This window comes from Phenylobacterium sp. (assembly GCF_035539035.1).
GTDB lineage: Bacteria > Pseudomonadota > Alphaproteobacteria > Caulobacterales > Caulobacteraceae > Phenylobacterium.
This window is the reverse complement of the sequence record NZ_DATLJI010000011.1, coordinates 162,805-220,475: the sequence shown is the minus strand read 5'-3', so window position 1 is coordinate 220,475 and position 57,671 is coordinate 162,805. Positions and strand designations below refer to the sequence as shown.

The 57,671-nt window shown below is 70.9% G+C and carries 44 protein-coding genes (2 of these 44 only partly in view); 29 read left to right on the top strand and 15 right to left on the bottom strand.

Going from position 1 to position 57,671, the window contains the following annotated elements; genetic code table 11:
- The 3 genes in view from VM685_RS05245 to VM685_RS05235 are tightly spaced (each overlapping or abutting the next) and all read left to right on the top strand, a layout consistent with a single transcriptional unit that may run on beyond the window.
- Positions 1–122, top strand: the final stretch of a protein-coding gene (locus VM685_RS05245) for a DUF58 domain-containing protein (RefSeq protein WP_325459070.1). It extends 1,159 nt beyond the left edge of the window; the window shows 122 of its 1,281 coding nt (coding positions 1,160–1,281); the start codon falls outside the window, past its left edge; its stop codon occupies positions 120–122.
- Positions 122–1,117 carry a stage II sporulation protein M gene (locus tag VM685_RS05240; RefSeq protein ID WP_325459069.1) on the top strand — a complete coding sequence of 332 codons (996 nt, stop codon included), beginning with the start codon at positions 122–124 and terminating at the stop codon, positions 1,115–1,117. Before VM685_RS05245 ends, VM685_RS05240 begins: the two co-directional genes overlap by 1 nt.
- The gene (locus VM685_RS05235) at positions 1,114–2,013 is read left to right on the top strand and encodes an RDD family protein (RefSeq protein WP_325459068.1); all 900 of its coding nucleotides are present in this window, start codon (positions 1,114–1,116) and stop codon (positions 2,011–2,013) included. The genes VM685_RS05240 and VM685_RS05235 overlap by 4 nt, the downstream gene beginning before the upstream one ends.
- 12 nt (positions 2,014–2,025) lie before the next feature.
- On the opposite strand, the gene VM685_RS05230 is transcribed toward VM685_RS05235, so the two are convergent.
- Entirely contained in the window at positions 2,026–2,796 is a 771-nt protein-coding gene (locus tag VM685_RS05230; RefSeq protein ID WP_325459067.1) for a hypothetical protein, read from the bottom strand.
- 187 nt (positions 2,797–2,983) lie between these two features.
- Between VM685_RS05230 and VM685_RS05225 the strand changes: the two genes are divergently transcribed.
- Genes VM685_RS05225 through VM685_RS05210 form a run of 4 tightly spaced genes read left to right on the top strand, consistent with a single transcriptional unit; the run spans position 2,984 to position 10,711 of the window.
- Positions 2,984–4,090, top strand: a complete 1,107-nt coding sequence (locus VM685_RS05225; protein WP_325459066.1) for an endo-1,4-beta-xylanase — start codon at positions 2,984–2,986, stop codon at positions 4,088–4,090.
- The gene (locus VM685_RS05220; RefSeq protein WP_325459065.1) at positions 4,081–5,727 is read left to right on the top strand and encodes a glycoside hydrolase family 43 protein; all 1,647 of its coding nucleotides are present in this window, start codon (positions 4,081–4,083) and stop codon (positions 5,725–5,727) included. Before VM685_RS05225 ends, VM685_RS05220 begins: the two co-directional genes overlap by 10 nt.
- Positions 5,724–8,105 (top strand): glycoside hydrolase family 3 N-terminal domain-containing protein, encoded by a 2,382-nt coding sequence (locus VM685_RS05215; RefSeq protein WP_325459064.1) that lies wholly within the window; start codon positions 5,724–5,726, stop codon positions 8,103–8,105. The genes VM685_RS05220 and VM685_RS05215 overlap by 4 nt, the downstream gene beginning before the upstream one ends.
- Positions 8,105–10,711: a glycosyl hydrolase 115 family protein gene (locus VM685_RS05210; RefSeq protein ID WP_325459063.1), complete on the top strand. Its 2,607-nt coding sequence runs from the start codon at positions 8,105–8,107 to the stop codon at positions 10,709–10,711. The genes VM685_RS05215 and VM685_RS05210 overlap by 1 nt, the downstream gene beginning before the upstream one ends.
- 19 nt (positions 10,712–10,730) lie before the next feature.
- Here the strand turns inward: VM685_RS05210 and VM685_RS05205 are convergent, their stop codons facing one another.
- Together VM685_RS05205 and manD are read right to left on the bottom strand one after the other, a co-directional pair.
- Positions 10,731–11,477: a FadR/GntR family transcriptional regulator gene (locus VM685_RS05205; RefSeq protein ID WP_325459062.1), complete on the bottom strand. Its 747-nt coding sequence runs from the start codon at positions 11,475–11,477 to the stop codon at positions 10,731–10,733.
- Between the two features lie 66 nt (positions 11,478–11,543).
- Entirely contained in the window at positions 11,544–12,755 is a 1,212-nt protein-coding gene (gene manD / locus VM685_RS05200) for a D-mannonate dehydratase ManD (protein WP_325459061.1), read from the bottom strand.
- 138 nt (positions 12,756–12,893) lie between these two features.
- Between manD and VM685_RS05195 the strand changes: the two genes are divergently transcribed.
- Positions 12,894–15,020 (top strand): alpha-glucuronidase family glycosyl hydrolase, encoded by a 2,127-nt coding sequence (locus tag VM685_RS05195; protein ID WP_325459060.1) that lies wholly within the window; start codon positions 12,894–12,896, stop codon positions 15,018–15,020.
- Between the two features lie 101 nt (positions 15,021–15,121).
- On the opposite strand, the gene VM685_RS05190 is transcribed toward VM685_RS05195, so the two are convergent.
- On the bottom strand, positions 15,122–18,043 hold the full coding sequence (locus VM685_RS05190; protein WP_325459059.1) for a TonB-dependent receptor: 2,922 nt from the start codon (positions 18,041–18,043) through the stop codon (positions 15,122–15,124).
- A 305-nt stretch (positions 18,044–18,348) separates the two neighbouring features.
- Between VM685_RS05190 and VM685_RS05185 the strand changes: the two genes are divergently transcribed.
- Positions 18,349–19,398, top strand: coding sequence for a LacI family DNA-binding transcriptional regulator (locus VM685_RS05185; protein WP_325459058.1), 1,050 nt, complete (start codon positions 18,349–18,351; stop codon positions 19,396–19,398).
- Here VM685_RS05185 and VM685_RS05180 read toward each other — a convergent pair.
- Together VM685_RS05180 and VM685_RS05175 are read right to left on the bottom strand one after the other, a co-directional pair.
- The gene (locus tag VM685_RS05180; protein ID WP_325459057.1) at positions 19,395–20,276 is read right to left on the bottom strand and encodes a polysaccharide deacetylase family protein; all 882 of its coding nucleotides are present in this window, start codon (positions 20,274–20,276) and stop codon (positions 19,395–19,397) included. The genes VM685_RS05185 and VM685_RS05180 overlap by 4 nt on opposite strands.
- On the bottom strand, positions 20,273–21,529 hold the full coding sequence (locus VM685_RS05175; RefSeq protein ID WP_325459056.1) for an SGNH/GDSL hydrolase family protein: 1,257 nt from the start codon (positions 21,527–21,529) through the stop codon (positions 20,273–20,275). The genes VM685_RS05180 and VM685_RS05175 overlap by 4 nt, the downstream gene beginning before the upstream one ends.
- An 85-nt stretch (positions 21,530–21,614) precedes the next feature.
- On the opposite strand from VM685_RS05175, the gene VM685_RS05170 reads away from it, so the two are divergent.
- The 6 genes from VM685_RS05170 to VM685_RS05145 all read left to right on the top strand — a co-directional run bounded on the left by VM685_RS05170 (position 21,615) and on the right by VM685_RS05145 (position 29,175).
- Positions 21,615–22,763, top strand: coding sequence for a fumarylacetoacetate hydrolase family protein (locus tag VM685_RS05170; protein ID WP_325459055.1), 1,149 nt, complete (start codon positions 21,615–21,617; stop codon positions 22,761–22,763).
- Positions 22,760–24,196 carry an aldehyde dehydrogenase family protein gene (locus VM685_RS05165; RefSeq protein WP_325459054.1) on the top strand — a complete coding sequence of 479 codons (1,437 nt, stop codon included), beginning with the start codon at positions 22,760–22,762 and terminating at the stop codon, positions 24,194–24,196. Before VM685_RS05170 ends, VM685_RS05165 begins: the two co-directional genes overlap by 4 nt.
- Entirely contained in the window at positions 24,187–24,963 is a 777-nt protein-coding gene (locus tag VM685_RS05160) for an SDR family oxidoreductase (protein WP_325459053.1), read from the top strand. The genes VM685_RS05165 and VM685_RS05160 overlap by 10 nt, the downstream gene beginning before the upstream one ends.
- A complete protein-coding gene (locus tag VM685_RS05155; RefSeq protein WP_325459052.1) occupies positions 24,960–25,832 on the top strand; it encodes an SMP-30/gluconolactonase/LRE family protein in 873 nt (290 codons plus the stop codon). Before VM685_RS05160 ends, VM685_RS05155 begins: the two co-directional genes overlap by 4 nt.
- The gene (locus VM685_RS05150) at positions 25,825–27,606 is read left to right on the top strand and encodes an IlvD/Edd family dehydratase (RefSeq protein ID WP_325459051.1); all 1,782 of its coding nucleotides are present in this window, start codon (positions 25,825–25,827) and stop codon (positions 27,604–27,606) included. The genes VM685_RS05155 and VM685_RS05150 overlap by 8 nt, the downstream gene beginning before the upstream one ends.
- A gap of 189 nt (positions 27,607–27,795) precedes the next feature.
- Positions 27,796–29,175: a sugar porter family MFS transporter gene (locus VM685_RS05145; protein WP_414693344.1), complete on the top strand. Its 1,380-nt coding sequence runs from the start codon at positions 27,796–27,798 to the stop codon at positions 29,173–29,175.
- Between the two features lie 24 nt (positions 29,176–29,199).
- Here VM685_RS05145 and VM685_RS05140 read toward each other — a convergent pair whose 3' ends face one another.
- Entirely contained in the window at positions 29,200–29,931 is a 732-nt protein-coding gene (locus tag VM685_RS05140; RefSeq protein ID WP_325459049.1) for a response regulator transcription factor, read from the bottom strand.
- A 55-nt stretch (positions 29,932–29,986) separates the two neighbouring features.
- Complete coding sequence (locus VM685_RS05135; protein ID WP_325459048.1) at positions 29,987–30,418, bottom strand: hypothetical protein; 432 nt, start codon at positions 30,416–30,418, stop codon at positions 29,987–29,989.
- A gap of 229 nt (positions 30,419–30,647) precedes the next feature.
- On the opposite strand from VM685_RS05135, the gene VM685_RS05130 reads away from it, so the two are divergent.
- The 6 genes from VM685_RS05130 (at position 30,648) to VM685_RS05105 (ending at position 37,185) form a co-directional block, all read left to right on the top strand.
- A complete protein-coding gene (locus VM685_RS05130; protein ID WP_325459047.1) occupies positions 30,648–31,727 on the top strand; it encodes an AbrB family transcriptional regulator in 1,080 nt (359 codons plus the stop codon).
- 69 nt (positions 31,728–31,796) lie between these two features.
- Entirely contained in the window at positions 31,797–32,825 is a 1,029-nt protein-coding gene (locus tag VM685_RS05125; RefSeq protein WP_325459046.1) for an Ldh family oxidoreductase, read from the top strand.
- On the top strand, positions 32,822–34,057 hold the full coding sequence (locus VM685_RS05120; RefSeq protein WP_325459045.1) for an iron-containing alcohol dehydrogenase: 1,236 nt from the start codon (positions 32,822–32,824) through the stop codon (positions 34,055–34,057). Before VM685_RS05125 ends, VM685_RS05120 begins: the two co-directional genes overlap by 4 nt.
- 13 nt (positions 34,058–34,070) lie before the next feature.
- Positions 34,071–35,540: an NAD-dependent succinate-semialdehyde dehydrogenase gene (locus VM685_RS05115; RefSeq protein WP_325459044.1), complete on the top strand. Its 1,470-nt coding sequence runs from the start codon at positions 34,071–34,073 to the stop codon at positions 35,538–35,540.
- Positions 35,537–36,232 (top strand): GntR family transcriptional regulator, encoded by a 696-nt coding sequence (locus tag VM685_RS05110; protein ID WP_325459043.1) that lies wholly within the window; start codon positions 35,537–35,539, stop codon positions 36,230–36,232. The genes VM685_RS05115 and VM685_RS05110 overlap by 4 nt, the downstream gene beginning before the upstream one ends.
- Before the next feature lie 230 nt (positions 36,233–36,462).
- The gene (locus VM685_RS05105) at positions 36,463–37,185 is read left to right on the top strand and encodes a GntR family transcriptional regulator (RefSeq protein WP_325459042.1); all 723 of its coding nucleotides are present in this window, start codon (positions 36,463–36,465) and stop codon (positions 37,183–37,185) included.
- Between the two features lie 25 nt (positions 37,186–37,210).
- Here VM685_RS05105 and VM685_RS05100 read toward each other — a convergent pair whose 3' ends face one another.
- Positions 37,211–37,987, bottom strand: a complete 777-nt coding sequence (locus VM685_RS05100; protein WP_325459041.1) for an enoyl-CoA hydratase/isomerase family protein — start codon at positions 37,985–37,987, stop codon at positions 37,211–37,213.
- Positions 37,984–39,171 carry a CoA transferase gene (locus VM685_RS05095; protein WP_325459040.1) on the bottom strand — a complete coding sequence of 396 codons (1,188 nt, stop codon included), beginning with the start codon at positions 39,169–39,171 and terminating at the stop codon, positions 37,984–37,986. Before VM685_RS05095 ends, VM685_RS05100 begins: the two co-directional genes overlap by 4 nt.
- 364 nt (positions 39,172–39,535) lie before the next feature.
- On the opposite strand from VM685_RS05095, the gene VM685_RS05090 reads away from it, so the two are divergent.
- From VM685_RS05090 to VM685_RS05070, 5 genes are all read left to right on the top strand, one after another.
- A complete protein-coding gene (locus tag VM685_RS05090) occupies positions 39,536–40,894 on the top strand; it encodes an amidohydrolase family protein (RefSeq protein ID WP_325459039.1) in 1,359 nt (452 codons plus the stop codon).
- Between the two features lie 64 nt (positions 40,895–40,958).
- Complete coding sequence (locus VM685_RS05085; RefSeq protein ID WP_325459038.1) at positions 40,959–42,260, top strand: MFS transporter; 1,302 nt, start codon at positions 40,959–40,961, stop codon at positions 42,258–42,260.
- A 111-nt stretch (positions 42,261–42,371) separates the two neighbouring features.
- On the top strand, positions 42,372–44,645 hold the full coding sequence (locus VM685_RS05080; RefSeq protein WP_325459037.1) for an NADP-dependent malic enzyme: 2,274 nt from the start codon (positions 42,372–42,374) through the stop codon (positions 44,643–44,645).
- Positions 44,646–44,755: 110 nt separating this feature from the next.
- Positions 44,756–46,066: an MFS transporter gene (locus tag VM685_RS05075; RefSeq protein WP_325459036.1), complete on the top strand. Its 1,311-nt coding sequence runs from the start codon at positions 44,756–44,758 to the stop codon at positions 46,064–46,066.
- Positions 46,067–46,088: 22 nt separating this feature from the next.
- A complete protein-coding gene (locus tag VM685_RS05070; RefSeq protein ID WP_325459035.1) occupies positions 46,089–47,075 on the top strand; it encodes a hypothetical protein in 987 nt (328 codons plus the stop codon).
- A 3-nt stretch (positions 47,076–47,078) separates the two neighbouring features.
- Here VM685_RS05070 and VM685_RS05065 read toward each other — a convergent pair whose 3' ends face one another.
- Positions 47,079–47,990, bottom strand: coding sequence for a cupin domain-containing protein (locus VM685_RS05065; RefSeq protein WP_325459034.1), 912 nt, complete (start codon positions 47,988–47,990; stop codon positions 47,079–47,081).
- Between the two features lie 151 nt (positions 47,991–48,141).
- On the opposite strand from VM685_RS05065, the gene VM685_RS05060 reads away from it, so the two are divergent.
- Positions 48,142–48,564 carry a hypothetical protein gene (locus VM685_RS05060; RefSeq protein ID WP_325459033.1) on the top strand — a complete coding sequence of 141 codons (423 nt, stop codon included), beginning with the start codon at positions 48,142–48,144 and terminating at the stop codon, positions 48,562–48,564.
- A 23-nt stretch (positions 48,565–48,587) separates the two neighbouring features.
- Positions 48,588–49,631 (top strand): SMP-30/gluconolactonase/LRE family protein, encoded by a 1,044-nt coding sequence (locus VM685_RS05055; protein WP_325459032.1) that lies wholly within the window; start codon positions 48,588–48,590, stop codon positions 49,629–49,631.
- A gap of 10 nt (positions 49,632–49,641) precedes the next feature.
- Here the strand turns inward: VM685_RS05055 and VM685_RS05050 are convergent, their stop codons facing one another.
- Genes VM685_RS05050 through VM685_RS05035 form a run of 4 tightly spaced genes read right to left on the bottom strand, consistent with a single transcriptional unit; the run spans position 49,642 to position 55,232 of the window.
- A complete protein-coding gene (locus VM685_RS05050; protein WP_325459031.1) occupies positions 49,642–49,968 on the bottom strand; it encodes a hypothetical protein in 327 nt (108 codons plus the stop codon).
- Between the two features lie 29 nt (positions 49,969–49,997).
- Positions 49,998–51,044 (bottom strand): SMP-30/gluconolactonase/LRE family protein, encoded by a 1,047-nt coding sequence (locus tag VM685_RS05045; RefSeq protein ID WP_325459030.1) that lies wholly within the window; start codon positions 51,042–51,044, stop codon positions 49,998–50,000.
- A gap of 1 nt (position 51,045) precedes the next feature.
- A complete protein-coding gene (locus VM685_RS05040; RefSeq protein ID WP_325459029.1) occupies positions 51,046–53,049 on the bottom strand; it encodes a PQQ-binding-like beta-propeller repeat protein in 2,004 nt (667 codons plus the stop codon).
- A 2-nt stretch (positions 53,050–53,051) separates the two neighbouring features.
- On the bottom strand, positions 53,052–55,232 hold the full coding sequence (locus VM685_RS05035) for a PQQ-binding-like beta-propeller repeat protein (RefSeq protein WP_325459028.1): 2,181 nt from the start codon (positions 55,230–55,232) through the stop codon (positions 53,052–53,054).
- 456 nt (positions 55,233–55,688) lie between these two features.
- Between VM685_RS05035 and VM685_RS05030 the strand changes: the two genes are divergently transcribed.
- On the top strand, positions 55,689–57,671 hold the 5' portion of the coding sequence (locus tag VM685_RS05030) for a TonB-dependent receptor domain-containing protein (RefSeq protein WP_325459027.1). 972 nt of this gene lie beyond the right edge of the window; 1,983 of the gene's 2,955 nt are visible here — the first part of the coding sequence; its start codon is at positions 55,689–55,691; its stop codon lies beyond the right edge, outside the window.

The window sequence follows — 57,671 nt, the reverse complement described above, 5'->3', positions numbered from 1 at the left end:
GCGAGGTGGTGGTGGCGAGGCTGAAGCGGCTGGGGGCGCAGATCGTCCAGGCGAAGGCTGGCGAACTCGGCCCCGCCCTGGTCAACGCCTACCTCGGCGCCAAGCGGCGGGAGCTCCTCTGATGGCCGAGCTGCAGCTCAAGAGCCACCGCTTTCGGGAGGAGCGCGAGGCCGACTGGCGCCGCCTCGAGGCGCTGCTCGCCAAGGCAGAGAAGGGCGGGGCGGCGAAACTGCGGCGCAACGAGCTCCTGGAGATGCCGGTGCTCTACCAGCAGGCGCTCTCGTCGCTGTCGGTGGCGCGCTCCATCTCGCTGGACCAGAGCCTGGTGGAGTACCTGGAGAGCCTCTGCACGCGCGCCTATTTCTTCGTCTACGGCACGCGCACCCGGCTGGGCGAGCGCGTGCTGGGCTTCTTCCGCCACGAGTGGCCGGCGGCGGTGCGCGGCCTGTGGCGCGAGACCCTGGTCTCGGCGGCGATCATGGTGGTGGGGGCGATCACGGCCTTCATCCTGGTGGGCCAGGACCCGGACTGGTTCTACGGCTTCATCCCGGCGGAGCTGGCCGGCGGACGCGACCCCGCCGCCTCGGCCGCCAGCCTGCGCGGCACGCTCTATGACGAGGCCACCCTGCGGGACGGACTGGGCGCCATGGCGGCCTTCCTGTTCACCCACAATTCGCAGGTGGCGATCTTCGCCTTCGCGCTCGGCTTCGCGCTCTGCCTGCCGACGGCGGCCCTGATGATCTACAACGGCTGCATGCTGGGGGCCTTCCTGGCGCTGTTCGCCAGCCACGGCCTGGCTTTCGAGGCCGGTGGCTGGCTGATGATCCATGGGGTCACGGAGCTGTTCGCCATCACGCTGGCCGGCGCCGCTGGCTTCTCCATCGGCTGGGCGGTGGCCTTCCCCGGCGAGCGGACGCGGGTCGACGCCGCCGCCCACGCCGGACGCCGGGCGGCCATGGTGATGGCCGGCGTGGTGGTCATGCTGTTCGTGGCCGGCCTGCTGGAGGGTTTCGCCCGGCAGCTGATCCGCAACGACCTCGCCCGCTATGCCGTGGCGGCGGTCACGGGGATCGTCTGGGCCGGTTACTTCTACCTTCCCCGTAAGGCCCGGCGATGAGCCTCGCGGGCGTGCTCCGCCGCCGCAAGCGCGACCGCCCGGCGCGCGCGCCGGACGACGGCTGGCGCGAGTTCATCACCCCCGAGGGCGTCGATCTGCGCCTGAAGATCGGGGCCTACTCCGAGCGCGCCGCGGCCTTCTTCGTCGATGCCCTGATCATCGCCGCCGGCCTCGTCGCCTTCACCCTCGTCGTCGTGCTGGCCAACCTGCGCCTGAGGTTCGGGTTCGCCATGGAGCTGGCGGCGGTGGTCTGGACCCTGGGCTTCTTCGCGGTCCGCTACTTCTACTTCGTCTTCTTCGAGCTGCGTCCGAGCGCCGCCACCCCGGGCAAGCGGACCATGGGCCTCAGGGTGATCGCCCGCGACGGCGGCCGGCTAACGGCCGACGCGGTTTTCGCGCGCAACGCCATGCGCGAGCTGGAGGTCTTCCTGCCGGCCGCCTTCTTCTTCGCCCGCGGCGAGGGGGTGGACGCCTGGCTGATCGGGTTGGGGGTGATCTGGAGCGGGGTGTTCGTGGTTTTCCCGCTGTTCAACCGCGACCGGCTGCGCCTGGGCGACCTGGCGGCCGGGACCATGGTGGTGAAGGCGCCCCGGCGGGTGCTGCGCCCGGACCTGACGCGGGACGCACCCTCGAGCGCCGGGCTCGCCTTCACCCAGGCGCAGCTCGACGCCTATGGGGTCAAGGAACTGCACGTTCTGGAGGGAGTCCTGCGCTCGGGCGAGCGGCGCACCATGGCGGAAGTCGCCAAGCGCATCCGGGGCAAGATCGGCTGGGAGGGGCCGGACGACCTCTCGGACCGGGCGTTCCTGTCGGCCTACTACGCGGGGCTGCGGGGACGGCTGGAGAAGCGGATGCTGTTCGGCCACCGCCGCCGCGACAAGTTCGACCGTGTGTAGGCGCCCAGGGGCCTAGTCGAAGATCGCGGCGAGCGCGTTCGGCGTCGCCCCCTCGCGGACCCTGCGAAGCTCGGTGTAGAGCACCGCCCCGCCGGTGGCCCCGATCAGGGACGAGATGACGTTCGTCACCGTATTCACCGCGATCTCGCCGGGACCGGTGGCCATGTCCCGGTCGCCGTCCACCAGTTGCCAGGCCCCGGACAGGGCCGCGACGACGGCGCCGATGATCACGTAGGCGACAACGTAGATCAGGAAGAGGCCAAAGATCCGCCAGCGGTTGCCGCGGGTCAGCTCGGCGCTGCGGCCGAAGGTGTCCATGATCGGCTTGCGCTCGGCGATTAAGACTGGGACCGCCACGCACCAGGCGACGGCGATCATGATCCCGGGCACCAGCAGCAGGACCGAGCCGAGGGCTACGGCGAGGCCGTACAGGAGACCCACCGCGAAGAGCGGCAGGAAGGATCGCAGGCCGATGGTGATGCTCTCGGTGACGTTCACCCGGCGGTCGTTGAGGTAATGGATCGCCCCGTAGGTAAGGGCGCCCTGCAGCACCAGGCCCGCGACGCCGGAGATCAGCCCCGTCGTCACGAACCAGGCCCAGAGGGTGGCGGAGTCCGTCTCGTTCGCCTGCATCTGAATGAGGCCGGCGACCAGCGTCGGGATGCCGGTGAGGATCACGGCGAGGACCAGGAAGGTCACGAAGTTGCGACCCAGCACCTCGAAGGTCTGCTGGATCACGCGACCGATCTCGAGCTTGTCCGAAGCCATCGTGGCCGTGGTCATGGCGTCCCTCCCGTTCCCTAGGGGGAACCAAAGCATGCATCTGGCAGGACGTCGATCCATGGGAGCGCTACCAGAAATCGCTTGAATGGTCTGACCACGTCCGGCACACATTCGGGAGACAAGGGTCCGCAGGCCGCCTCAGGGCGCAGACGAGATCCGGAATGGGGAGTTGGGCGTGCGGCGAGGATTGTCGCGTCGGGAAGCGCTGGCTGCAGGGTCGGCCGCCGTTCTGGTCGGCGCGGCCGCGCCTGCGCCGGACTCGCTGGATGGGCTCGCCCGCGCCAGGGGCGTGCGGTTCGGGACCGCCCTGGGCGGCCGGGGCCTGGCCGATCCGGCCTATCGCGCGCTGGTCGCCGCCCAGTGCGGGGCGCTGGTCGCCGAGAACGAGCACAAGCTCTATTCGCTGATGCCGCAGGCGCAGGGCGCATGGCGCTTCGGGCCGGCCGACGCCATCGCGGCTTTCGCCCGCGAGAACGGCATGGTCCTGCGCGGACACACGCTCGTCTGGAACAAGGACGAGTTCACGCCGGCCTGGGTGAGGGCCCACGACTTCGGCGGGCGGGACGCCGCCGCGCGCTGGCTGACGGACTATGTGAAGACCGTGGCCGGCCGCTACCCGCAGGTGCAGTCCTGGGACGTGGTCAATGAGACGGTCGACCCGGCGACCGGCGCGGAGCGGGACACCGCCCTCGGCCGCGCGGTGGGCCCGGAGCTCGTGGAGCTCTCCTTCCATGCTGCCCGCGAGGCCGCGCCCAATGCGAAGCTCGTCTACAACGACTACATGGGCTGGGGCCCCTATTTCGCAAAGCACCGGGCCGGCGTGCTCAAGCTGCTGGAGCGGCTGAAGGCGAAGAACGTGCCGGTCCACGCCCTCGGCATCCAGGGCCACATCGGCGGCGGCGTGGACGAGCCGGAGGTGGCCCGCTTCGCGGCCGCCGACCAGCGCGAGTGGCGGGCCTTCCTCGACGAGGCCAAGGGCATGGGCCTCGACCTGCTGATCACCGAGCTCGACGCCAACGACAAGGCGATGCCGTCCGACATCCCGCGCCGCGACGCGGAGGTGGCGGCGCTGACGAAGGCCTACCTGGACCTGATGCTGTCCTACCCGGAAATGAAGCAGGTGCTCGTCTGGGGCCTGGCCGACAGCTACTCCTGGCTGCAGGGCACGACCCCCAAGCCCGACAAGCTGCCCAAGCGCCCGACGCCCTACGACGCCGAGCTCCGCGCCAAGCCGATGCGCGAGGCGATCACGGCCGCCTTCCGCGCCGCGCCGGAGCGTACGCCATGGGCCTGATCCGCACGGTCATCCTGGCGCTGGCCATGGCCGGTCCCGCCGCGGCCGGAGAGGCGCGGTTCGACTGGTTCGACTACCGCGGCCAGGCCCCGCCGCCGGCCCCGGCCGGCCAGTTCCGCAACCCGGTGCTCACCGGCTTCTACCCGGACCCGAGCTCGCTGCGGGTGGGCGACGACTACTATCTGGTGAGCTCCACGTTCTCCTATTTCCCGGGCCTGCCGGTGTTCCGCAGCCGCGACCTGGTGAGCTGGCAGCAGATCGGCAACGCCATCGACCGGCCGGGGCAGCTCGACTTCTCCGGGCTGGGGCTGTCGCGCGGCGTCTTCGCGCCGGACATCACCTGGCGCGACGGGACCTTCTACATCCTCAACACCTGCGTGGACTGCGGCGGCAACTACCTGATCAGCGCGAAGGACCCCGCCGGTCCCTGGTCCGACCCGGTCTGGATCCGGGAGGTGGACGGGATCGACCCCTCCTTCTTCTTCGATGACGACGGCCGCGCCTATCTGCTGAACAACGGGCCGCCGGAGGGGACGCCGCTCTACGAGGGCCACCGCGCGATCTGGATGCAGGAGTTCGATCTCAACGCGCTCAAGCCGGTTGGTCCGCGCAAGGTGCTGGTGAACGGCGGGGTCGACCTCTCCAAGAAGCCGATCTGGATCGAGGGCCCGCACATCTACCGCAAGGACGGCTGGTACTACCTGACCTGCGCCGAGGGCGGCACCTCCGAGCAGCACTCCCAGGTCGTCCTGCGCAGCCGGGAGGTCTGGGGCCCCTACCAGCCCTACGCAGGCAACCCGATCCTCACCCAGCGCCACCTGCCGAGGGATCGGCCGGACCCCGTCACCTCGGCGGGCCACGCCGACCTCCTGGAGACGCCGGCCGGCGACTGGTGGGCGACCTTCCTCGCCACCCGGCCCTACGCGGGCGACTTCTACAACACCGGACGCGAGACCTTCCTGCTGCCGGTGAGCTGGAAGAACGGCTGGCCGGTGATTCTGGAGGGCGACGCGGCCATCCCCGCGGTCCTGCCGCGGCCGAAGCTGCCGGCCGGCGCCGGTCCGGCGCCCGACGCCTACCGGGACGAGTTCGACGCCCGGGCGCTCGGCCCGGCCTGGATGACCATCCGTTCGCCGAAGTCCCGCTGGCACCGGCTCGGGGGCGGGGCGCTTTCGCTGCAGGCGCGGAACGTTCCCCTGGGCTCGCTCGGCCAGCCCTCCTACTTCGGCCGCCGCCAGCAGCACATGCAGGCGGAGGCGGCCACCCGGGTGACCTTCGCCCCGGCCCGCGATGGCGACCGGGCGGGTCTCGCGGCCCTGCAGAGCGAGGACTTCTTCTATCTCCTGAGCCTCGCCCGCGACGGCGGCCGCACCGTGGTCAAGCTGGAGCGTCGGGCCGGCAGGGGCGAGGCGCCGCATGGCGTCACCCTGGCCGCCGCGCCGGTCCCGGCCGGACGGCCGGTGGAGCTGAAGGTCGTCGCCCGGGGCGACCGATACGACTTCCTCTACGCCATCGAGCCCGGCCGCTGGACGACGCTCCAGGCCGGCGCCGACGGCACGATGCTTTCCACCAAGACCGCCGGCGGTTTCGTCGGCGTGACCTTCGGCCTCTACGCCTATTCGGAAGACACTCCATGACGATGCGCCTCACCCGCCGCCACGTCGGCGCCAGCCTGATCGCCATCTCCGCGGCGCTCGCGGCCCAGCCCGCCGGCGCGCAGGGCCGGCCGCTCTACAAGGACGCGAAGGCGCCCACCGACGCGCGCATCGACGACCTCATGGGCCGCATGACGCTTGAGGAGAAGTGCGCCCAGCTGGTCGGCATCTGGCTGAAGAAGGAGACCATCCAGACGGCGGACGCGGAGTTCTCGCCGCAGAAGGCGAGCGCCGCCTTCCCGCACGGCCTTGGCCAGATCTCCCGCCCCTCCGACCGCCGCGGCGCGACGCAGGGGCCGCACGCCGGCGCCGCGCCCGGCACCATCAACCGCACGCCGGTGGAGACCGCCCGCTACATCAACGCCGCCCAGCGCTGGGCGATGACGAAGACCCGGCTCGGCATCCCCATGCTGATGCACGACGAGGCCCTGCACGGCTACGTCGCGCGCGAGTCCACCATGTTCCCGCAGGCCATCGGGCTCGCCTCCACCTGGGACCCGGAGCTGGTGGAGAAGGTGTTCTCGGTGGCGGCCCGCGAGATGCGCGCCCGCGGCTCCAACATCGCGCTGGCGCCCGTGGTGGACGTGGCCCGCGATCCCCGCTGGGGTCGGATCGAGGAGACCTACGGCGAGGATCCCCACCTCGTCGCCGAGATGGGGCTCGCCGCCATCCGCGGCTTCCAGGGCCGCACCTTGCCGCTGGCGAAGGACAAGGTCTTCGTCACGCTCAAGCACATGACCGGCCACGGCCAGCCGGAGAGCGGGACCAACATCGGGCCGGCGCAGATCTCCGAGCGTGTGCTGCGGGAGAGCTTCTTCCCGCCGTTCGAGCGGGCGGTGAAGGAGGCCAACGTGCTGTCCGTCATGCCCTCGTACAACGAGATCGACGGGGTGCCCTCGCACGCCAACAGGTGGCTGCTGACCGACGTGCTGCGGGGCGAGTGGGGCTTCAAGGGCGCGACCCTCAGCGACTATTTCGCGATCCGCGAGATGGTCACGCGGCACAAGATGTTCGAGACCGGCGAGGACGCGGCCGTGGCGGCGATCAACGCTGGGGTCGACGTCGAGCTGCCGGACGGCGACTGCTACAACGCGCTCCCGGCCCTGGTGCGCGCGGGGCGCGTCTCCCAGGACCAGGTCGACGCGGCCGTGCGCCGGGTGCTGCGCCTGAAGTTCGAGGGCGGCCTCTTCGAGAACCCCTACGCCGACGTCCGCAGCGCCGACCGACTGACCGCCGCGCCGGACGCCATCGCGCTCGCCCGCGAGGCGGCGCGCAAGACCATGGTGCTGCTGAAGAACGACAAGAACCTGCTGCCGCTCGACGCCGGCAAGATCGGCCGGCTGGCGGTGCTGGGCACGCACGCCCGCGACACCCCGATCGGCGGCTACAGCGAAATCCCGCGCAAGGTGGTGAGCGTACTGGAGGGGGTCCAGGCGGAGGCGAAGGGCCGCTTCCAGGTGGACTACGCCGAAGCCGTGCGGATCACCGAGAGCCGCGTCTGGGCCGCCGACGAGGTGAAGCTCGTGGACCCGGCGGTGAACGCCCGCCTGATCGCCGAGGCCGTTGAGGTCGCCCGGCGCGCCGACGTGGTGCTGATGGTGCTGGGCGATAACGAGCAGACCAGCCGTGAGGCCTGGGCCGACAACCACCTGGGAGACCGCAGCGAGCTCGGCCTGATCGGCCAGCAGGAGGACCTGGCCCGGGCGATCTTCGCGCTCGGCAAGCCCACGGTGGTGCTGCTGCTCAACGGGCGGCCGCTGGCGGTCAACCTGCTGGCGGAGAAGGCCGACGCCCTCATCGAGGGCTGGTACCTCGGCCAGGAGACCGGGAACGCCGTGGCCGACGTCCTGTTCGGCCGGGCAAATCCGGGCGGCAAGCTGCCGGTGACCATCGCGCGCGACGCCGGCCAGCTGCCGATGTTCTACAACCGCAAGCCCACCTCGCGGCGCGGCTACCTGTTCGGCGACACCAGCCCGCTCTATCCGTTCGGCTTCGGGCTCTCCTACACCACCTTCCAGATTTCGGCGCCGCGCCTGTCGCGGACCAGCCTGGGCGTCGCGGACACCCTGCGCGTGGAGGTGGACGTGGCCAACACCGGCGCCCGCGAGGGCGACGAGGTTGTGCAGCTCTACCTGCGCGACGAGGCCGCCTCGGTGACCCGACCGCTGCTGGAGCTGAAGCGGTTCCGGCGCGTGACGCTGGCCCCCGGCGCGCGGACCACGGTGGCCTTCGACCTGACGCCCGACGACCTCGCCATTTGGAACATCGACATGAAGCGGGTGGTGGAGCCGGGCAGGTTCACCGTCTCCGTCGGCCCGAACTCGGTCGACCTGAAGAGCGCCCAGTTCACCGTGGCTTGATGCCCTGGACCGGCCTCCTTCGGGGAGGGGCCTGGGCGCTCGCCGCCCTCCTCGTCTCGCTCGCCGCGGCGCCAGCCTTCGCCTGCACGACGCCGGTGTCGGTGTGCGAGCGCGCGAGCCCGGGCGCGTTCGGCCTGATCCGCGGCGGGCGGCCCGCGGCGGTCTACGTCGACGCGATCGCCGACCCGGCGGTGAAGCACGCCGCCGACGGCTTTGCGGCGGATCTGCAGCGGGTGAGCGGCCGGTCCGTCGTGCGGGTCGCCGATCCGGCGCAGGCGAAGGGCGAGCTGGTGGTCATCGGCGTGCGGGGCCAGAGCCCGGCGATCGACCGCCTGGCGGCGCAGGGCAAGCTGAGCGCGGACGACCTCGCCGGCCAGTGGGAGGCCTTCCGCCAGGTGGTGGTGGAGCGGCCGTTCCCGAACGTGCCGCGCGCCCTGGTGATCGTGGGTTCGGACCGCCGCGGCGCGGTGTTCGGCGCCTACGACCTCTCGGAAAAGATCGGGGTCTCGCCCTGGTACTGGTTTGCCGACGCCCCGGTGGCGCGCAAGGCGAGCCTACACGTCACCGCCGGCGCCCGGCGTGACCAGCCGAAGGTGAAGTACCGCGGCTTCTTCATCAACGACGAGGCCCCGGCGCTGACCACCTGGGCGGAGAAGCGGTTCGGCGGGGCCAATTCGAAGATGTACGCGCACGTCTTCGAGCTGCTGCTCCGGATGAAGGGCAACTACCTGTGGCCGGCTATGTGGCAGCCGCGGGCGTTCAACGACGACGACCCGCGCAACATGGTGCTGGCCGACGAGATGGGCGTGGTCATGGGGACCTCCCACCACGAGCCTATGACCCGGGCGCACGACGAATGGCGCCGCGACAAGCACGGCGGCGTCACCGGCGGACGCTGGGACTATGCGACCAACGGCGAGACCCTGCGGACCTTCTGGCGCGGCGGGATCGAGCGGAAGATGTCGAAGGGCGACGGCCGCGGCTACGAGGCCATCGTCACGGTCGGCATGCGCGGCGACGGCGACGAGGCGATGAGCGACGCCACCGCCACCCAGCTCCTGGAGACCATCGTCGCCGACCAGCGGAAGATCATCGCCGAGGTGACCGGGAAGCCCGCCGACCAGACGCCGCAGGTCTGGGCGCTCTACAAGGAGGTGCAGGACTACTACGACCAGGGGATGAAGGTCCCGGACGACGTGACCCTGCTGTTCGCCGACGACAACTGGGGCCAGATCCGCCGCCTGCCGACCGGAGACCTCGAGCGGACGGGCGGGTACGGCGTCTACTACCACTTCGACTATGTGGGGGCGCCCCGGAACTACAAGTGGCTGAACAACACCCAGGTCGAGAAGACCTGGCAGCAGATGGACCTGGCGTACGCGCGCGGCGCCCGGACGCTGTGGATCGTCAACGTGGGCGACATCAAGCCCATGGAGTTCCCCCTGAGCTTCTTCTTGGACCAGGCCTGGGACCCGGAGGGCATGACGGTGGAGGCGCTGGGCCGCTATCCGGAAGGCTGGGCGCGGCGGACGTTCGGACCGGCGAGGGCCGCCGAGATCGGCGAGCTGATCACCCGCTACAGCCGGCTGGCCGCGCGGCGGAAGCCCGAGCTGATCGATGCCGGCAGCTTCCGGCTGGGGGAGGCGGCGGGGGACGAACTGGATGGCGGCGAGTTCGGAGCCATGGTCGCCGAGTGGGACGACCTGGAGCGCGACATGCTGCGGGTGAAGGCGCAACTCCCCGCGGACGGCCGCGACGCCTACCTGCAGGTGGTGGAGCATCCGGTGGCCGCCATGGCCAACCTCTACCGGCTGCACTACGCCACGGCCTGGAACCGGCGGCTGGCCCAGCGGCGCGACCCGCGGGCCAATGTCTTCGCCGACCGGGCCGAGGCGGCCTTCGCCAGGGACAAGGCCCTGACCGAGACCTACCACCGCGCCAATGGCGGCAAGTGGGACGGCATGATGAGCCAGACCCACATCGGCTACACGAGCTGGCAGCAGCCGGACACCGACATCATGCCGCGCCTGGAGCGGGTCGCGGCCCAGGCGCCCGCAAAGCCGATCGTCTTCGCGAAGCGCCACGCCTCACCGCCGGGCGTGACCGCCATCGAGGCGCCGCGTTTCCGGCGGACGGTGGACGGGGCGGGCCTCGGCTGGCGCGCGATCCCGAACCTCGGCCGGACCGTGGGGGCCGTCGCCGCTCTGCCGCAGGGCCGGCCGCCGACGACGGAGATGGACGGCGTGCGGGTGGAGTACGACCTCGCCACGACCCAGGCTGGCGACCTCACCGTCCAGCTCTATCTCGTGCCCACCCTGGACACGACCGGCCGCGGCTCACAACGGATCGGCGTCTCGATCGACGACGGGCCGATGCACACCCTGGTCGACAAGCTGATGCCGGCGCCCACCGCCACCACGCTCGAGGAGCAGGCCGCCTGGAGCAGGGCGGTGGAGGACAATGCCCGGGTGATCCAGACCACCTTCGCCGGCGTCGCCGCCGGCGCGCACGTGCTCAAGGTCTGGCGCCTCGACGACAATGTGGTGCTGCAGAAGATCGTCGCCGCGACGGCCCCGATCCCGATCAGCTACCTGGGGCCGAACTAGCCGCTGGCGAGGTGGGCGCCTAGATCGCCACCCGCTTGGCGATCTGGCTGCGGCGGGCCTTGCTCTCCTGCTGGGCGCGCTCCAGGGCTTCGGTCTCGGTGGCGCGCAGCAGGTGGTCGATCACCCGCTCCAGGTGGTCGCGCATGGCCTGGCGGGCGGCGGCGGGGTCGTGGGCCTTCAGCGCCTCCAGCACGCGGCGGTGCTCCACGATGCGCGGCTCCAGGCCGGTGCCGCGGGCGCGGGTCAGGATGTTGCGGGCCAGCGGGCTGCGGTTGCGCAGCTCCCACATGTTCTCGATCGTGGCGATGATCGCACCGTTCCCGGTCGCCCGGGCGATCACCATGTGGAACTCCTTGTCGGCGTCCTCGCCCTTCAGCTCGTCCTCGTCGGCCATCAGGCCGAGCAGGCGCTCGAGCTCGGCGATCGACTCCTCGTCGATCGTGGCGGCGGCCAGGGCGGCGGCCTCGCCCTCGAACAGGCGGCGCGCCTCGATCAGCTCGAAGGCGCCGATCTCCACGTCATAGGCGGCGGACGCCAGCGGCGGCTGGGCGCGGGTGACGTAGATGCCCATGCCGTGGCGGGCCTCGATCATGCCCTGCATCTCCAGCGCGATGAGCGCCTCGCGCAGGGTCGGACGGCTGACGCCGAACTGCTCCGCCAGCTCCCGCTCGGTGGGGAGCCGCTCGCCGACCTTGTACTTGCCGGCCTCGATCTCGGCGGCGATCTGGTCCGCCAGCCGTCGGTAAAGCTTGCCGCTGGCGGCCATGGTCTCCGTGACTTCCGCTGGTCGGCGCCCCGCGGCGCGCTTGCTGGTCGGCAGCATAGCGGAGGATCACCAGTCGTGCATGGAGCCGTCTTCCCGCCGCGCGACCGGCAGGTAGGCCCGGCGGTAGGGGAACCTCGCGGCCGCCGCCTCGTCGATGTCGACGCCCAGGCCCGGCGCATCGCCGGGGTGCAGGTCGCCGGCGGCGAAGCTGTAGGCGTGGGGGAAGACCGCGTCGGTCTCGGCGGTGTGGCGCATGTACTCCTGCACCCCGAAGTTGGGGATCGAGAGGTCAAAGTGCAGGGCCGCGGCCATGGTCACCGGCGACAGGTCCGTGGCCCCGTGGCAGCCGGTCCGCACGCCGTAGAGGTCGGCCAGGCTGGCGATCCGGCGCAGGTGGGTGATGCCGCCGGCGTGCACGACGGTCGCGCGGATGTAGTCGATCAGTTGCTCCTCGATGAGCTGCTTGCAGTCCCACACCGAGTTGAACACCTCGCCCACGGCAAGCGGCGTGGTCGTGTGCTGCCGGATCAGGCGGAAGCGCTCCTGGTTCTCGGCCGGCGTCGCGTCCTCCAGCCAGAACGGCCGCCAGGGCTCGAGGTCCCGGCCCAGCCGGCCGGCCTCGATGGGGGTGAGGCGATGGTGGGCGTCGTGGAGCAGATGGACGTCCCAGCCCAGCGCCTCGCGCGCGGCGGCGAAGAGCTCCGGGACCACCCGCATGTACTTCTCGGTGGACCAGGCCGTCTCCTTCGGCAGGTCGGAGTCGGCCGGTTCGTAGAACAGCTTGTCCTTGGAGACGCCGTAGGTCCCGGCCATGCCGGGCACCCCCGTTTGCAGGCGGATGGCCTTGTAGCCCTGGGCCACGTAGTCGCGCGCCGCGGCGATGGTGTCCTCGATGGTCTCGCCGTTGGCGTGGCCGTAGACCATGACGCCGCTGCGGCAGGCGCCGCCGAGCAGCTGGTAGACCGGCAGGCCGGCGATCTTCCCCTTGATGTCCCACAGCGCCATGTCGACGGCGGCGATGGCCGACATGGTCACCGGGCCCCGCCGCCAGTAGGCGCCGCGGTAGAGGTACTGCCAGATGTCTTCGATCCGGTGGGCGTCGCGGCCGATCAGGCAGGGGATCACATGGTCGGTCAGGTAGCTGGCGACCGCCAGCTCGCGGCCGTTCAGCGTGGCGTCGCCGACGCCCGTCACGCCATCGGCCGTCTCGATCTTCAGGGTGACGAAGTTCCGGCCGGGGCAGGTGACGATGACTTTGGCGGCGGTGATCTTCGGCATCGGACGCTTTCGTGGGGGCATGGGAACGCGCGCGCCCGGCCGGCAGCGGCAGCCGGCCCAACTTAGCCCGAGGCCGAAGGTTGTCAATCACGTGGTCAGACCAATACAACTGTCGTGTCTCGACCAAACGGAGCGGTCATGAAGCGGCCCGGCCTGTTGCGCGCGCTCGTTGCGCTGTTCGCCTTGATCACGGCTACGGCCGCGCGTGCCGAAGATGGCCACGACCTGTGGCTGCGCTACCGGCCGCTGCCGGCCGCCGAGGCGGCGCCCTACCGCGCGGCGGTGGGGGAGGTTGTGGCCGAGGGCCGGTCCGAGACCCTGGCCGTCGCCGCTGAGGAGTTGCGGCGTGGGCTCGGCGGGATGCTGGGCGCTCCGGCCGCGGACGCCCCGCCGGTGATCCTGGGCACGCCCGCCTCCTCGCCCCGGATCGCGGCCCTGCGGCTGCCCCTGCAGGCGGCGGGCGACGAGGGCTACCTGATCCGCAGCGTGAGCGTGGACGGGCGGCCCGCGACGGTGGTGGCGGCCAACAGCGAGGCGGGCGTGCTCTACGGCGCCTTCCACCTCCTGCGCTTGGTGCAGACGCGCCAGCCGCTGGCGCGGCTCGACATCGCCGAGGCCCCGAAGGTCAAGGTCCGCATCCTCAACCACTGGGACAATCTCGACCGCACGGTGGAGCGCGGCTACGCCGGCTTCTCTCTGTGGGACTGGCACAAGCTCCCGGACTGGAAGGACACCCGCTACGCCGACTACGCCCGGGCCAACGCCTCGCTCGGGATCAACGGCACGGTCCTGAACAACGTCAACGCCAAGGCCGACAGCCTGACCGCGCCCTATATCGCCAAGGCCGCGGCGCTGGCCGACACGTTCCGGCCCTACGGCATCAAGGTCTATCTCTCGGCGCGGTTCTCGGCCCCGATCGAGATCGGCGGGCTGAAGACCGCGGACCCGCTGGACCCCGCCGTGCGCGCCTTCTGGAAGGCCAAGGCGGACGAGATCTACAAGGCGATCCCCGACTTCGGCGGCTTCCTCGTGAAGGCCAATTCCGAGGGCCAGCCGGGACCGCAGGACTATGGCCGCAGCCACGCCGACGGGGCCAACATGCTGGCGCAGGCGGTGGGGCCGCACGGCGGCGTCGTCATGTGGCGGGCCTTCGTCTACTCCAACGAGCAGCCGGAGGACCGCGCCAAGCAGGCCTACAACGAGTTCGTGCCGCTCGACGGCCGGTTCGCGCCGAACGTCATCGTGCAGGTGAAGAACGGGGCGATCGACTTCCAGCCGCGCGAGCCCTTCCACCCGCTGTTCGGCGCCACGCCCAGGACGCCGCTGATGCTCGAGGTGCAGATCACCAAGGAGTACCTCGGCTTCGCCACGCACCTGGCCTACCTGGGGCCGATGTACGAGGAGGCGCTGGACGCCGACACCTGGCGGCGCGGCAAGGGCTCGACCGTCGCCAAGGTCGTGGACGGCTCGCTGTTCGGCCACCGGCTGACCGGCATGGCGGGCGTCTCCAACATCGGGACCGACCGCAACTGGTCCGGCTCCCAGTTCGACCAGGCCAACTGGTACGTCTTCGGGCGCATGGCCTGGGATCCGTATCTGTCCGCGCGCGACATCGCCGAGGAGTGGGCGCGGATGACCTTCTCCAACGACCCGCGGTTCCTCGCGCCCGTCGTGGGGATGATGATGGGCAGCCGCGAGGCGGTGGTGGACTACATGACCCCGCTGGGTCTGCACCACCTGATGGGCACCAGCCACCACTACGGCCCCGCCCCCTGGGTGGACGACCTCGGCCGCGCCGACTGGACGCCGGTCTACTACCACCGGGCGGACGCCGCCGGCATCGGCTTCGACCGGACCAAGACCGGCAGCGACGCCATCTCCCAGTATGCGCCGAGGGCCGCCGCCGAGCTGCTCGCCGACGAGAAGAACCTCCTGTGGTTCAGGCACGTGGACTGGGACCGGAAGGTGAGCTCCGGCCGCACGCTGTGGGACGAGCTGGTGGTCCGCTACACCGGCGGCGTGCGGCAGGTCTCCGAGATGCGCCGCACGTGGGCGGCCATGGCGCCCTACGTCGATCCCGAGCGCCACGCCGAGGTCGCCGGCTTCCTCGCCATCCAGGAGAAGGAGGCCCAGTGGTGGCGCGACGCCTGCATCGCCTACTTCCAGACCTTCTCCAAGCGCCCCCTGCCCGCCGGCTACGCCCCGCCGGCCCATCCACTGGCCTACTACAAGGCGCTGAAGTTCCCCTATGCGCCGGGGATCTGAGGCGTTCCCTCTCCCGCTCGCTGGAGAGGGACGAAAAAAGGGCGGCGCCGTAGCGCCGCCCAGTCGACCTTTTCTCGGGGGGAGTGGAGAAAAGAACCCGGTCAGAACCGGCCGCGGATCCCCACCAGGATCGTGCGGCTGCCCTGGTAGTAGGACTGGGTCGCGTTGGGCCAGGCGAAGTAGGTCCGCTGGTCTTCCTTGGTCAGGTTGATGACGTCGAGCGTCACGCGGGGCGAGGTCGGGAGGTTCTCGAACTCGTAGCTGGCCGACAGGTCCCATTGGCCGCGCGCGTCGTTGTAGAACCGCGCCGGGATCGGCGAGCCGCCCGCCACCGGGATCTGCACCCCGTTCTCCGGCCCGGCCGAGCCGATCTGCTTGGCGTTGTAGACGTAGGACACCCGCAGCGAGGCCGGGCCTTGGTCGTAGTAGCCGGTGACGTTGTAGGTGTAGGGCGAGACACCCACGGCCACCGCCGGGGCCCCCGGTCCCGACGCGCTCTGGTAGATGCGCGTGTAGTTGGCCTGGAAGCCGATCCCCTCGAACAGGAAGCTGAGCGGCTGCACCCAGTTCAGCTCGTAGCCGCGGATGGTGAGCACGCCGCCGACATTGATCTGCTGGCGCACGTTGACGGTCGCCACGCTCGGGCCGCCGCGGTTGTTGATGGCGGTCTGCTGGGTGGCGTTCAGGGACTCGAAGGGGATGCCGAGCTGGCTGAACGGGATGGTGGTGATCCCCGTCTGGGTCCAGCCGCTGATCTGCTTGTTGAACCCGACCGCGCCGATATAGCCCTCGGCCCCGGTGTACCATTCCGCGCCGATGTCGAAGTTGTTGGAGAAGAACGGCGTCAGGTTGGGGTTGCCCTGGCTGGCCTCCTGCGCCGACGGGTCGGAGAAGCTGGTGCCGGGCAGCATGTCGGCCGGATTCGGACGGGTCAGTGTCCGTGAGGCCGACAGGCGCAGGTTCACGTCATCGCGCACCTGCAGCACCGCATTGAACGAGGGCAGGTAGGCGTCGTAGCGGGAGTCCCGGGTCTGGAACTCGGTCGTCTGGACGCCGGCCACCGTGAAGGTCACCGGGCCGGTGATCTCCTGGTCGGTGGAGACGTAGCGGACGCCCCCGTTGAACCGCAGCTCCCAGGGGCCCAGGTCGGTCCGGCCGTTCAGCTCGACGTAGGCGCCCTTGGTCCGCTCGTCGATGACGCCGGAGCGGGCGCCGGTGTTCGAGGAGGCGGAGAAGGGGGCGTTGGAGGAGAGGTCCGAGTAGTTGGTGTCGCCGAAGAAGCGGTCGTAGTCGACGCCGATGAAGCCGGCGGGACCGGGGCGCAGGTAGCTGCCGAGCTGGGCGTTGGTGATCGCCGAGCCGGCCTGGCCGTTGCACGGCGGCTGCGGGGCGGGGGCGGGCTGGAAAGTCCCGCCGCCGCCGCAGACCACCTGCTGCCAGCGGGCGCTGTTGTCGAGCGCCATGATGCTGCGGCTGGCCTGGTCCCAGGCGACGCCGGCCCGGACGTTGACGCCGTCCTCCTCGCCGAACAGGGCGTCCAGGTGGGCGGCCTTGGTCTTGGTGACCCGCCGCTCGTTCTGGATGTTCACCCGCCCGCCGCCGAGCCAGGTCCAGCCCAGGTTCGGGTTGTTCAGGTCGGCGTTGGTGTTGATGTTCGGGAACGGCTTGCCCGGGTTGTCGTACTCGACGTTGATGCCCACCCCGAGCGGGGTGTTGATCAGGATCGTCGGGCTCTCTCGCAGGAACTGGCTCTTCGACATGTTGAACTGGCCGTCGAGCCGGATGAAGTCGCTGAACCGGTAGGAGAAGCCGGGGTTCAGGTTAAAGAAGTTGACCTTCTCGTGGTACGGCCGGGCTTCCAGGAAGAACTGCGAGTTGAGGAAGGTCCCCTCGGTGACGACGAAGTTCTCGTCCACCTGCAGGCCGGTGGGAACCATGAAGTTCGAGTTCCGGCCCACCCAGTTCATGTCCACCCGGTCGAACTTGCGGATGCCGCGGCCGAGCAGGGTGTCGAAGTAGAGGTTCAGGTTCTCCATCGGCTTGAATTCGAAGGAGATCAGGGCCGAGTAGCGGTCGCGCGTGCCCTCGGCGTAGTGCGGGCGGCCGAGCCGCGGGATCATCGCGTCGGAGAGCTGCTGCAGCGTCAGCCCCGGGTTCAGCGCCAGCAGGGTGTCGTTGGTGATCGGCGCGCCGGTGGTCAGGCCCGGGCGGCTCACGCCCGCCGGCACGGTGCTCGCCCAGTTGAAGTTGTTGCTGCCGTAGAGATTGCAGCCCGCGCAGCTCATGTTCGCATTCGACCAGCCGATCGACTCGAAGCCGCGGGTGGTGGTGTGGGTGCGCGCGCCGGCGAAGCCGATCAGGACGCCGAGCTCGCCGAAACCGGTGTCAAACGTGTCGCTGGCCAGCAGGGAGCCGCGCGGGCCCCATTCCTCGGCGAGCGTGTTGGTGCTGCCCTGCACGGAGTAGGTGAGCTGCCGGCCGTTGTAATCGAACGGCCGGGCGCTGCGCATGTTGACGGTGCCGGACACGCCGCCTTCCAGCATGGAGGCGGTGGGCGTCTTGTTCACGTCGAGCCGGCTGAACAGCTCGGTCGGGAACATGTCGAGGTCGACTTCCCGGTTCTGGCTCTGGGAGTCCAGCCGACCGGTGGAGGCCACCGCGATCTGGTTGCCGTTGAGCAGGATCTTGGTGAAGTTGGTGCCCAGGCCGCGGATGGCGATCTGCAGGCCTTCGCCGGTCACCTCGCGGGAGAGCTGGACGCCGGGAATCCGGTTCAGCGACTCCGCCAGGTTGGTGTCCGGGAACTTGCCGATATCCTCGGCGAAGATCGAATCCTGGATGATGGTGGCTTCGCGCTTGGCCTCGGTGGATTGCTGGAGGCTGCGGCGGTAGCCGGTGACCACCACTTCTTCCACGTCCGCGGACTGGGCGTGGGCCTCAGTCGCGACCATTCCCGAGAGGAAGGTGGCGCCGAGCAGCAGGGCTCGGAGGTGCGCGGACGTCTTCTGCTTCGAAGATTTCATGGTTCCTTCCCCTTGTGTGCGCGTGCGCGCACCTTCTGATTATTTTGCGCAGAGGCGCGGCCGACCGGCGTTTCACCGTGTCGTCCTGATGAAGACCCTTGGGACCGCCCGACTACTCTGCAATGATAGCGGTCACATTGACATTGCTAGTAGGTCAGTTCTTTTGTGTCAATACGGTCTGACCCTCTCCGCCCTAAGAGGTCAGACCAATGTGCCTGGGACTTCTCCGCGGCGGCGAGCAGGCTTGAGATGGCGGCCGGGGCGGGTAAAGACGTAAGCGGGCCTTGAGGCCCTGGAGGTCGTGCTTGGAGACGAAACCCGCTCGGCGCCAGCGGAGCGCGCTGACGATCCACGACGTCGCCCGCTATGCGGGGGTGTCGCCGATGACCGTCTCGCGGGTGATCAATGGCGAGAAGAACGTCCGCGATTCGACGCGCGAGGCGGTCCTCGCGGCGATCCGCGACCTGAACTACCAGCCCAATCCGGCGGCGCGGAGCCTCGCAGGCGCCGACCTGATCCGGATCGGCCTGCTCTATTCCAACCCCAGCGCCGCGTACCTCAGCGAGTTCCTGGTCGGCAGCCTCGACCAGTCGAGCCGCAGCAACGTCCAGCTGATCGTTGAGAAGTGCGACGTGGAGGGCGGCGAGAAGGCCGCCGCCGAGAAGCTGGTGGCGTCCGGCATCGACGGCCTGATCCTGCCGCCGCCGCTGTGCGATTCCGAGGTGATCGTCCGCGTGCTGGCGGCCAGCAAGATCCCCGCGGTGGCCGTGGCCACGGGCCGCCCGCCGCCGGACGCCTCGGCGGTGCGCATCGACGACTTCGAGGCCGCCCGGGCGATGACGCGGCACATCCTGGAGCTCGGCCACCAGCGGATCGGCTTCATCAAGGGCCATCCCAACCAGACCGCCAGCGGCCAGCGTCTGGAAGGCTATCTCGCGGCGCTGAAGGAGGCGGGCGTGCGGCCTGACGCGGCGCTGATCGTGCAGGGCTACTTCACCTACCGGTCGGGCCTCGAGGCGGCCGACCGGCTCCTGTCGCTGGCCGAGCCGCCGACCGCGATCTTCGCCAGCAACGACGACATGGCCGCCGCCACCGTGGCGGTGGCCCACCGCCGCCACCTGGACGTGCCCGGCGACCTCACCGTCTGCGGCTACGACGACACCGCGCTGGCCACGACCATCTGGCCCGAGCTCACCACCATACGTCAGCCGGTGGCCGAGATGTCCCGCGAGGCGGTGAACCTGCTGGTGGACGAAATCCGCAGCCGGCGGGCCGGCGAGACGGCCAAGCACCCGCACGCGGTTCTGGACTTCGCCCTGATCCGCCGGGAATCCGACGCGCCGCCGAAGCGCTAGCGGCAGACCTTGTCGAGTTCTGGCCCAGGGGAGGGATCGGGCGCGGGCGTGAGCCCCTTCAGCTCGGCGGCGTCCTCGAGCGTGGCCGGCCGCGGCGAGGCCCGCGCCTGCAGGTCCTCCCGGTAGAACGGGTCCGCCATCGCCGTCTCCAGCGTCACGAAGCGTACGCCGCGCTCGCGGTAGAGGGCGAGCAGCCGAGGCAGCATGCGCGCGTCGAAGGCTCCCACGTGCATCAGCAGGACCAGCGGGATCTCACGGCCGGCCACCTGACGCGACAGCGTGCGGGCGCGGGCGAGGCTGGCGTCGGCGGCGGCCAGATAGCTCTCCTCCAGCCGGGCGATAGCGGCCTGGTCGCCGTTGGCCGCGCAGCGCGCGTAGGGGCCGTTCCAGGCGTAGTCGTGGAAGCTGAGCGTGACGCTGGCGATCCTGTAGCCGCGCGCCTTCAGGATCCCGCGGGCGGCGGACCGCAGCTCCGGCGTCGCGCCCTCGTCGAGGAAGGGATAGCGGAACCAGCGCCAGTCGCCGCCCAACGCCTGCAGCGCGGGCTCATTGCGGACCACCTCGGCCTCGAAGGCGGCGGGGTCCTGCAGCCGCTTGTGTGACCAGGTGTGGTTGCCCACCGGATGGCCCGCCGCGCGCCAGACGCGGAGCGCCTCGGCGCCGCCGGCCTCGGCCTCGCCCGCGGCGTTGACGAAGCCGTAGCTGGGCGGCGCGCCGGCGTCGGCGAGGCCGCCGACCAGCCGGGCGATGACGCCGAGCCGCGTCTCGCCGGGCGGCAGGTCGCTGTGCACCGGCAGGTCGTCGAAGGTCAGGGCCATGTCCTGGGCGGCGGCGGGGCCGGCGAGCAGCGCCGCGGCGAGCGCGATCCAGGCCCTCATCGCGTGAACAGGGTCAGCGGCACGGCCGCGGCCATGGCGCGGTAGCCGGCGATGGAGGGGTGCAGGCCGTCGCCCACGTCGTACTCGGCGCGCAGCCGGTCGGGGCGGGCGGGGTCGCGCATCACCGCGTCGAAGTCGATCACCCCGTCGAAGTTCCCGGGCGCGCGGATCCAGGCGTTGACCGCCTGGCGCGAGGCCTCGGTCTCCGGCGGCGGGTGGTAATAGCCGGAGCCCGCGAAGGGCATGATGGTGGCGCCGATCACCTTGATGCCGCGAACGCGGGCCCGCGCGATCATCTGGCGGTACGCGCCGATCAGGTCCTGGACCATGGCCGCCTGCGCCTCCGGCGAGGCGGGCGCGTCGCGGGTGAGCACGCCCAGGTCGTTGACGCCCTCGAGGATCACCAGGTGGGTGACGCCGGCCTGAGCAAGCACGTCCCGGTCGAAGCGGGCCAGCGCATTCGGCCCGGTCCCGTCGCGCAGCAGGCGGTTGCCGCCGATGCCGTGGTTCAGAACGCTGAAGTGGCGGGTGCGGGGATCGGCCTGCAGCCGCTCGGCGAGGAAGTCCGGCCAGCGCTCGTCGCGGTCGGGGCCCACGCCGTAGCCGTCGGTGATCGAGTCCCCGAAGGTGACGATGGCGGCGCTGCGACGGGCGGCCGGCACGTCGACCCCGGAGAGCTGGTACCAGTGGGCGACGCCCTTGGCGCCGGGGAGGTCGGCCGCCGCCGCGTGCCGGCCGCGCAGGGTCCAGGAGGTGGTGCGCGAGCCCGGATGGCTGGTCTGGCGGGCCGGCGCCGCCGGCAGTTCGACGCTGATGGCGATCCGCTCCAGTGGCCGCACCGCGAAAGCCACGGGGTCTGAGAGGTAGTCGGCGCCGGCCGGCACGGTCACCTCCCGGCGACCGCCGAAGGTCACGGCCCGGTCGGTGGCCGGGTCGATGCGCGGAGAGCCCACGGCCACCGGGCGGGCCACGTGCACGGCGCGGAACCTGAGCGGCTCGGTCCCGAAGGCGTTGGACAGCCGCACCCGGATCTGCGGACCCCCGGCGGTCACCCGCACCACCTGGCGCAGGGTCGCCTCGGTGAGCTCCGCCGGATCCAGCGCATTGTGCGGCTCGGGGATCTGCTGCGAGGCGGCCCAGGCGCCGACCCAGCGCCCGGGCGCCGGGCCCGCGCCGCCCAGCGAAACGGCGAGCGCCAGGGCCGCGCCGACGCGCAGCATGCCGGACATCGCCGTGCGGCGTGTGGGGTGCATTGGTTTCCTCCGGTCGGCGTCTTCGCCTTGACAGGTCGGCACTCTGATTGATAGCGCTACCAAAAATCAAGGGGAGGCGATGCTCATGGGAGGCGAGACCGCAGGCGCGGCGGCGTTTCTGCCTGTCGACTGGAACACGGCCCTGCTTGTGGGGCGCATCCAGACGGCGGCTGGCCCGACCCCTGTGATCGTGCGCGACGGCCGTCTCACCGACGTCTCCCGCGCCTTTCCGACCGTCTCGGAGATGCTCAACGCCTGGACCGGCGACGTCCCGGCCGGTGTCGACCTCGGGCCGGTTGAGGCGTTCGACTTCGCCGCCTCGCCGCTGCTCGCGCCGGTGGACCTGCAGTGCCTGAAGGCGGCCGGCGTGACCTTCGCCGTCTCGGCCGTGGAACGGGTCATCGAGGAGCGCGCCCGTGGCGACGCCGCCAGGGCCGAAGAGATTCGCGGCGACCTGCGCGACAAGGTTGGCGCCGACATCCGGGCGGTGCAGCCGGGTTCGGAAGAGGCGGCGCGACTGAAGGCGGCGCTGATCGCCGACGGCCTCTGGTCGCAGTATCTCGAGGTCGCCATCGGCCCCGACGCCGAGATCTTCACCAAGGGGCCGGTGCTGTCGGCCATGGGACACGGCGCCCAGATCGGGGTGCGCTCCGACTCGGCCTGGAACAATCCCGAGCCTGAGGTGGTGCTGGTCTGCGACGCGCAGGGGCGGGCGCTGGGCGCCACCCTCGGCAACGACGTGAACCTGCGCGACTTCGAGGGCCGCTCGGCGCTTCTGCTCGGCAAGGCCAAGGACAACAACGCCTCCTGCGCGCTGGGTCCCTTCATCCGGCTGTTCGATGGCGGGTTCACCGTCGATGACGTGCGCCGCGCCGAGGTGGAGCTCACCATCGAGGGGCGCGACAACTACCGGCTCGAGGGGCGCAGCTTCATGAGCGAGATCAGCCGCGATCCGCTCGAACTCGTCCGCCAGGCCATGAGCGAGCACCAGTATCCGGACGGCTTCGTGCTGTTCTGCGGCACCCTGTTCGCCCCGACACAGGACCGGGAGGTCCCCGGCCTCGGCTTCACCCATAAGGTGGGCGACGTGGTGCGCGTCGCGAGCCCCCGCCTGGGCGTTCTTCAGAACGAGGTGACGACCTCGAAGGCGGCCCCGCCCTGGGCCTTCGGCATCGCCGAACTGATGCGTAACCTGGCCGGACGCGGCCTGCTTTCGGCGGAGGCCGCGCGATGACCCAGACCCTACCTCAGTACATCGGCGGGGAGCGGGTGGGGGCCGACGCTCCCGAAGCGAGCCTGAACCCGTCGGACACGACCGACGTGGTGGCGCGCGTGCCGAAGGGCGGCGCGGCCGAGGTGGACGCCGCCGTCGAGGCGGCCAAGGGCGCCTTCCCGGCCTGGTCGGAAGCCTCGCCCGAGGTCCGCTCGGACCTCCTGGACAAGGTCGGCGACACGATCCTGAAGCGTCGCGAGGAGATCGGCCGGCTGCTGTCGCGGGAGGAGGGCAAGACCCTGCCCGAGGGCATCGGCGAGACGGTCAGGGCAGGCCGCATCTTCAAGTACTTCGCCGGCGAGGCCCTGCGACGCCACGGCCAGAACCTGGAGAGCGTGCGCCCGGGCGTTGAGATCCAGACCTACCGCCAGGCGGTGGGGGTCTACGGCCTGATCACCCCCTGGAACTTCCCGATCGCCATCCCGGCGTGGAAGACCGCGCCTGCGCTCGCCTTCGGCAACACCGTGGTCCTCAAGCCGGCGGGACCCACGCCCGCCACCGCCGCGGCGCTGGCCGAGATCATCTGGGAGTGCGGCGCTCCGGCCGGGGTGTTCAACATGATCTTCGGACCGGGCTCCATGGGCGCCAAGCTCGTGGAACACCCGGGAGTGGACGGCATCTCCTTCACCGGCTCGCAGACGGTGGGGGCGGGCGTCGCCCAGGCCGCCGTCGCGCGCCAGGCGCGGGTGCAGCTCGAGATGGGCGGCAAGAACCCGCTGGTGATCCTCGACGACGCCGACCTGGAGCGGGCCGTGATGGTCGCCCTCGACGGCAGCTTCTACGCCACCGGCCAGCGCTGCACGGCCTCCTCGCGGCTGATCGTCCAGGACGGCATCCACGACCGGTTCGTCCAGGCCCTGGCGGAGAAGGTGGCGGCCCTGAAGGTGGGCGACGCGCTCGATCCTTCGACCCAGATGGGTCCCGCTGTCAGCGAGGACCAGATGGAGACCAGCTACCGCTACATCGACATCGCGAAATCGGAAGGCGGCCGGGTGGTCACCGGCGGCGGGCGGCTGCAGCTCGAGAAGCCCGGCTGGTACGTCCAGCCGACCCTCATCGCCGACACCGACAAGTCCATGCGCATCAACTGCGAGGAGGTGTTCGGCCCCGTCGCCTCCACCGTGCGCGTGAAGGACTACGACGAGGCCCTGGCGGTGGCCAACGACGGCGACTTCGGCCTCTCGGCCGGGATCGTCACCACCTCGCTGAAGCACGCCCGCGACTTCCAGCGCCGGGCCAAGGCCGGCATGGTGATGATCAACCTGCCCACCGCCGGCGTCGACTACCACGTCCCCTTCGGCGGCATCCGGAAGTCGAGCTACGGCCCGCGCGAACAGGGCTTCGCCGCCGTGGAATTCTACACCCAGACCAAGACGGCCTACTCATGGGCGTGAATGTGGACGTTGTCGCCGCAGGGCAGGGTGCGGTCTATCCGAGCCTCAAGGGCCGGCGGGTGGTCATCACCGGCGGCGGCTCGGGCATCGGGGCGGGCCTCGTGGAGGCCTTCGCCCGCCAGGGCGCCGAGGTGCACTTCCTCGACGTCCTGACCCAGGAATCCGAGGCGCTCGTGAAGGCCCTGGAAGTCTCGCCGATCCGGCCGGTCTTCCACCATTGCGACCTTAAGGACGCCAGGGCCATCGCCGCCTGTTTCGAGAAGATCGGTCCGGTCCAGGTGCTGGTGAACAACGCCGGCAACGACGACCGCCACACCCTGGACGACGTGACGCCCGAGTACTTCGAGGACCGTATGGCGGTGAACCTCCGCCACATGCTGTTCTGCACCAAGGCCGTCGTCCCCGAGATGAAGAAGGCCGGCGGCGGGGCGATCATCAACTTCGGCTCGATCTCCTGGCACCTGGGGCTGCCGGACCTCGTGCTCTACGAGACCGCCAAGGCCGGCATCGAGGGCATGACCCGGGCGCTCGCCCGCGAACTGGGCCCCGACGGCATCCGGGTCAGCTGCGTGGCGCCCGGCAATGTGAAGACCCCACGCCAGATGAAATGGTACACGCCCGAAGGCGAGGCGGAGATCGTCTCGCAGCAATGCCTGAAGGGCCGGATCGAGCCGCGCGACGTGGCGGCCCTGGTGCTGTTCCTCGCCTCCGACGACGCCCGCTTCTGCACCGGCCACGAGTACTGGATCGACGCAGGCTGGCGATGACCGCGACCTCCGAGCCGGAATGCGTCTTCTCCGCCGACGCCGAGCTCGGCGAGGGACCGGTCTGGCGCGCGGAGGACGACGCGCTCTGGTTCGTGGACATCAAGGGACTTCGGATCCACCGCTATGAGCCCGCCACGGGCGCTGCTTGGAGCTGGGCGGCGCCGGCCCAGCCGGGCTTCATCGCTCCCGTCGCCGGCGGCGGCTGGATCGCCGGCCTGAAGACCGGGCTGCACCGGTTCGATTCCAGGAGCGGCCGCTTCGACCTGCTGGCGACGGTGGAGGACCCCGGCCTCGACAACCGTCTGAACGACGGCTTCGTGGACGCCCAGGGTCGGCTCTGGTTCGGCTCGATGCACGATGGGGAGACAAACCTCAGCGGCGCGCTCTACCGCCTGGACGGCCATCGGCCGGTGCGATGCGACGATGGCTACTGCATCACCAACGGACCGGCGGCTAGCCCCGACGGGCGGACGCTCTACCACACCGACACGCTGAAGAAGGTGATCTACGCCTTCGACGTCTCGGCCGGCGGCGAGATCACCGGCAAGCGGGTGTTCGCGCAGATCGACCAGGGCTATCCGGACGGCCCCGCCGTGGACGCCGAGGGCTGCGTCTGGACCGGGCTCTTCGCCGGCGGCCACGTGCGCCGCTACTCGCCGGCGGGGAACCTCCTGGAGACGGTCGAGTTCCCGGTCTCCAACATCACCAAGCTCGCCTTCGGCGGCGACGACCTGAAGACCGTCTACGCCACCACGGCGTGGAAGGGCCTCTCCAAGCCGGAGCGCGAGGCGCAGCCGCTGGCCGGCGGTCTGTTCAGCTTCCAGGTTGACGTGCCGGGCCTGCCGCAGAACGAAATGCGCAATGTCTGACCGTACCCCCGTCCGGCCCTTCCGCTCGCGCGACTGGTTCGCCAACGAAGAGCGCAGCGACATGACCGCCCTCTATCTGGAGCGGTTCATGAACTACGGCATCACGCCCGAGGAGCTCCGGAGCGGCCGGCCGATCGTCGGCATCGCCCAGACCGGGTCCGACCTGTCGCCCTGCAACCGCATCCACCTGGACCTGGCGCGCCGGGTGCGCGACGGCATCCGGGACGCGGGCGGCATTCCGATGGAATTCCCGGTCCATCCGATCTTCGAGAACTGCCGCAGGCCCACCGCAGCGCTGGACCGCAACCTCGCCTACCTCGGCTTGACCGAGATCCTCTACGGCTATCCCATCGACGCGGTGGTGCTGACCACCGGCTGCGACAAGACCACGCCCAGCGGGATCATGGCCGCCTCCACGGTCGACATCCCGGCCATCGTGCTCTCGGGCGGGCCGATGCTGGACGGCTGGCACGAGGGCGAGCTGGTGGGCTCCGGCACGGTGATCTGGCGCTCGCGGCGCAAGCTGGCCGCCGGGGAGATCGACGAGGAGGAGTTCCTGAAGCGCGCGGCGGATTCCGCCCCCTCCGCCGGCCACTGCAACACCATGGGCACCGCCTCGACCATGAACGCGGTGGCCGAGGCGCTGGGCCTGTCGCTGCCGGGCTGCGCGGCGATCCCCGCGCCCTACCGCGAGCGGGGCCAGATGGCCTATGAGACCGGCCGGCGGATCGTCGAGATGGCCTACGAAGACCTGCGACCTTCCAACATCCTGACCCGCGCGAGCTTCCTCAACGCCATCCGTACGGTGAGCGCCATCGGCGGCTCGTCCAACGCCCAGCCGCACATCGTGGCCATGGCGAGGCATGCCGGCGTCGAGGTCTCGAACGAGGACTGGATGGTCCACGGCTACGACATCCCCCTGCTCGTCAACATGCAGCCGGCCGGAAAGTACCTGGGCGAGCGCTTCCACCGGGCTGGCGGCGTCCCTGCGGTGCTCTGGGAGCTGCTGCAGGCCGGCAGGCTGGACGGCGGCTGCCTGACCGTCACCGGCCGGACGCTCGCCGAGAACATCGCCGGCCGCGAGGCGAGCGACCGCGAGGTGATCACGCCCTGGGCGACGCCGCTGAAGGCGCGGGCCGGCTTCCTGGTGCTGAAGGGCAACCTCTTCGACTTCGCGATCATGAAGACGAGCGTGATCAGCGAGGACTTCCGCGCCCGCTACCTCTCCGAACCGGGACGCGAGGGCGTCTTCGAGGGCCGCTGCGTGGTGTTCGACGGCTCCGACGACTACCATCACCGGATCAACGACCCGGCGCTGGGGATCGACGAGGGGACCATCCTGGTGATCCGCGGCTCGGGCCCGCTGGGCTGGCCCGGCTCGGCCGAGGTGGTCAACATGCAGCCGCCGGACGCCCTCATCCGGAAGGGGATCATGAGCCTGCCCACGCTGGGCGACGGGCGCCAGTCGGGGACCTCCGACAGTCCTTCGATCCTCAACGCCTCGCCGGAAAGCGCGGCGGGCGGCGGGCTCTCCTGGCTGCGCACCGGCGACGTGATCCGCATCGACCTCTCCGCCGGCCGCTGCGACGCCCTCGTGGACGAGGCCGAGATCGCTCGGCGCAGGGCCGAGGCCCCGCCGCCGGTCCCGGAGAGCCATACCCCCTGGGAAGAGCTCTACCGCGAGAAAACCGGCCAGCTCGCCGAGGGCGCCGTGCTCGAAATGGCCGTCAAATACCGGGCGATCTCGGCGCGCAATCCGCGCCACAATCACTGAGGCGAGCCGGAGGGCTTGACCATGATAGCGCTATCAATAAGGCTGTAGCGACGATCCGGCGGCCATAGAGAACCGCCGGGCATCACGAGGAATCGCGGGCCGAGGCCCGCCCAGGGAGGCGTCCAAGTGTCCACCACAGGGAATGCCCCGGCCGCCGCCGGGCTGAGCGGCGAGGCCGCACGGGTCAACATGGCGTTCATCGCCGCGATCGTGGCCGTGGCCACCATCGGCGGCTTCATGTTCGGCTACGACAGCGGGGTCATCAACGGCACGCAGGAGGGGCTGGAGAGCACCTTCAACCTCTCGAAGCTGGGCACCGGCTTCAACGTCGGCGCCATCCTGGTGGGCTGCGCCGTGGGCGCCTTCATCGCCGGCCGCCTCGCCGACCAGATCGGCCGCCGCACGGTGATGATGATCGCCGCGGTGCTGTTCATCCTGAGCGCGCTCGGCACCGGCGCGGCCGACTCCTCGGCGGTGTTCATCATCGCCCGCCTGATCGGCGGCCTGGGCGTCGGCGCGGCCAGCGTGCTGAGCCCCGTCTACATCTCCGAGGTGACGCCGGCGAACATCCGCGGGCGGCTGTCCAGCGTCCAGCAGATCATGATCATCACCGGTCTGACCGGGGCGTTCGTAGCCAACTACATCCTCGCCGCCACCGCCGGCGGCTCCACCAGCGAGTTCTGGCTGGGCTACCCGGCCTGGCGCTGGATGTTCTGGATGCAGGTGATCCCGGCCGGCGTGTTCCTGCTGACCCTGCTGCTGATCCCGGAAAGCCCGCGCTACCTGGTCGTGAAGGGCCGCGACGCCGAGGCCGAGGGCGTGCTCACCCGCCTGTTCGGCGCGGCCGAGGCCCGCCGGAAGGTGGAGGAGATCCGTTCCAGCCTCGCCGCCGACCACCATCGCCCGAAGCTGTCGGACCTGGTCGACAAGACCAGCGGCAAGCTGCGCCCGATCGTCTGGACGGGCATCGGCCTGGCCGTCTTCCAGCAGCTCGTGGGGATCAACGTCGTCTTCTACTACGGCGCGGTGCTCTGGCAGTCGGTGGGCTTCTCGGAAGACGACGCCCTGAAGATCAACATCCTCTCCGGCTCGCTCTCGATCCTCGCCTGCCTGGCCACCATCGGCCTGATCGACCGCATTGGCCGCAAGCCCCTGCTGCTGATCGGCTCGGCCGGCATGGCCGTGACCCTCGGCGTCATGGCGGCGGCGTTCTCCACCGCCAGCATGGTGGACGGCGCCGTGCAGCTATCCGACGGCGCGGGCCTCACGGCCCTGATCTCGGCCAACCTCTATGTGATCTTCTTCAACCTCAGCTGGGGCCCGGTGATGTGGGTCATGCTGGGCGAGATGTTCCCCAACCAGATCCGCGGCTCGGGCCTGGCCGTGGCCGGCTTCGCCCAGTGGACCGCGAACTTCGCGATCAGCGTCAGCTTCCCGGCGCTGGCCGCCTCCCTCGGCCTGCCGATCACCTACGGCTTCTATGCGCTGAGCGCGGCCGTCTCGTTCCTGTTCGTCCGGGCCATGGTCAAGGAGACCCGCGGCCGGGAGCTGGAGGACATGGTCGGCTAGGCGCCGTGGCCCGGCCGGCGCCGGCTACGGGTGGGCGTCGGCGCGGGTCCGGACCTCCGGCATCCCGCGAGGGGCGGCCTCGACCGGACCGCGCACCGGCCGTACTTGCGGGGCGAAGCTGTAGCCGGCGGCTCGGCGGGTCTGGATCGGGTCGTGACCCAGCACGGACACCAGCTTGCGCCGCAGGCGGCTCACCAGGCAATCCACGGCGCGGTCATAGACGTCGGCCTCGTGTCCCATGCAAAGGTCGATCAGCTCCTGGCGCGAGAGCACGGCGCCCGGCCGCTCCAGGAAGGCGCGGAGCATCAGCACCTCCTTGGTGGAGAGCGGGACCCGACGATCCATCGGGCCGACGAGGCCGGCCAGCGCCAGGTCGAACCGTGCGCCCTCGAACTCATAGGCGGAGACGGGGGCGCGGAGCGCCGGGCGGTTGCGGCGCAGGATGGCGCGGACACGGGCCAGCAGCTCGCGCCGGGCGGCGAGCGCCACGGCGTCGGCGGCCCCCGCCTCGATCGCCTCGAGCCCCAGGTCCTCTTCCCCCGGGTGGAACATGGCGACGACGGGCGGAGCTGCGCGCGCCGTGAGCAGGGGCCCGCCCGAGCCGCCGAGCGCCTCCCGGGCGGACAGGACGATAAGGTCGAAGGCCATCGCGCGCAGCGTGAGGTCGCGGGCGTCGGCGGTTTCGACCGCGAAGCCGCAGCCGGCCAGGTACTGCACGATGCGCGGCCCGTCGGGCCAGAGGCCGGGCGGCGCCACGAGTAGCCGCGGCGCCCGCGCGGCGGCGCCGGCGTGAGGTGCGGCGGGGCGCACGTCAGGCCGCGTCGGCGAACAGGTCGAAGCCGAACCGGCCGCCGCGGTCGACGACCACCTCGCCGGCGGCGATCCGCCGGCCACAGCTGCCGGCGAACGGGATGTCGGTGACGGCCACGAACTCGCCGGCCGGCCGGCGCTCCAGCAGGAAGACCACCGCAGGCTTGGCGCCCTGGTGCAGGCGGATGGCGCTGCGCACGGCGTCCGGATCGAGGCCGGTGCCGTCCGGAAGCTGGGCGGCGCGCTGCAGCAGGAGCCGCAGGCTGACGGGCACGCCCACCTCGTGCAGGCAGTCGAAGGCGCGCGCTCTCAGCGAGCCGCGCTGGCCCACGGCCTCGCGGCCGATCCACAAGACGTGGTGCGTCATGGGGGTGCGGGCGATCGCCTCGGCGAGGGCTTCGGCGCGGATCAGCTCCGTGCGACGGTGACGCATCGTTGTTCCTCCCTTTGGCTCTTCCGTGATCCGGCGGCTGTACAATTATGTATACAAGATCTGGGCGCGATGCTACACCGGCGTCGGTTCCGACCTTTCACATCCGGAAGGTTCTGTTCCTCCCGTTTTTCCCTCGGCCGGCCGCGCTTGCGCGGCTGGCCTTCTTTTTGTCCGATCACCCGCCTGCGGTCGCGCCTGATGTATGCAAAGGTGCGCACAAGGCTTCGGCATGGGGGCGAGTGTGAGGTTCGGGCGGCTCAAGTCGCAGGCGCGGACGGCGCTGGCCGCCGAGGTCGCCCGGCTGGCGGAGACGGCGATGGTCGGCGGCGCCGGCGCGGCGCTCTTCGTCCTGCTCGGCGTACCCGCCGGCGCGATCCTCGGGGCCCTGCTGTTCACCGCCGGCGCTTCCCTGGCCGGCCGGCGTCTCGGCTGGCCCGCGCCGCTCCGCGACCTGCTGTTCTTCGTCACCGGCGTGGGGGCGGGCGCCAGCGTCACGCCGGCGACGCTCGGGGCGGCGGCGGTCTGGCCGCTGTCGCTGGCCGCGCTGGTTGTCGCCACCCTCGGCATCTGGGCGGTGGGCTTCCTGGTGTTCCGAAGGCTCTCCGGCGCCGACGCCCCCACCGCCTTCTTCGCCACCTCGCCCGGCGCGCTCAGCGCCGTGATGATCCTTGCGGAAGAGGAGGGCGCCCAGCTCGTGCCCGTGGCCGTGGCGCAGACGCTGCGGATCTCGACCCTGGTGGCCATGGCTCCGCTGGCGCTCGGCTTCGGCCACGTGGCGCCGCCCGAGCCCGCGGTCTCGCCGCTCCTGCCCCAGGCCGTCGGCTGGCCGGCGGTGCTGGCGGCGGCGGCGGCCGGCGCCTGGATCGCCCGGCGGCTGGGCTGGCCGGTTCCGGTCTTCCTGGGCGCGCTTCTGGGTAGCGCGGCGCTGCACGCCACGGCCGCGGTCGATACGCGCCTGCCGCCCGCGGTGTTCACCGTCGCCGCCGCGGGCCTGGGCGCGGTGATCGGCTCGCGCTTCGCCGGCATCCGACCCCGGGACCTGCTGGCCCTGACGCCCGCCAGCCTTGCGAGCCTCGCGGCCATGGCGCTGGTGAGCGCCCCGGTGGGGGCGCTGGCCGGCTGGCTCTCCGGCGTCGGTCCGGCCGCCGGCCTGATGGCCTTCGCGCCGGGCAGCATGGAGATGATGGTGGCCGTCTCGCTCAGCCTGAACGCCAACCCGGCCTATGTGGCGGCCCACCATGTCGCCCGCACCCTGCTGCTCCTGGGGCTCCTGCCGCTGCTTGCCACCCGTTGGCGCACGCGGACGTGAATTGTATGCAAGGTTGACTCCCTCTCCTCGGCGGCGCAGGAGTGAGGCCAATATCCTATCGGATTTTGCATGCCGCTTGTCTCCCTGGCCGACGCCCGGAACACGGCGCTGACGGCGCTCCGCGCCGCCGGCGTTCCCGAGGCGCACGCCCGGCTCCAGGCCGAGGTGCTGCTGGAGGGCGAGCTGCGCGGGACCCCGTCCCACGGCCTGCTGCGGCTGCCGAGGCTGGTGCGCCGCATCGCCAACGGGGTGGTCGACCCCACGGCCCGCGGCCGGCACGCCTGGCGCGGGCCCGCCTTCCTCGCGGTCGATGGCGAGCGCGGCCTGGGCCCCGTCGTGGCTGCGCGGGCGCTGGACGGAGCGATCGCCCGGGCGCGGGAGACCGGGGTCGCCGTCGCGGCCGTCGCCAACAGCAACCACCTGGGCATGCTGGCCTGGTACGCAGAACGCGCGGCCGACGCGGGGCTCGCGGCCATCGCGCTGACCACCAGCGAGGCCCTGGTGCATCCCTGGGGCGGCCGCACCGCCATGATCGGAACCAACCCGATCGCCATCGGCGTGCCCACGGCCGACGGCGCGTTCGTCATGGACACCGCCACCGGCGTGGTCTCGATGGGCAAGATCCACGACCACGCCCACCGCGGCCTGCCGCTGGAGCCCGGCTGGGCGCTCGACGCCGACGGAGCGCCCACCACCGATGCCGACCGCGCCAAGGCCGGCGCCATCGCCCCGTTCGGCGGGGCCAAGGGCTATGCGCTCGGCCTGGCGGTGGAGCTGCTGGTGGCCGCGCTCACCGGATCGGCGCTCGGCCGCGAGGTGACGGGCACGCTGGACGACGCCACCGCCTGCAACAAGGGCGACCTCTTCATCGTCATCGATCCCGGCGCCGCGGGCCAGGGGCAGGCGCTCGCCGCCTACCTCGACGCGATCCGGCGCATGCCGCCGGCGGAGGGTTTCGACGCCGTCCGTGTCCCTGGTGATCGGGCCCGCGCGACACGCGCCGCCCGCGCGAGCGAGGGCCTGCCGGTGGCCGACGACGTCTGGACTGAACTGCAGGCCCTGGCCGCCAGGGCCGCCAAGGAGGAAACCATCCCATGACCCTGTTCGCCGCCACGCGCCCGCCGCGCCACATCGCCGTCGGCCCCGGCCAGCGCCACGCCATCGGCGCATACGCCCGCGCCTACGGCAGCCGCGCCCTGATCTGCACCGACGAGCGCATGGGCCAGGACCCGGCGCTGCGCGACCTAGTCGACTCCCTGGCCGCCGCGGGGGTGGAGAGCCGCGTCTACGACCGCACCCTGCCCGAGGTCCCGATGAGCTCGGTGGCCGAGTGCATGGAGATCGCCCGCGCCTTTGGCCCGGACCTCCTGGTGGGCCTCGGCGGCGGCAGCTGCATGGACCTGACCAAGGTGGTGGCCGTCCTGCTCGCCCACGGCGGCGAGCCGCACGACTACTACGGCGAGTTCAAGGTGCCGGGCCCGGTCCTGCCGGTGATCGCGGTGCCGACCACCGCCGGCACCGGCTCGGAAGTCACCCCCGTGGCCGTGGTCGCCGATCCGGAGAAGACGCTGAAGGTCGGCATCGCCAGCCCCGAGCTGATCCCGCTGGTGGCCCTGTGCGACCCCGAGCTCACCATGACCTGCCCGCCGGGGCTGACGGCCGCCTCAGGCTCCGACGCCATGACGCACGCGGTCGAGGCCTTCATGGCCGCCCGGCGCGAGCCCTCGTCGGACCTCACCTACAGCCACGTCTTCCTGGGCAAGAACGCCTTCAGCGACATGTACGCCCTGCAGGCCATCGCCAAGATCTCGGCCAACCTGGAGACGGCGGTGAAGAACGGCTCCGACGTGAAGGCCCGCGAGAACATGATGTGGGCCTCGATGCTGGCGGGCCTGGCCTTCGGCGCCGCCGGCACCGCCGCGGCCCACGCCCTGCAGTATCCGGTGGGCGCGCTGACCCACACCGCCCACGGCCTGGGGGTCGCCTGCCTGCTGCCCTACGTCATGGAGTACAACCGGCCGAGCTGCGTGCCCGAGCTGGTGCAGATCGCCGACGCCATGGGACTGCCGCGGACCGGCGAGGACGACGAGGCCCGGGCCATCGCCGCGATCGATGCGGTGGAGGACCTGTTCATCCGCGTGGGCATCCCGCGCACGATCCGCGACCTCGGCCTCGCCGACGACCAGCTCGACTGGGCCGCCGACCAGGCCATGGGCGCCGCGCGCCTGGTGAAGAACAACCCCCGCGCCCTGGACGTGGCCGCCATGGGCCACATCCTGCACGCCGCCCAGACCGGCGCCCGCGCCGACCTGCGCAAGCTCCCCGCCTAGGAAGGAAATCCAAGTGTCCGTCGCTTCCCAGAAGGTCGCCGAGCCGGCGACGTCCCTGAAGACCGATCTCTACATCGCAGGCCAGTGGCTGCCGGGCGGCGGCGCCCAGCGCATCGAGGTGATCGACCCCTCCACCGGCAAGCTGATCGCCACCGTCGCCGACGGTACGGTCGAGGACGGCAAGGCCGCCGTCGACGCCGCCGCGGCCGCCGCCGCCGACTGGGCCGCCACTCCGCCGCGCAAGCGCGCCGAGGTGCTGCGCAAGGCCTTCGAGCTGATGACCGGCCGGGCCGAGGAGTTCGCCCAGCTGATCTCACTCGAGAACGGCAAGGCCCTGCCCGACGCCCGCGGGGAGGTGGCCTATGCCGCCGAGTTCTTCCGCTGGTTCTCGGAAGAGGCCGTGCGGATCATCGGCGACATCACCATGGCCCCCAGCGGCGCCAACCGGATCATGGTGCAGTACCAGCCGATCGGCGTGGCGGTGCTGATCACGCCGTGGAACTTCCCGGCGGCCATGGCCACGCGGAAGATCGCGCCGGCGCTCGCCGCCGGCTGCACCTGCGTGCTGAAGCCGGCCGCCGAGACCCCGCTCACGGCCTTCGCCATGGCGGCCCTGCTCGAGGAGGCCGGCGTGCCCAAGGGCGTCGTCAACGTCGTCACCACCTCCACCCCCGGCGAGGTGGTCTCGGCGATCATGGCCGACCCGCGGGTGCGCAAGCTCTCCTTCACCGGCTCCACCAACGTCGGCCGGATCCTGCTGCGCGGCGCCGCCGACACGGTGCTGAGCTGCTCCATGGAGCTGGGCGGCAACGCGCCCTTCATCGTCTTCGACGACGCCGACCTCGAGGCGGCGCTCGACGGCGCCATGCTGGCCAAGATGCGCAACGGCGGCGAGGCCTGCACGGCGGCGAACCGCTTCTATGTGCAATCCGGCATCTTCGACCGCTTCGTTGAGGGCTTCGCCAAGCGGATGGGGGCCATGAAGGTCGGCCCCGGCTATGACGAGGCCACCCAGTGCGGCCCGGTGATCACCCCCGCGGCGCTCAGGAAGATCGACGCCCTGGTGCAGGACGCGGTCGGGCAGGGCGCGGAGGTCAAGGTCGGCGGCAAGCCGCTCGACCAGGACGGCTACTTCTACCCGCCGACCGTGCTGGCCGGCGTGCCGGCGGACGCGCGGATCATAAACGAGGAGATCTTCGGCCCCGTGGCGCCGGTGGTGCGCTTCGAGAGCGAGGACGAGGCGATCGCCGCAGCCAACGACACCGAGTACGGCCTGATCGCCTACGTCTACACCCGCGACCTGGCCCGCGGCCTCAGGGTCTCCGAGAAGGTGGAGGCCGGCATGATCGGGCTGAACCGCGGCATCGCCTCGGACCCGGCCGCGCCCTTCGGCGGGGTGAAGCAGAGCGGCCTCGGGCGCGAGGGCGCCCACCACGGCATCCTGGAATTCCTGGAGGCCAAGTACATCGCCACCACCTGGTGACGGGACCCCGGCATACGGGCGAGGCGGCCGCAGCCGTCTCGCCGATCCGCCGGCCGGTGGGGCTGGGGGAGGAGGTCTACGCCGTCCTCTTCGCACAGCTCATGTCGCTGCAGATCGCGCCGGGCGCGCGGCTGACCATTGATGCGCTGGCCCGCGAGCTCGGCGTCTCGCCGACGCCGGTGCGCGAGGCGCTGGGGCGGCTGGAGGGCGAGGGGCTGATCCAGCGCACGCACCTGCTCGGCTATCGCGCCGCCCCTCAGCTCAGCGGCCGGCAGTTCGAGGAGCTCTATGAGTTGCGCCTGCTGCTGGAGCCGCAGGCGGCGGCGCGGGCGGCCGAGACCATCTCCGACGCCGCGCTCGCGGAACTGGTCGCGCTCGGCCGGCAGATGACCGCCGGCGATGAGGGTGGGGCGCTCGCCTACGGCCGCTTCGCCCAGCTCGACAAGCTGTTCCACGACCAGATCGCGCACGCCGGCGGCAACAGCCTTATCGAGGACGCGCTCGCCCGCCTGCACACCCACGTGCATCTGTTCCGCCTGATGTACGCCGCCAACGTGACCCGCGGCGCGCTGGCCGAGCATGCCGCGGTCGTCGCGGCGCTGGAGCGGCGGGACGGCGCGGCCGCCGCCCGGGCCATGCGGACGCACATCGAGCGGTCCCGGGCCCGCTTCGCCGCACGCGTCGCCGGCTGACCTTGCGCGCAAGAGCCGGTGCGTGGCGAGTAGACGACAACCTGGGCGCGATTACTTAGAACGCTAGGCAAAGCGCCGTTCTGCGAACCTATCGCAGTTGTATTCATCTTTTCGGACAAGGCTTGTGGCCGGAGGCCCGCTCCGGGATACTATGTCCGATGAGTCAAAAACAAGCCGCCGTTCCCGCCGTGGAACCCGCTCCGGTTGCGCAGGACCGGAAGCAACCTCCGATGCGACAGCAGAAGGGCTGGCGCCACAAGGACGCCGTGAGCCTGCTTCGGGAGATGATCCTGTCGGGCGAGCTGGAGCCGGGCGAGCGGCTGCGCGAGGTGGCGATCAGCGAGCGGCTCGGCATGTCCCGCACGCCGGTGCGGGAGGCCTTCCGCACCCTCGCCGCCGAAGGCCTGGTGGAGCTGCTGCCGAACCGAAGTGTCGTGGTCGCAGAGCTCAACGAGAGCGAATCCATCGACGTCTTCTCGGTGCTGGGCACGCTGGAGGCGCTCGCCGCCCAGCAGGCCGCCCAGCGGATGACTCCCGAGCAGCTCGACCGCCTGCGCGAGCTGCAGGAGGAGATGGAGCTCCATTTCCGTAATCACGACCGCGCCGAGTACATCCGCGCCAACCGGGCGATCCACGAGCTGATGGTGGAGTCCTCGCGCAACAGCTCGCTGATCCTGGCCTGGCGGATGATCGTGCCGCGCGCCGAGCGGGTCCGTTCGGTGAACACCCTGGACCGCCACCGCTGGGCCATAGCGCTCGAGGAGCACCGCAAGATCTTCGCGGCGCTGGCGGCCCGCGACGGGCCGCTGCTCAGCTCGCTGATGCAGGACCACTTCGCGCAGGGTGTGATCGAGCGCATCTCCCAGACCAAGAGCCGGGTGCGGGTGCGGGCGCTCACCTCCGCCGGCGCCGCCCCGCAGACGCCGGCCGCGGCCCCGGCCGAGGCGGACTAGAGCGGCAGGGCGGCGAGGGCGTCGGTCAGACGCCCTTCCACTCCGGCTTCTTCTTGTCGATGAAATTGCGGACCCCGTTCCGGAAATCCTCGCTGCCGTAGACCTCCTCGATGAGGTCGCTCATGTCGGGCAGGGCGCGATAGGTCAGCCGGCGCATGGCCTCCTTGCTCGCCTTCAGCGAAACCGGCGCCATGCCGGCCAGCTTCTCGCAAAGCGCGTCGACGGCGGCGTCGAGGCCTTCCGGCTCGACGATGGAGTGAAGCAGGCCCAGGCCCATCATCTCCTGGGCCGTCACCATCTCGCCCAGTAGCAGCATGCGCTTGGCCTGGGCGACGCCCACATGGCCGACCAGCCGGGCGTAGCCCTTGGCCGACAGGCAGTTGCCGATGGTGCGGCCGAGCGGCGAGCCGAACTTGGCGCTGGGCGTGGCGATGCGGATGTCGGCCGCGCAGGACAGGGCGACGCCCCCGCCGACCGCCCAGCCCTCCACGACGGCGACGACCGGCTGGGGCAGGGCCTCCACCGCACCGATGTACTCGTCCATGCGAGCTTCGTAGGCCAGGCCGTCCTGGCCGGAGGTGAAGCTCAGGAAGCCGGTGATGTCCGTGCCGGAGAGGAAGGCCTTGCCGCCGGCCCCGCGCAGGGTGACGACGCGAACGCTGCGGTCCTTCGCCACTTCGCGGCAGACCTGGCCGAGGTCGCTCCACATCTGGGCGGTGAGCGCGTTCAGCGCGCCCGGATTGTCGAAGGTGATCTTCCCGACCGCTCCGACCTTTTCATAGACGAGCCGGCCCTCGCTCATGACGCGGTCGCCCCGGCCGTGCTGGCGGGAAGCAGGCCGCGCTCGGCGAGTTCCTTGCGGATCTCCGCGCCGTGCTCGCCGAGCAGGGGCGGCGGGTAGCGCACCTCCTGCGGCGTGCCGGTGAGCTTCACCGGGAAGCCCAGCGACTTGAACGATCCCTCCACGGGATGGGCGATGTCCATCACCATGTTGCGGGCCTTCACGTGGTCGCTCGCGAGCGCCTGCTCGTAGTCATAGATCTGCCCGGCCGGGACGCCGCCCGCCAGCAGGGCCTCCACCCACTGGTCGACCGTGCGCATGAGGAAGGTCGGCTTCAGGAGCTCGATCAGCGCCGCATTGTTGGCGACCCGGTCGCTGTTCTGCTTGAAGCGCGGATCGTCGGCCAACTCCTGGCGGCCGATCACCTCCAGGAAGGCGAGCCACAGCTTCTGATTGGCGGCCCCGAAAACGAAGTAGCCGTCCGAGGCCTTCACCGCCTGGTAGGGCGCCGACATCCGGTTGGCCGTGCCGAGCGGCTTCGGCGACTTGCCCGTGCCCCAGAGCTCTGTCGTCGCCCAGACCGAGAGGCCGAGGGCGGCCTCGAACAGGGACGCGTCGATGAACTGGCCCTCGCCGGTCTTCTCCCGGCCGTAGAGAGCGCCCAGGATGGCGTAGGCGGCGAACATGCCGGCCCCGAGGTCGCCGACCGGGATGTCGCTCTTCACCGGCTCTCCGTCGGGGTGGCCGGTGGCGCTGATCACGCCGGACATCGCCTGGGCGATCAGGTCGAATCCGGGCCGCAGGGCCCAGGGACCGGTCTGGCCGAAGCCGGAAATGGAGGCGTAGATGAGCCTGGGGTTGATCGCGCTCACCTGCTCCCAGCTCATGCCCAGGCGCGCGGCGACGCCGGGCCGACCGTTCTCGACCATGACGTCGGCGGTCTTGACGAGGGCATGCAGCACCTCGCGATCGGCGGGGTCCTTCAGATCGAGGGCGATGCTGCGCTTGTTGCGGTTCAGCGCCAGGAACCCCGGGCTGTCCTCGCCCTTCAGCCGGAAGCCCATCGAACGCCGCGTCGAATCACCGACGCCGGGCGGCTCGATCTTGATCACGTCGGCGCCGAGATCTCCCAGCAGCATGCAGCAGAAGGGGCCTGCCATGACCTGGGAGACGTCCAGTACGCGGATTCCGGTCAACGGCGGCATTCGACGCTTTCCTCCTGGCGGGCACGCGGGCCGGGCCCGTCTGTCGATTGATCAAAACGTGTATACAAGACGTGCAGCGGGTCAAGCTCATTTGCCTGCGCCCCGAGGCCGCAAGCTCCGTCCGCGAATGATTCTCACCTTCGGCGTCAGGAAACCGACGGTTGGGCTGCTTGTGTGGCCCTCGCTTGTATGCAACGCTTCCCGAAAGCCGAGGCGCGAAGACAAGACATAAAGGGAGGCGCCCCAGCGGACGGATCGAGCCGTGGCTCGCCGTCGGCGTTCCGCGGAGCCGTCCGGCGCCGCGTGCGGGCCTTCCTCCGTCCTGACGCAGCGCCCAAGAGCCAGTGCTGGAGGTCCTTTAGAGATGATCCTGGGTAAGCTTCGCCACACCTTCGCCGCCGCGGCGCTCGCGGCCGGAGCCTGGGCCGCCGCCGCGCCAGCGCTGGCGCAGGGCGCCACGGTGCTCCGGAACTTCACCCTGATCGACGGCACGGGCCGGGCGGCCCAGCCGGGCTCGGCGCTGGTGATCGGCGAGAACGGCCGCATCAAGTGGGTGGGGCCCGCCGCCCGGTTGAAGGCGCCCGCCGGCGCGAAGACCGTGGACCTCGGCGGCAAGTACGTCATGCCGGGGCTGATCGACCTGCACGTCCATGTGGGCAATGTGGTCGACCTCACCCAGGACTACCGCAACTTCACCCGCGCCAACGTCGAGAAGGACCTGAAGCAGTACGCCGCCTACGGCGTGACCACGGTGCTCGCCATGGGCACCGAGGGCGACGCCATCTTCCCCCTGCGCGCGGAGCAGCGCGCCACGGGGCGCCCGTCGATGGCCCGCGTCTACACCGCCGGCCAGGGCGTGGTTTTCAAGGGCGGCTACGGCGGCGTGCCCGGCCTGAACCAGCAGGTGGCGACGCCCGAGGAGGCCCGCCGCGCCGTCGACGTCCAGGCCGGCAAGGGCGTGGACGTGATCAAGCTCTGGCTCGACGACGAGCTCGGAACAATGCCGAAGATGCCGCCGGAGGTCACCGCCGCGGTCATCGACCAGGCGCACAAGCGGGGCCTGAAGGTCCTGGCGCACATCTTCTACCTGGAGGACGCCAAGCGGGTCGTGGACCAGGGCGTCGACGGCCTCGTGCACAGCGTGCGCGACCAGGCCGTGGACCAGGCGCTGATCGACGCCATGAAGCGCCGCGGGACCTGGCAGCTCGCCGAGACCCTGTCGCGCGAGGCCTCGATGTTCGCCTATGGCATCCCGCCGTCGCCGGTGCTGAACGACCCCTTCTTCGCCGCCGCCGTGTCGCCCGCCGCGCTCGCCCAGCTGCGCAGCCCCGAGCGGCAGAAGACGGTGGCCTCGAACCCGCACTTCCACGACTACCCGCGCTTCCTGGAGACGGCGAAGGCCAATCTGAAGCGCCTGTCGGATGGCGGCGTGAAGTACGGCTTCGGCACAGACTCCGGCCCCCCCGGCCGCTTCGCCGGCTACTTCTCGCACTGGGAACTCGCGCTCATGGTCGAGTCCGGCGCGACGCCCGCCGAGGCGATCCGCACGGCCACCGGGACCGCCGCCGAGTTCCTCGGCGCCAAGGACCTCGGCACGCTGGCGGCCGGCAAGTGGGCCGACCTTGTGGTGCTGGGCGCCGACCCGCTCGCCGACATCAGGAACAGCCGCAGGATCGAGGCCGTCTACGTCGCCGGCCGCCCGGTCCCGCCCGTCCGCCCCTAGCCGCCGCAGGGCCGCGCAAGACGGCCCGCCACATCCCGAACAAGTGACAGTCGAGGAAACGTCGATGACCGCCTCTGCGCCCCGCGCGCGTCCCACGCGCACCCGCCACGTCGTGCTGTGGCTGACGGTCGCCGTCTACATGATCACCTACATGGACCGGGTGGCGATCTCCGCCGCGGTGCCGTCGATCCAGAAGGAGTTCGGCTTCTCGACGGTGACGATCGGCTGGATCCTGGCCGCCTTCCAGCTCAGCTACGCCATGTTCCAGATCCCCGGCGGCTGGCTCGGCGACCGGTTCGGGCCGAGGCGGGCGCTCTCGGGCGTCGTGGTCTGGTGGTCGATATTCACGGCGGCCACCGCCTTCACCTGGTCCGCCGCCTCGATGATCGTCTGCCGCTTCCTGTTCGGCATGGGGGAGGCCGGCGCCTTCCCGATCGCCACCCGGTCCCTGTCGCGCTGGATGCTACCGTCGGAACGCGGCTGGGCCCAGGGCGTCACCCACGCGGGCTCCCGTCTCGGCGGCGCGCTCACCCCGGTCATCGCCGTGGCCCTGATCGCCGCCTTCGGCTGGCGCGGGCCCTTCATCATCTTCGCCCTGATCGGCGTGGTCTGGGCCGTGGTCTGGTTCTGGTATTATCGCGACAGCCCGGCCGAGCACCGCTTCGTCAACGAGCCGGAACGTGAGCTGATCGCCGGCGCGCTCGGCCGCCGTTCGGGCCCGGGCCGCGGCTCGGTGCCCTGGAAGCAGATCCTGACGGCCCCGCAGATGTGGATCCTGGCGGCGATGTACGCCTGCTACGGCTATTCCATCGGCATCTACCTGTCCTGGTTCCCCAAGTACCTGGTCGACGCCCACGGGTTCACCCTGGCGAAGATGGGCCTCTACGCCAGCCTGCCGCTGCTGGCCGGCGTGCTCGGCGACATCGCCGGCGGCTGGAGTTCGGACCTGATCGTCAAGCGCACGGGCAACCTGAAGATGGGCCGCCGCATCGTGGCCATCGTCGGCTTCATCGTGGCCGGCTCGATGATCATGCTGGCCGTCAACCAGACCGACCCGGAGACGGGCGTCGCCTTCTTCTGCCTGGCCGTCTTCGGCCTGGAGCTCACCGTGGGCGTGTCGTGGGCGGTGGCGCTGGACATCGGCGACGAGTACGCGGGCTCGGTCTCGGCCGTGATGAACACCGCCGGCAACCTGGGCGCCACGGTCTCGGCGGCGGCCACGGGATACCTCGTCACCCTCTACGGCTGGAGCACGGCCTTCGGCGTGCTGGCGGGGCTGGCGGCCGTGGCGGCCTTCCTGTTCCTCTGGATCGACGCCTCGCGGCGGGTGTACCGCGGCGCCGAGGCGGTGGCGGCTCCGGCCTAGGCGAGGCGCGCGGACGTCCGAAAGGCTTGTCCGCGCGCCGCCGATCGGCAAGACCGGGCGTCTCTATCCGGACGCGCCGCCTGCCGCGTCTGCCGCCCGAGGACCTGACCTATGGATGAAGACCTTCGCCGCGCCGCGCTCGACTATCACCGCATCCCGCGGCCGGGGAAGCTGAGCGTCGAGTCCACCAAGCGTATGGCCACCCAGCGCGACCTGGCGCTGGCCTATTCGCCCGGCGTGGCGGCGCCCTGCGAGGCGATCGTCGCCGACCCGCGCGCGGCGGCGGACTACACCGCGCGCGGCAACCTGGTGGCGGTGATCACCAACGGCACGGCGGTGCTGGGCCTCGGCGCCATCGGCCCCTTGGCGTCCAAGCCGGTGATGGAGGGCAAGGCGGTCCTGTTCAAGAAGTTCGCCGGCATCGACGTCTTCGACATCGAGGTGGACGCCCAGGACCCGGAGAAGTTCGTCGAGGTGGTGGCCGCCCTGGAGCCCACCTTCGGAGGCATCAACCTGGAGGACATCAAGGCCCCCGAGTGCTTCGCCATCGAGAAGGCGCTGCGCGAGCGGATGGCCATCCCGGTCTTCCACGACGACCAGCACGGCACGGCCATCGTCTGCGCCGCCGCGGTGCGCAATGCCCTCGTCCTGCAGGGCAAGGCGCTGGAGGAGGTGAAGCTCGTCACCTCCGGCGCGGGCGCCGCGGCGCTGGCCTGCGTGGACCTGCTGGTGGCCATGGGCCTGCCGGCCGCGAACGTCACCCTCACCGACATCAAGGGCGTGGTCTACGAGGGCCGCGAGCCCGACATGCCGGAGAACCTCGCCCGCTATGCGCGCAGGACCGACGCCCGGGCGCTGTCGGAGGTGCTGGCCGGCGCCGACGTCTTCCTGGGGCTCTCGGCGCCCCGGGTGCTGAAGCCGGAATGGCTGCCGCAGATGGCGGAGAAGCCGCTGATCCTGGCCATGGCCAACCCGGAGCCTGAGATCCTGCCCGAGCAGGTGGCCGCCGTCCGCCCCGACGCCATCGTCGCCACCGGCCGGTCGGACTATCCGAACCAGGTCAACAACGTCCTGTGCTTCCCCTTCATCTTCCGCGGCGCCCTGGACGTGGGCGCCCGGGAGATCAACGAGCCGATGAAGCTGGCCGCGGCCGAGGCCCTGGCCGAGCTCGCCCGGGCCGAGGCGCATGAGGCGGTGGTCTCCGCCTATGGCGGGGTCTCCCAGCCGTTCGGGCCGCAGTACATCATCCCCAGGCCCTTCGATCCCCGCCTGATCCTGGTGATCGCCCCGGCCGTGGCGAAGGCGGCCATGGAGTCCGGGGTCGCCGAGCGGCCGATCGCGGATTTTGAGGCCTACCGCCGCCAGCTGGAGGTGTTCGCCTACCGCTCCGGGCAGCTGATGCGCCCGGTGTTCGACCTCGCCCGCAAGGCGCCCGCCCGCGTCGCCTACGCCGAGGGCGAGGACGACCGCGTGCTGCGCGCGGTGCAGACGGTGGTGGACGAGGGCCTGGCGCGGCCGGTGCTCATCGGCCGCCGCGCGGTGATCGAGGAGAAGATCCGGCAGCTCTCGCTCCGCCTGGCGCTCGGCGCCGACGTGGAGGTGGTGGATCCCACCGACCCGGCCGCCACCGCCGAGCTGGAGACCCGCTACGCCCGCCTCGTGGGACGGCGGGGGATCTCGCCGCCGGCCGCCGTGCGCCGGGTGCGCACCCGGCCCACGGTGACCGCCTCCCTGCTGCTCGAGACCGGCCACGTGGACGCGGCCCTGGTGGGCGGGCAGGGCGACTGGTGGCGGCACATGAGCTACGCCCTGCCGATCGTGGCCCGCCGGCCGGAGGTCAGCCGGGTCTATGCGCTGTCCACCCTGATCCTGCCGATCGGGGCGCTGTTCCTCTGCGACACCCACGTCAACGTCGACCCCACCGCCGCCCAGATCGCCGAGATGACGGTGCTGGCCGCCGAGGAGGTCCGGCGCTTCGGCATCGCCCCGAAGGCCGCGCTGCTCTCCCACTCCAACTTCGGGGCGAGCAATTCGCCGAGCGCGCGCAAGATGCGCGAGGCGCTGGCCCTGATCCGCGCCGCCGCCCCCGACCTTGAGGTGGACGGCGAAATGCACGCCGACGCGGCGCTCCGGCCCCACCTGCGCGAGGCCCTGGTCACCGACAGCACCCTGGACGGCGCCGCGAACCTGCTGGTCTGCCCCAGCCTGGACGCGGCCAACATCTCGCTGACCCTGCTAGGGGCGGCGAGCGAGGCCCTGCAGGTCGGGCCGCTGATCCTTGGCCTGTCGAAGCCGCTGCACGTGCTGATCCCGGCGGTGACGGCGCGGGGCATCGTCAACATGACCGCGCTCGCCGTGGCCCAGGCGGCGGTGGGCTCCACCTAGGGGCTGTATGCAGAGGCCTTGCCGGCCAGCCCCATCCGGAGAGCGTCGATTGACGCCTCCTTCAAACTGTATGCAAGATGAAGGCAATCAAGTGCTCTGGGGAGGAGCCCATGTCTTCGTCTGGCGGCCGCATCGGCAATGTCCGGTGGCTGATGGTCTTCCTGGTCTTCGCGGTGGCGGCGGTGTCCTACCTGGACCGGGCCAACATCTCGATCGCCGCACCCCGGCTGAAGGCCGACCTCGGCATCTCCGACGTGCAGCTCGGCATGGTCTTCTCGGCCTTCGTGTTCGGCTACGCCTTCGCCCAGCCGCTCGCCGGGCGCCTGGCCGACCGCTTCGGGCCCTACCGGGTGATCGCGATCGGCATCTTCCTGTGGAGCGTGCTGACCTCGGCCACGGCCCTGATCCCGGCGGGCTACGCCGGGGCCCTTGTGGCGCTGATCGCCGTCCGCGCCGCGCTGGGCGTGGGCGAGTCGATCATCTTCCCCGCTGGCAACCGGCTGGTGGCGGCCTGGATCCCGTCGCATGAGCGCGGGCTGGCCAACGGCCTGATCTTCGCCGGCGTCGGCGTCGGCGCGGGCATCGCCCCGCCGCTGATCACCTCGATCATGCTGACTCACGACTGGCGCGTCGCCTTCCACGTCACCGCCCTGATCGGCCTGGTGGCCCTGGCCGTGTGGATGCTGCTGGCGCGCGAGAAGCCCGCGAGCCACCCCTGGATGCGCGAGGCGGAACTCGAGCACATCCGGTCCGACCGGATCACCCAGGCGGCGGAGACCGGCGGCCTCGCCAAGTGGCGCACCATCGTCCTCGACCGACAGGTGGCGCTGCTGACGCTCTGCTACTTCTGCTTCGGCTATGTGGTGTGGATCTTCTTCACATGGTTCTTCACCTACCTCTCGGAGGTGCGCGGCCTCGACCTGAAGGCGAGCGGCCTTTACGCCATGCTCCCGTTCATGGCCATGGCGGTGGGCTCCTCGGCCGGCGGCTGGATCTCCGACGGGCTGGCCAAGCGGTTCGGCAAGCGGATCGGCCGCTGCGGGCCGGCGGTGCTCGGCATGGGCTTGGCGGCCATCTTCCTCGCCGCGGCCATGACGGTGGCCGACGCGCGGCTCGCGGCGGTGGTCCTGGCCCTGGGCTCGGGCTCCCTCTACCTCTCGCAGAGCGCCTTCTGGACGCTCAGCGCCGACCTCGGGAAGTCGTCGGCCGGCTCGGTGTCCGGGGTGATGAACATGGGCTGCCAGCTGGGCGGGGCGACCGTCGCGGCGCTGACCCCCGTGATCGCCCAGCAGCTCGGCTGGAACGCCGGCTTCCTGGTCGCCGCCGCGGCCGCCATGGCCGGCGCCGTCGGCTGGCTGTTCATCGACGCCGACGCGGGCCTGGGCGCTCGGGCCAAGCCGCGCCTCGCGCCGGCGGTCTGAAGAACAAGGGGAGGAAGACCAGATGATCCGACCGATGCGTCCGCTGGCGGCGCTGAGCCTGCTCGCCGCGGCCTGCGCCCTGGCGCTGCCGGCACAGGCCCAGCCCGGGCCGGCCTCCGCCGCCGCGCCCGCGCCGAAGCGGATCAACCGCGCCATCGAGCTGCTCGAGCAGGGCCAGCCCGTCTACTACGCCCAGATCTCCGGCGGCGGGTACGACGAAGGCAAGCGGATGGCCGCCACCAAGGCCGACTACATCACCTATGAGATGGAGCACGGGACCCTCGACTTCGCCGCGCTGCGCGCCTTCATGCGCGGCCTGGTGGACGCGGGCCCCACCCGCACCGGCCACCGGACGCCCACGGTGATCGTCACCCTGCCGATCGCCGGCTCCGACGCCGCCAGCCTGAAGGCCAACGTCTGGATGGTGCAGCAGACCCTGGCCGCGGGCGTGCACGGCATCCTGCTCTGCCAGGCCGAGGCGCCTGACGCGGTGAAGGTGTTCGTGGAGGCGACCCGCTACCCGTTCGCGCCCGAGGCGCCCGGCCTTGAGGTCGGCAAGCGCGGCGCGGGCAGCCAGGGCTTCGCCGCCCAGATCTGGGGCCTCACCCAGAACGAATACCTCCGCCGCGCGGACGCCTGGCCGCTCAATCCGGAGGGCGAGATCATGCTCGGGATCAAGATTGAGAACCCCCGCGCCACCGCCCGGGCCGAGGAGCTCACCCGGGTGCCGGGCCTGACCTTCGCCGAGTGGGGCCCCAGCGACCAGGCCTTCTACCTGATCGGCCGCCCGACCGGGCAGGGCGGCGACATCGCCCGCCATCCGGCCATGGCCGCCACCCGCGCCCGGGTCCTCGCCGCCACCAAGGCGGCCAAGATCCGGTTCCTGAATTCCTGCAACGAGGCCGACGTTGTCGACCAGCTGAAGGACGGGGTGATGATCTGCACCGGCGGCGACACGCCGGCCGCGGACAGGGGCCGCGCACACACGAAGCGTCGGCAGCCCTGGTAGCGGTCAGCGGCGGCGGGGCGCGGTGGCCTGGATGAAGGCCCGCTTCGCGTCCAGGTCCTTCGCCACCCCGATAACCATCATCTCCAGCGGCGCGGACCCCGTCGTGGCGAAGGCCTTGGCCTCGCCGAGCCGCACGGGGACGGCGTCGCCGGCCCGGATCGCCGCCGTCTGGCGGTTCAGGGTGACGGTCCCTTCGCCGCCCATCACGTAATAGACCTCGCTCATGTCGGTCTGGACGTCGCGGCCGACCGACGCGCCGGGTGGGACCAGCAGATGGTCCACATAGGACCAGGCGGTGCGGAAGACGCTGGGGCCGAGCGCCCGGCGATGCTGCACCGTCCCCTGGCCGCCCTTCATCCGCTCGACGGGGCGCAGCAGGGCGCGGTCGAGCCGCAGCGTCATGAAGTTCGGGATGGGGTCCAGCGGCGCGCCGACGCGGGGGTCGCCCAGGTCGAAGGCGTCGTAGACCTTGGTCATCCCGACATTGATGTTCAGCCACTGCACCGGCTTTCCGGTGGGGTTGTAGATGCCGTGGGAGTGGCCCGCCTGGGTCGGCGCGCCGGCCGGTCCCTTCAGCACCGAGGTGCGGCCGTCGATGGTGAACTGCGCCTCGCCGTCGAGGATGACGAACATCTCCTCGCAGTCGTTGTGGAAGTGCGCGCCGATCCCGCCGCCCGGGTGGATCACCCCGCGGTGCAGGAAGATGAAGTTGGTGTCGAGCGCGTCCGTCCCCAGCAGGGAGCCGAAGTCCATGCTCCCCGCCCCGCCGTGCACCGAGCTCGAGGTGCGGTACTTGCCCGGATCGGTGTGGGCGATCCGCTCGGCGAGGGATGGCGCCGCAGGGGTCTGGGCCAGCGCCGGCGCCGCGCCGGCGAGCGCGAGGGCCAGGGCCGCGGCGGTCAGGGATCGGGTCATCGGTTTCCTCCGCCGGCCGGGTTCACGCCGGCGTTTTCGGCTTGTTGTCAGGCAAAATTGTATGCAAGCCTAGGCAAGCAGGGCAACCGCTAAGTTGGCGGCCCGAGATGTGATCCGCGCGACAAGCGCGGGCGAATTGGGAGGGTTTCCGATGAGACGCAGAGCCGTTCTGACGGCCATGGCCGGGCTTGCTGGCCTCGTGGGCGGCGCCGCCCGCGCCCAGACGCGGCCCGCCGCGCCGGCGCCGGGCAAGGGCCCGATCGTGCTCTACTGTGACCTGGCGGTGGATCCCGCCAGGGAGCAGGAGATGCTCCACAACTTCCATACCATCTTCATGCCGACCGCCCGGACCTTCAAAGGCTTCGTCGACCTGAAGATGCTGAAGCTGCGGACCGTGATCCAGGGGGGGCCGCCGCCGATCCCCGGCTTCAACTACCGCTTCCAGCTGACCTATGAGAACGAGGATCTGCGTCAGCTCTGGGTGAAATCCGACGCCCACCAGCGCGTCTGGCCGACCATCGAGAACACGCTGACGGACAAGGGCTACCTCGTCCTGCTCACCGACAGCGTCTGACCACAGATTTCACGGAGACCGCCATGGCCGAGGCCTGGAAGATCCTGACCGTCGCGGCCGCCGCCGCGGCGGCCGTCGCCTGCTCGAAGACCGACGACGCCGCGCCGAAGGCGGAGGCCGCCGTCTCCGCGCCCGCCGCCGGCGCCGCCGGCGAGATCGTGCGCCTGGACCCCGCCTTCGACGCCCTGGTGGCGCCGGGGGCGCGAGTGGAGAAGGTCGCCGACGGCTTCAAGTTCACCGAGGGTCCCCTGTGGCGCGGTGGGCGGCTCTGGCTCTCCGACCTGGTGGGCAACCGGCTCTACGCCGTCACCACGGCCGGCGAGAAGGTCCTGCTGCTCGACAAGGCCGGCGGCCTGCCGAACCCGCCGGAGGGCTCCTACCTGGGCTCCAACGGCCTGGTCACCGATGCGGAGGGCGCGGTGCTGGCGGCCCAGCACGGCGCCCGGCGGATCGTGCGCCTCGACGAGTCCTTCGCGGCCACGCCGTTCCTCGATCGCTTCGAGGGCAAGCGGCTGAACTCGCCCAACGACCTGGTGTTCGCCCCCGACGGCGCCCTGTGGTTCACCGACCCGCCGTACGGCCTTGTGGGCCAGGACGAGGACCCGGCCAAGGAAGTCCCCTTCAACGGCGTGTACCGCTATGCCGGCGGCAAGCTGACCGCGCCGATCCGCGACCTGACGCGGCCCAACGGCCTGGGCTTCACCGCCGACGGTAAGACGCTCTACGTCGCCAACTCCGGGCCGGCCATGCGGGTGATGAAGTACGCCGTCGCCGCGGACGGGACCGTCGGGCCGGGCCAGGTGTTCGCCGAATTCACGGCCGCCGACGGCCAGGGCCTGCCCGACGGGCTGAAGCTCGACACCGCCGGCAACGTGTGGCTCGCCGGGCCCGGAGGCGTCCATGTCCTCTCCCCGGCCGGCAAGCGGCTGGGGGTGGTGAAGCTGCCGGAGGTGGCGGCGAACCTGGGCTGGGCGGACGAGGGGCGCACCCTCTACGTCACGGCGTCCACGGGGGTGTATCGCCTGCCCGTCGCGACGCCCGGCCAGTTGCCGCTCTATCGGCGCTGAGGCAAAGGCCTCAGCGCTTGGCGGCGGTGGCGCTGCCCGTCGGACCGTAGTTCTTGGTCAGATAGCCGACGATCTTGTCGTACTCGGCGTCGGAGACCTTGGCGCCGTGCTCGATCATCTTGTCGACCACCTCCTGCCACTCGTGGCCGGATCGGCGGCGGGCGACCACCTGGGCGGCCGCGTGGCAGGTCGTGCAGGCGCGCTGCACCAGCGGGCGCTCCGGCGCCTGGATCAGGCCGTTGACGACCTGGGGCTGGGCCTGGGCTGTGGAGGCGGCCAGCAGCGTGGCGATCACGGCGGCGGGGGCGAGGCGGGTCGAAGACAGGCGTACGAACATTCGGAGGTTTCGGTCCCAGGTTTGGGCGGTCAGGCGACGTGCGCGCCCGTAACGCCGACGTAGATTGCATACAACGACTGGCTAGCCGTCATGAAGAGCCGGTTTCGCTTCACTCCGCCGAAGCAAAGGTTCGCGCAGTTCTCAGGCAACCGGATCATGCCGATCCGCTCTGAACCGGGGGTGAACACCTGGACGCCCGGCCGGGCCGCCGCCCAGAGGTTGCCGTCGCGGTCGCAGCGCAGGCCGTCGGCATAGGCGGGCGCGCCCGTCCCCGGCACGTCCAGCTTCACGAAGGTGCGCCGGTTGCGCGCCCGCCCGCCGTCCACGTCGAGGACGGAGATCACCCCGCCAGGACCCGTGTCGGCCACGTAGAGGCGCTTGTAGTCCGGCGAGAAGCACAGGCCGTTGGGCTTGCCGATCTCGTCGGTGATCTTCTCGATCCGGCCGCTCTGGCCGTCGACGCGGTAGACCGCCTCCTTCAGCTCCTGCTCGGCGCGGAAGCCCTCGTAGTCACCGCCGATGCCGTAGGGCGGATCGGTGAACCAGATGCTGCCGTCCGGGTGGACGACGAGGTCGTTAGGCGAGTTCAGCCGCTTGCCCTCGAAGCGGTCGGCGATGACCGTCACCCGTCCGTCGGGCTCGTAGCGCGCGACGCGCCGGCCGCCGTGCTCGGCCGACAGCTGCCGGCCCTGGAAGTCGAAGGTGTTGCCGTTGGAATAGCCCGACGGATTGCGGAAGGTGGTGACCCGCCCGTCGTCCTGGATCCAGCGGAGCTGGACGTTGGCCGGGATGTCGCTCCAGACCAGGTAGCCGCCCACGCCGTTCCAGGCCGGCCCCTCCGCCCACATGGTCCCGGTGTAGAGCCGCTTCATGGGCGTGTTGCCGATGATGTAGCCGCGGAAGCGCGGGTCCAGCGCCACGATGTCGGGCTCCGGGTAGCGCAGGGGCGCGTCCCAGTCGCGCGGCGTGGCGTCGGGGCTGACGGGGGCGGGCGCCGGCTGGGCCGTGGCGGCCGTGGCCGTCAGGCCCAGGGCGCCCGCCAGCAGCGTCCGGCGGTCGAAGGCCCGGGCGTCCATCTCAGGGCAGCCTGTAGGCGATCAGCTCGCCGGGCGAATCCGGTCCGCCGACGCCCAGCACGATGTATTGCTGGTCGTTGTGCAGATAGGTGATCGGCGTGCCGGTCTGGCGCGTGGGCATGCGCACCTGGCCGACCTCTGCGCCGGTCTTCTTGTCGTAGGCGCGCAGCCAGCCGCTCTTCACTCCGTCCTCGCCAGTGGTGGTCTCGGCGTCGCCGATCACCACGAGCGTCTTGGTGGTCAGGGTGCCGATCAGGCCCGCGCTGCCGGTGCGCGGGATCTTCACGCCCTTCAGCGCCTCGTGGTTGCGGATCGAGTCCGGCGTCTCCCCGTGCGCCACCTGCCAGACGATGTCGCCCTTGTTCAGGTCGATGGCGGTCACCCGGCCGTAGGGCGGTTTGATCAGCGGCAGGCCGCGGACGCCGAGCGGCGCGCGCCGGCGGCTGGTGGCGTTCGGGTCGCGGGCCATGTTGAGGCCCATGCCGGCGTCGCTCTGCTCCGGCGCGATCGGACCGATGCCCAGCGCCGTCAGCCGGGTCATGGAATAGAGGTAGATGATGTTGGTCTCGGGATCGAAGGACGCGCCTGGCCAGCTCGAGCCGCCCTGGGTGTTGGGCAGCATCAGGGTGCCCAGCGGCCTCGGCCACTTCGAATAGACCGGCGGGGTGAAGATCGGACCAAGCTTGTAGTCGGCGGCGACCTTCTCGGCCTCGGCCCGCAGTTCCGGCGTGAAGTCGATCAGGTCGTCCTTCATCACGCCCTGGCGGTCGTAGGCGGGCGGCTTGCTGGGGATCGGCTGGGTGGGCGAGTACCACTCGCCGGGCACGTCGCCCTTCGGCACCGGACGCTCGGGGATCGGCCACACCGGCTTGCCGGTGACGCGGTCCAGCACATAGAGCCAGGACTGCTTGGTCGGCTGGGCGATCGCCTTGATCTTCCGGCCGCCCACGGTGATGTCAGCCAGCACCGCGGCGCAGGGCACGTCGCGGTCCCAGATCCCGTGGTGGACCATCTGGTAGTGCCAGCGGCGCTTGCCGGTCTTCAGGTCGAGCGCCACGATGCTCTCGCCGAACAGGTTCGCGCCGGGGCGGTTGCCGCCGTACCAGTCCGCCGTGGCGGATTCGACGCCCACGTAGACGAGGCCCAGCTCGGGATCGGCGCTCATCTGGGCCCAGACGCCGGTGTTGCCGGTCCAGGAGTTGGAGTCGTTCAGCCAGGTCTCGGCGCCGAACTCCCCCTTCTTCGGAATGGTGTGGAAGATCCACAGCCGCTTGCCGGTGCGGATGTCGTAGGCGCGCACCGCGCCCTTGATGTTGGTCTTGTTCGGCGCGTCGCCGGCCTCGAACGCGGCCCCCACGACGATGACGTCGCCGACCACCAGCGGGGTGGCGTTGAGGCCGATCTTGCCCTTCTCGAGGTCGATCTGCTGGTCGAGCTCGAGCTTCAGGTCGACTTGGCCCGCCTCGCCGAAGCCCTCGGCCGGCCGGCCGGTCTTGGCGTCCAGCGAGATCAGGCGATAGCCGGGGGTCACGTAGAGGACCCGCTCCGCCTTGCCGTCCGTCCAGTAGCAGAGGCCGCGGCCGCTGCCCTGGCGCGGGGCCTGCCGGCCGCGCTCGCCCTCGTTGAGGCTGTATGTCCACAGGAGCTCGCCGGTCCCGGCGTCGATGGCGATGGCCGCCCGCCGGGTCCCGGCGGTCGTGTAGAGCACGCCGTTCACCATCAGGGGCGTGGCCTGCATGATCGGGTCCACGGCGGGCCCGAGGTTGGCGGTCTTGAACCGCCAGGCCAGCTCCAGGTCCTTGAAGTTCTCTGCGTTGATCTTGTCCAGCGGCGAGTAGCGCCAGCTGTAGAGGTCGCCCCCATGGGTCGGCCACTGGCCGTCCTTGGCGCCGCGTGTCCCGGCGCCGTTCGGGGCCTCGACCTGGGCGCGCGCGGGAACGCCGTTGGCGCTCAGGAACAGGGCGAGCCCGGCTGCGGAGATCGACCGGCGGGTCAGTTCAACCATCTCTACCTCTTGGCGGTGCGCGGCAGGGCGTAGGCGACGAAGGCGTTGCGCAGGGGCGACGCCTGGCCCGGCGCGGCGGGGCGGCTGCTGGCGGCCGGCACCAGCACGAACTGGCGCCCGCCGGCCGCGTAGATCGAGGGCAGGCCCGCGGGCGTGCCGGGCAGGGTCCCGGTCCACAGGGTCTTGCCGGTGCGGCTGTCCAGCGCGTGCAGGGTGCGGTCCTTGGCGGTGGCCACGAACATCAGGCCGCTGGCGGTGAGCGCCGAGCCGACGCGCGCCGGCGCCGAGCCCGTGGGGCCGTTCCGCGGCCCCTTGTACTCGGGATCGTCGCCGATCGGCCGCTGCCAGGCGATCTCGCCCGTGTTCATGTCATAGGCGGTGACCTGCGACCACGGCGGCTTGATCATCGGATTGCCGGTGGTGGGCGAGATCACATAGCCGTAGTCGGTGCGCCAGCGCGCGGGCTGGGCCTCCACCTTCACCGCGCCCGCCGCCCCCTCCGGCGCCTGGGCGCCGCGGGCGTTCCGGTTTTCGGCCAGGTAGGCCATCAGTTCGCCCATGGCCGGACCGGAGACCTGCGGGAAGGCCGGCATGTGGCCGCGGCCGCGCTGGATCACCCCGGAGATCACGTCCGGGGTCAGCCGGGCGGAGACGCCGATCAGCGACGGCGCCCCATCGCTGCCCTGGCGCTCGGCGCCGTGGCAGGCGGCGCAGACCTGGCCGTAGATCGCCTTGCCGCGCTCGTAGGGCGTGGCGCCCTGGGCGACGATCCGCGAGACCTGCTGCAGCTTGATGATCGAGGGCACGTCGGTGGAGATCACATAGGCCATGCCGGTCTTCGGATCGCCGGTCAGCATGCCCCAGTTGGTGGCCCCGATGTTGCCGGGCATCTGCACCGTGTCGATGACGTCGGGCGGAGTGAACAGGCCCTCGTCGCGGGCCGCCTTCATGCGGGCGACCAGCTCCGCGCGCTCGGCGGCGGGCAGGCTGGGATCGATGTCGTCGATGGTGAAGCTCTGCCTGGCGAATGGCTTCAGCTTGGTGGGGAAGGGCTGGGTCGGCGAGACCCACTCGCCCTCGACGCCGCGGGTGGGCACCGGCCGCTCCTCGATGGGCCAGAGTGGTTCGCCGGAGACGCGGTCGAAGGCGTAGAGGAAACCCGTCTTGCCCGCGACCACCACGGCGTCGACCGTTCGGCCCTCGTGGCGCACGGTGAGCAGCACCGGCGGCGTCGGGATGTCCCAGTCCCACAGGTCGTGGTGCACCGTCTGGAAGTGCCACAGCCGCCGGCCGGTCTTGGCGTCCAGGGCGATTATCGAGTTGGCGTAGAGGTTGTTCCCCGGCCGGTCGACGCCCCAGAAGTCGTAGGTGGAGGAGCCGGTGACCGCGTAGACGATCCCGCGCTTCTCATCGAGGGTGAAGCCGGTCCAGTTGTTCGCCCCGCCGTGGTTTGCGCGGGGGTTCGGGCCCCAGGTCTCCGCGCCCGGCTCGCCGGCGCGCGGCATCGGCCGGAACACCCAGGCGAGCTCGCCGGTCCGGACGTTGAAGGCGCGGATGTCGCCCGGCGGCGCATCGTAGTCCTCGCCCGTCAGGGCGCCGGTGATGATCAGGTCCCCGTACACCGTGCCCGGGGCGTTCGACTGGATGTTGGTGACGGTGGCGGGGTCCCGGTCGACGCCCTGGCGCAGGTCCACCGCGAAGCCGGCGATGGGCTGTCCGGTGCGGGCGTCGAGCGCCCGCATGAAGTTGTCCTTGTTGTAGATGATCCGCTGGTCGGCGCCGTCGGGGCTGGACCAGTAGGCGAGCCCGCGGGCGCCGCGCGGCGCCTGGCCCGGCTGCTTCCAGATCTCCGCGCCGGTCGCCGCGTCGAGGGCCACGATCGCGCCGCCCGCTCCGATCAGATAGACCCGCCCGCCGATCATCAGAGGGTTGGAGATCGAGATGTCGGTCCCGATGTCGTAGGTCCAGGCGACCTCCAGCTGGTCGACGTTGCCGGGGTGGATCTGGGTCAGCTCGGAGTAGTGGGTCTGGTCGGGCGAGCCGCCCCAGACCCGCCATTCGGTGTCGGCGACCGGCGCGTCGGCGGTCATCACCGTGGCGCAGCCCGCCAGCAGGGCGGCGGCCGCCCCGGCGAGCGCCAGGCGCCGCGTGGATCTGGATGGTGGCGCGATGGTCTTGCGCATGTCGTTTCCCCCGCGCGACGATCATCGCCATCTGCGCGGCGCTACATGATCATGTTGCATACACGTTGATCAAGCCACTTGGCGCGTTTCCCGGCAAAAAGTCGGCTACGTACAACGTGGTTCTCGGAAGCGGCCTCGTGTGCGGGCGCGGCGCCCGCGCGCGCAGGATTCCTTTTGACACGATCGGCAAATCCGCTCCCCGAGGCGCGCAGCGGCGGGCGGCGCCTCGCCGGCCGTCGGGCGACCGCCCTGTCGCAAACCCGACAGTGTTGCCTATTTGCATACAGGAGCCATTTCCTGGGACCTTGGCCGCTTGCCTGCCCCAAATGTGTATGCAAGTATCCGCAACGCATCGTCCTGACCCCCGTGGCCAGGGCGGGATCCGGCCTCGGCCGGTTCGCCGAACACAAAGAAAAAGGGCGGCCGCACTGCGGACGTCCGCCTCAGGGGGAAGCTATGCTGCGCCATCTGCACACCACGAGTTCCGTCGTCGCCCTGATCGCGGCCGCGTCGTTCTTCGCGACGTCCGCCAACGCCCAGGGCCGCGCCGCCGCCGCCGCTAACGACGACGAGACCAACCTCGAGGAGGTCGTCGTCACCGGTACGAGCCTGAAGGGCGTCGCCCCGATCGGCTCCACCGTCATCAGCGTCGGTCAGGAAGAGATCGAGAAGACCGGGGCGATCAACGCCTCTCAGCTCGTCAACACCGTGCCGGCGATCACCACCTCCGGCTCCGCGCCGCAGGGCGAGAACGCCTATTCCTACTACTCGCCTCAGATCCACAGCCTGGCGGGCAGCGCCTCGAACTCGACGCTCGTGATCGTCGACGGCCTGCGCCTGGTGGGCGGCGGCACCCAGTATTCGCAGACCGACCCGAACATCATCCCGACCAGCGCCATCCAGCGCGTCGAGGTGCTGGCCGACGGCGCCTCCTCGGTCTACGGCTCCGACGCCGTGGCCGGCGTGGTCAACTTCATCACCCGCCAGAGCTTCGATGGCCTGCAGGTCAACGTGAAGGGCGGCTGGGGCGACAGCTACTCGAACCGCGACGCCAACGCGATCTGGGGCAAGACCTGGGACACCGGCGGCTTCTACATCGCTGGCCAGTACTCCTATCAGAGCATCCTGCGGAACTCCGACCGGCCGTTCCTGTCCCGCGGCGACTACCGTCCGTTCGGCGGCACCAACACCAACAGCTTCGCCTGCGCCCCGGCCACCATCCGCACGCCGGCCTCGGGCAACAACGTCTACCTGTCGCCGGGCGCGACCTCGACCGTGCCGAACTCCGCGGCGAACGCCCCCTGCAACAACTCCATCTACGACAACGCCCTGCCCGAGCAGTGGCGCGCCAACCTGATGATCAAGGTGGACCAGGAGATCACCGATCGCCTGCGGTTCACCGGCAAGATGGTCTACAATCGCCAGGCCACGGAGGAGAACTCGCTCCCCGGCACGCTGAACAACGTGACGGTGTTCGGTCCCGGCTCGAACCGTGGCGGCCAGATCAACCCGTACTTCCGCGCCCCTGCCGGTGAGCCGGGCGCCACCCAGGAGACGGTGAGCTGGATCGACCTGGTCACCAGCCCCGACGAATGGGGAACGGTGAACTCGCAATCGGAGTTCTTCTACACCACCGGTGTCCTCGACTTCGCCATCACGGAGGACTGGTCGGCCAAGCTCAGCAACGCCTTCGGCTCCAGCCGCAGCCTGCTGGCCAACAACGACACCTTCTGCGGCGCCTGCGCCAACCTGGCCCTTAACGGCACCACCCAGACCAGCGGCAGCACGACGGCCTCGTCGATCGCCGGCCAGAATGTGGTGGTGCTGAACCTGCCGCTGACCGCGGCCAACGCTCTGGATGTCTGGAGCGACCCGGCCTCGCTGCGCTCGTCGCGGGACCTGATCTCGTCCTGGTACCAGAACGACAGCGAGAACTCGAACTACAACCAGATCAACCAGACCAAGCTCGAGTTCCAGGGCCCGGTGTTCAGCCTGCCGGCCGGCGAGGTCCGCGTCGCGGTGGGTGGCGAGTACATGCTGTCTCGCCTGGAGCAGAAGATCCGCGGCGCCAACAACACCGGCCCCTCCAGCACCGGCTCCAGCCAGCGGAACTACAAGTACAAGCGCAACGCCTACTCGGCCTATGTCGAGGTCGCCATCCCGCTGGTCTCCGCCGAGATGGAGATCCCGCTGGTCCGGCGCCTGGATGTGAACATCTCCGGGCGCTACGACCACTTCTCCGACGTGGGCGACACCAAGAACCCGAAGTTCGCGGTGGACTGGGAGCTGATGGAGGGCCTGAAGCTCCGGGCCAACTACTCCACGGCCTTCGTGGCCCCGCCGCTGGCGGTCATCGGCGACCCGTCGCAGGGCTACCTCTACGCGTCCGGCAGCGTCGGCGTGGCGGCCTCGCTCTTCGTGCCTGTCGCCAACTATCCG

Excerpts from the sequence above, each read along its gene's own strand:
- VM685_RS05240 (WP_325459069.1), top strand. The coding sequence starts at position 122 with ATGGCCGAGCTGCAGCTCAAGAGCCACCGCTTTCGGGAGGAGCGCGAG.
- VM685_RS05235 (WP_325459068.1), top strand. The coding sequence starts at position 1,114 with ATGAGCCTCGCGGGCGTGCTCCGCCGCCGCAAGCGCGACCGCCCGGCG.
- VM685_RS05230 (WP_325459067.1), bottom strand. The coding sequence starts at position 2,796 with ATGACCACGGCCACGATGGCTTCGGACAAGCTCGAGATCGGTCGCGTG.
- VM685_RS05220 (WP_325459065.1), top strand. The coding sequence starts at position 4,081 with ATGGGCCTGATCCGCACGGTCATCCTGGCGCTGGCCATGGCCGGTCCC.
- VM685_RS05215 (WP_325459064.1), top strand. The coding sequence starts at position 5,724 with ATGACGATGCGCCTCACCCGCCGCCACGTCGGCGCCAGCCTGATCGCC.
- VM685_RS05210 (WP_325459063.1), top strand. The coding sequence starts at position 8,105 with ATGCCCTGGACCGGCCTCCTTCGGGGAGGGGCCTGGGCGCTCGCCGCC.
- VM685_RS05205 (WP_325459062.1), bottom strand. The coding sequence starts at position 11,477 with ATGGCCGCCAGCGGCAAGCTTTACCGACGGCTGGCGGACCAGATCGCC.
- manD (WP_325459061.1), bottom strand. The coding sequence starts at position 12,755 with ATGCCGAAGATCACCGCCGCCAAAGTCATCGTCACCTGCCCCGGCCGG.
- VM685_RS05195 (WP_325459060.1), top strand. The coding sequence starts at position 12,894 with ATGAAGCGGCCCGGCCTGTTGCGCGCGCTCGTTGCGCTGTTCGCCTTG.
- VM685_RS05190 (WP_325459059.1), bottom strand. The coding sequence starts at position 18,043 with ATGAAATCTTCGAAGCAGAAGACGTCCGCGCACCTCCGAGCCCTGCTG.
- VM685_RS05180 (WP_325459057.1), bottom strand. The coding sequence starts at position 20,276 with ATGAGGGCCTGGATCGCGCTCGCCGCGGCGCTGCTCGCCGGCCCCGCC.
- VM685_RS05175 (WP_325459056.1), bottom strand. The coding sequence starts at position 21,529 with ATGCACCCCACACGCCGCACGGCGATGTCCGGCATGCTGCGCGTCGGC.
- VM685_RS05170 (WP_325459055.1), top strand. The coding sequence starts at position 21,615 with ATGGGAGGCGAGACCGCAGGCGCGGCGGCGTTTCTGCCTGTCGACTGG.
- VM685_RS05165 (WP_325459054.1), top strand. The coding sequence starts at position 22,760 with ATGACCCAGACCCTACCTCAGTACATCGGCGGGGAGCGGGTGGGGGCC.
- VM685_RS05160 (WP_325459053.1), top strand. The coding sequence starts at position 24,187 with ATGGGCGTGAATGTGGACGTTGTCGCCGCAGGGCAGGGTGCGGTCTAT.
- VM685_RS05155 (WP_325459052.1), top strand. The coding sequence starts at position 24,960 with ATGACCGCGACCTCCGAGCCGGAATGCGTCTTCTCCGCCGACGCCGAG.
- VM685_RS05150 (WP_325459051.1), top strand. The coding sequence starts at position 25,825 with ATGTCTGACCGTACCCCCGTCCGGCCCTTCCGCTCGCGCGACTGGTTC.
- VM685_RS05145 (WP_414693344.1), top strand. The coding sequence starts at position 27,796 with ATGGCGTTCATCGCCGCGATCGTGGCCGTGGCCACCATCGGCGGCTTC.
- VM685_RS05135 (WP_325459048.1), bottom strand. The coding sequence starts at position 30,418 with ATGCGTCACCGTCGCACGGAGCTGATCCGCGCCGAAGCCCTCGCCGAG.
- VM685_RS05130 (WP_325459047.1), top strand. The coding sequence starts at position 30,648 with ATGGGGGCGAGTGTGAGGTTCGGGCGGCTCAAGTCGCAGGCGCGGACG.
- VM685_RS05125 (WP_325459046.1), top strand. The coding sequence starts at position 31,797 with ATGCCGCTTGTCTCCCTGGCCGACGCCCGGAACACGGCGCTGACGGCG.
- VM685_RS05120 (WP_325459045.1), top strand. The coding sequence starts at position 32,822 with ATGACCCTGTTCGCCGCCACGCGCCCGCCGCGCCACATCGCCGTCGGC.
- VM685_RS05105 (WP_325459042.1), top strand. The coding sequence starts at position 36,463 with ATGCGACAGCAGAAGGGCTGGCGCCACAAGGACGCCGTGAGCCTGCTT.
- VM685_RS05100 (WP_325459041.1), bottom strand. The coding sequence starts at position 37,987 with ATGAGCGAGGGCCGGCTCGTCTATGAAAAGGTCGGAGCGGTCGGGAAG.
- VM685_RS05095 (WP_325459040.1), bottom strand. The coding sequence starts at position 39,171 with ATGCCGCCGTTGACCGGAATCCGCGTACTGGACGTCTCCCAGGTCATG.
- VM685_RS05090 (WP_325459039.1), top strand. The coding sequence starts at position 39,536 with ATGATCCTGGGTAAGCTTCGCCACACCTTCGCCGCCGCGGCGCTCGCG.
- VM685_RS05085 (WP_325459038.1), top strand. The coding sequence starts at position 40,959 with ATGACCGCCTCTGCGCCCCGCGCGCGTCCCACGCGCACCCGCCACGTC.
- VM685_RS05080 (WP_325459037.1), top strand. The coding sequence starts at position 42,372 with ATGGATGAAGACCTTCGCCGCGCCGCGCTCGACTATCACCGCATCCCG.
- VM685_RS05075 (WP_325459036.1), top strand. The coding sequence starts at position 44,756 with ATGTCTTCGTCTGGCGGCCGCATCGGCAATGTCCGGTGGCTGATGGTC.
- VM685_RS05070 (WP_325459035.1), top strand. The coding sequence starts at position 46,089 with ATGATCCGACCGATGCGTCCGCTGGCGGCGCTGAGCCTGCTCGCCGCG.
- VM685_RS05065 (WP_325459034.1), bottom strand. The coding sequence starts at position 47,990 with ATGACCCGATCCCTGACCGCCGCGGCCCTGGCCCTCGCGCTCGCCGGC.
- VM685_RS05060 (WP_325459033.1), top strand. The coding sequence starts at position 48,142 with ATGAGACGCAGAGCCGTTCTGACGGCCATGGCCGGGCTTGCTGGCCTC.
- VM685_RS05055 (WP_325459032.1), top strand. The coding sequence starts at position 48,588 with ATGGCCGAGGCCTGGAAGATCCTGACCGTCGCGGCCGCCGCCGCGGCG.
- VM685_RS05050 (WP_325459031.1), bottom strand. The coding sequence starts at position 49,968 with ATGTTCGTACGCCTGTCTTCGACCCGCCTCGCCCCCGCCGCCGTGATC.
- VM685_RS05045 (WP_325459030.1), bottom strand. The coding sequence starts at position 51,044 with ATGGACGCCCGGGCCTTCGACCGCCGGACGCTGCTGGCGGGCGCCCTG.
- VM685_RS05040 (WP_325459029.1), bottom strand. The coding sequence starts at position 53,049 with ATGGTTGAACTGACCCGCCGGTCGATCTCCGCAGCCGGGCTCGCCCTG.
- VM685_RS05035 (WP_325459028.1), bottom strand. The coding sequence starts at position 55,232 with ATGCGCAAGACCATCGCGCCACCATCCAGATCCACGCGGCGCCTGGCG.